This is a genomic window from Staphylococcus roterodami, assembly GCA_022493055.1.
Classification (GTDB): Bacteria; Bacillota; Bacilli; order Staphylococcales; family Staphylococcaceae; genus Staphylococcus; species Staphylococcus singaporensis.
This window is the reverse complement of sequence record CP092781.1, coordinates 807402-865072: the sequence shown is the minus strand read 5'-3', so window position 1 is coordinate 865072 and position 57671 is coordinate 807402. Positions and strand designations below refer to the sequence as shown.

57 protein-coding genes, 1 other RNA gene and 3 pseudogenes are annotated in these 57671 nt (G+C 31.4%); 8 read left to right on the top strand and 53 right to left on the bottom strand.

Translation table 11 applies throughout. The annotated features are described in order from the left end of the window. Positions 1-147: 147 nt before the first annotated feature. The 6 genes and pseudogenes from ML436_04185 to ML436_04160 all read right to left on the bottom strand — a co-directional run bounded on the left by ML436_04185 (position 148) and on the right by ML436_04160 (position 8261). On the bottom strand, positions 148-1065 hold the full coding sequence (locus ML436_04185; GenBank protein UMT78938.1) for a hypothetical protein: 918 nt from the start codon (positions 1063-1065) through the stop codon (positions 148-150). Between the two features lie 355 nt (positions 1066-1420). Further along, entirely contained in the window at positions 1421-2941 is a 1521-nt protein-coding gene (gene vwb, locus ML436_04180; GenBank protein ID UMT78937.1) for a von Willebrand factor binding protein Vwb, read from the bottom strand. A 220-nt stretch (positions 2942-3161) separates the two neighbouring features. After that, positions 3162-5960, bottom strand: a pseudogene (clfA, locus tag ML436_04175) (MSCRAMM family adhesin clumping factor ClfA). A 277-nt stretch (positions 5961-6237) separates the two neighbouring features. After that, the gene (locus tag ML436_04170) at positions 6238-6762 is read right to left on the bottom strand and encodes an N-acetyltransferase (GenBank protein ID UMT78936.1); all 525 of its coding nucleotides are present in this window, start codon (positions 6760-6762) and stop codon (positions 6238-6240) included. 239 nt (positions 6763-7001) lie between these two features. Beyond that, positions 7002-7826 carry an N-acyl homoserine lactonase family protein gene (locus tag ML436_04165; protein ID UMT78935.1) on the bottom strand — a complete coding sequence of 275 codons (825 nt, stop codon included), beginning with the start codon at positions 7824-7826 and terminating at the stop codon, positions 7002-7004. Then, entirely contained in the window at positions 7827-8261 is a 435-nt protein-coding gene (locus tag ML436_04160) for a winged helix DNA-binding protein (protein ID UMT78934.1), read from the bottom strand. Between the two features lie 526 nt (positions 8262-8787). Here ML436_04160 and ML436_04155 point away from each other — a divergent pair. Further along, positions 8788-9522, top strand: coding sequence for a DUF5067 domain-containing protein (locus ML436_04155; protein UMT78933.1), 735 nt, complete (start codon positions 8788-8790; stop codon positions 9520-9522). Between the two features lie 959 nt (positions 9523-10481). On the opposite strand, the gene ML436_04150 is transcribed toward ML436_04155, so the two are convergent. The 3 genes from ML436_04150 to ML436_04140 all read right to left on the bottom strand — a co-directional run bounded on the left by ML436_04150 (position 10482) and on the right by ML436_04140 (position 13229). Beyond that, positions 10482-11162 (bottom strand): ABC transporter ATP-binding protein, encoded by a 681-nt coding sequence (locus ML436_04150; protein UMT78932.1) that lies wholly within the window; start codon positions 11160-11162, stop codon positions 10482-10484. Positions 11163-12116: 954 nt separating this feature from the next. Beyond that, positions 12117-12464: a DUF4260 domain-containing protein gene (locus tag ML436_04145; GenBank protein UMT78931.1), complete on the bottom strand. Its 348-nt coding sequence runs from the start codon at positions 12462-12464 to the stop codon at positions 12117-12119. 465 nt (positions 12465-12929) lie between these two features. After that, entirely contained in the window at positions 12930-13229 is a 300-nt protein-coding gene (locus ML436_04140; protein UMT78930.1) for a hypothetical protein, read from the bottom strand. A 198-nt stretch (positions 13230-13427) separates the two neighbouring features. On the opposite strand from ML436_04140, the gene ML436_04135 reads away from it, so the two are divergent. The 3 genes from ML436_04135 to ML436_04125 all read left to right on the top strand — a co-directional run bounded on the left by ML436_04135 (position 13428) and on the right by ML436_04125 (position 15121). Continuing rightward, positions 13428-13958, top strand: a complete 531-nt coding sequence (locus ML436_04135) for a hypothetical protein (protein UMT78929.1) — start codon at positions 13428-13430, stop codon at positions 13956-13958. 15 nt (positions 13959-13973) lie between these two features. Next, the gene (locus tag ML436_04130) at positions 13974-14297 is read left to right on the top strand and encodes a hypothetical protein (protein ID UMT78928.1); all 324 of its coding nucleotides are present in this window, start codon (positions 13974-13976) and stop codon (positions 14295-14297) included. A gap of 215 nt (positions 14298-14512) precedes the next feature. Then, positions 14513-15121 carry a stage II sporulation protein M gene (locus ML436_04125; GenBank protein UMT78927.1) on the top strand — a complete coding sequence of 203 codons (609 nt, stop codon included), beginning with the start codon at positions 14513-14515 and terminating at the stop codon, positions 15119-15121. A gap of 1108 nt (positions 15122-16229) precedes the next feature. Here ML436_04125 and add read toward each other — a convergent pair. Next, positions 16230-17222: an adenosine deaminase gene (gene add / locus ML436_04120; GenBank protein UMT78926.1), complete on the bottom strand. Its 993-nt coding sequence runs from the start codon at positions 17220-17222 to the stop codon at positions 16230-16232. 445 nt (positions 17223-17667) lie between these two features. Here add and ML436_04115 point away from each other — a divergent pair. Next, positions 17668-17847 (top strand): annotated as a pseudogene (locus ML436_04115) (exotoxin). 250 nt (positions 17848-18097) lie between these two features. On the opposite strand, the pseudogene ML436_04110 reads toward ML436_04115, so the two are convergent. The 20 genes and pseudogenes from ML436_04110 to ML436_04015 form a co-directional block, all read right to left on the bottom strand. Further along, a pseudogene (locus tag ML436_04110) lies at positions 18098-18217 on the bottom strand (hypothetical protein). Next, the gene (locus ML436_04105) at positions 18195-18431 is read right to left on the bottom strand and encodes a hypothetical protein (protein ID UMT78925.1); all 237 of its coding nucleotides are present in this window, start codon (positions 18429-18431) and stop codon (positions 18195-18197) included. The pseudogene ML436_04110 and the gene ML436_04105 overlap by 23 nt, the downstream one beginning before the upstream one ends. Positions 18432-18707: 276 nt before the next feature. Continuing rightward, on the bottom strand, positions 18708-19583 hold the full coding sequence (locus ML436_04100) for a hypothetical protein (GenBank protein UMT78924.1): 876 nt from the start codon (positions 19581-19583) through the stop codon (positions 18708-18710). Between the two features lie 66 nt (positions 19584-19649). Further along, positions 19650-20162, bottom strand: coding sequence for a DUF4065 domain-containing protein (locus ML436_04095; protein UMT78923.1), 513 nt, complete (start codon positions 20160-20162; stop codon positions 19650-19652). Positions 20163-20602: 440 nt separating this feature from the next. Beyond that, entirely contained in the window at positions 20603-21172 is a 570-nt protein-coding gene (locus ML436_04090; GenBank protein ID UMT78922.1) for a terminase small subunit, read from the bottom strand. Beyond that, positions 21169-21510 (bottom strand): pathogenicity island protein, encoded by a 342-nt coding sequence (locus ML436_04085; GenBank protein UMT78921.1) that lies wholly within the window; start codon positions 21508-21510, stop codon positions 21169-21171. The genes ML436_04090 and ML436_04085 overlap by 4 nt, the downstream gene beginning before the upstream one ends. 2 nt (positions 21511-21512) lie before the next feature. Further along, positions 21513-22040, bottom strand: a complete 528-nt coding sequence (locus ML436_04080) for a spore coat protein (protein UMT78920.1) — start codon at positions 22038-22040, stop codon at positions 21513-21515. Between the two features lie 50 nt (positions 22041-22090). Beyond that, complete coding sequence (locus ML436_04075; GenBank protein UMT78919.1) at positions 22091-22309, bottom strand: capsid morphogenesis B protein; 219 nt, start codon at positions 22307-22309, stop codon at positions 22091-22093. A 17-nt stretch (positions 22310-22326) separates the two neighbouring features. Then, on the bottom strand, positions 22327-22905 hold the full coding sequence (locus ML436_04070) for a pathogenicity island protein (GenBank protein UMT78918.1): 579 nt from the start codon (positions 22903-22905) through the stop codon (positions 22327-22329). A gap of 11 nt (positions 22906-22916) precedes the next feature. Then, entirely contained in the window at positions 22917-23258 is a 342-nt protein-coding gene (locus tag ML436_04065; GenBank protein ID UMT78917.1) for a pathogenicity island protein, read from the bottom strand. Positions 23259-23775: 517 nt separating this feature from the next. Next, a complete protein-coding gene (locus tag ML436_04060; protein ID UMT78916.1) occupies positions 23776-24417 on the bottom strand; it encodes a pathogenicity island protein in 642 nt (213 codons plus the stop codon). Then, the gene (locus ML436_04055; protein UMT78915.1) at positions 24414-24698 is read right to left on the bottom strand and encodes a pathogenicity island protein; all 285 of its coding nucleotides are present in this window, start codon (positions 24696-24698) and stop codon (positions 24414-24416) included. The genes ML436_04060 and ML436_04055 overlap by 4 nt, the downstream gene beginning before the upstream one ends. 1 nt (position 24699) lies before the next feature. Then, positions 24700-25062, bottom strand: coding sequence for a pathogenicity island protein (locus tag ML436_04050; GenBank protein UMT78914.1), 363 nt, complete (start codon positions 25060-25062; stop codon positions 24700-24702). 291 nt (positions 25063-25353) lie between these two features. After that, on the bottom strand, positions 25354-26820 hold the full coding sequence (locus ML436_04045; GenBank protein ID UMT78913.1) for a virulence-associated E family protein: 1467 nt from the start codon (positions 26818-26820) through the stop codon (positions 25354-25356). 16 nt (positions 26821-26836) lie between these two features. Beyond that, positions 26837-27706, bottom strand: coding sequence for a primase alpha helix C-terminal domain-containing protein (locus ML436_04040; protein ID UMT78912.1), 870 nt, complete (start codon positions 27704-27706; stop codon positions 26837-26839). 65 nt (positions 27707-27771) lie between these two features. After that, positions 27772-28092, bottom strand: coding sequence for a DUF1474 family protein (locus ML436_04035; protein UMT78911.1), 321 nt, complete (start codon positions 28090-28092; stop codon positions 27772-27774). Further along, positions 28093-28476 carry a pathogenicity island protein gene (locus tag ML436_04030; protein UMT78910.1) on the bottom strand — a complete coding sequence of 128 codons (384 nt, stop codon included), beginning with the start codon at positions 28474-28476 and terminating at the stop codon, positions 28093-28095. 1 nt (position 28477) lies between these two features. Beyond that, complete coding sequence (locus ML436_04025) at positions 28478-28681, bottom strand: pathogenicity island protein (GenBank protein ID UMT78909.1); 204 nt, start codon at positions 28679-28681, stop codon at positions 28478-28480. Next, on the bottom strand, positions 28666-28821 hold the full coding sequence (locus tag ML436_04020) for a pathogenicity island protein (protein UMT78908.1): 156 nt from the start codon (positions 28819-28821) through the stop codon (positions 28666-28668). Before ML436_04020 ends, ML436_04025 begins: the two co-directional genes overlap by 16 nt. 11 nt (positions 28822-28832) lie before the next feature. Then, positions 28833-29051 carry a helix-turn-helix domain-containing protein gene (locus tag ML436_04015; protein ID UMT78907.1) on the bottom strand — a complete coding sequence of 73 codons (219 nt, stop codon included), beginning with the start codon at positions 29049-29051 and terminating at the stop codon, positions 28833-28835. 165 nt (positions 29052-29216) lie between these two features. Here ML436_04015 and ML436_04010 point away from each other — a divergent pair, with 165 nt between their 5' ends. Further along, positions 29217-29885 (top strand): helix-turn-helix transcriptional regulator, encoded by a 669-nt coding sequence (locus ML436_04010; GenBank protein ID UMT78906.1) that lies wholly within the window; start codon positions 29217-29219, stop codon positions 29883-29885. Continuing rightward, positions 29875-30981 carry a site-specific integrase gene (locus ML436_04005; protein ID UMT78905.1) on the top strand — a complete coding sequence of 369 codons (1107 nt, stop codon included), beginning with the start codon at positions 29875-29877 and terminating at the stop codon, positions 30979-30981. The genes ML436_04010 and ML436_04005 overlap by 11 nt, the downstream gene beginning before the upstream one ends. A gap of 111 nt (positions 30982-31092) precedes the next feature. Here the strand turns inward: ML436_04005 and ssrA are convergent. The 13 genes from ssrA to ML436_03940 form a co-directional block, all read right to left on the bottom strand. Continuing rightward, positions 31093-31454: a transfer-messenger RNA gene (ssrA, locus tag ML436_04000) on the bottom strand. A gap of 90 nt (positions 31455-31544) precedes the next feature. Beyond that, the gene (smpB, locus tag ML436_03995) at positions 31545-32009 is read right to left on the bottom strand and encodes an SsrA-binding protein SmpB (GenBank protein UMT78904.1); all 465 of its coding nucleotides are present in this window, start codon (positions 32007-32009) and stop codon (positions 31545-31547) included. 21 nt (positions 32010-32030) lie between these two features. Further along, on the bottom strand, positions 32031-34403 hold the full coding sequence (rnr, locus tag ML436_03990; protein UMT78903.1) for a ribonuclease R: 2373 nt from the start codon (positions 34401-34403) through the stop codon (positions 32031-32033). Positions 34404-34434: 31 nt separating this feature from the next. Further along, positions 34435-35175 carry a carboxylesterase gene (locus ML436_03985; protein UMT78902.1) on the bottom strand — a complete coding sequence of 247 codons (741 nt, stop codon included), beginning with the start codon at positions 35173-35175 and terminating at the stop codon, positions 34435-34437. A 116-nt stretch (positions 35176-35291) separates the two neighbouring features. Then, complete coding sequence (secG, locus tag ML436_03980; GenBank protein ID UMT78901.1) at positions 35292-35525, bottom strand: preprotein translocase subunit SecG; 234 nt, start codon at positions 35523-35525, stop codon at positions 35292-35294. Between the two features lie 66 nt (positions 35526-35591). Then, a complete protein-coding gene (locus ML436_03975; GenBank protein ID UMT78900.1) occupies positions 35592-36050 on the bottom strand; it encodes a hypothetical protein in 459 nt (152 codons plus the stop codon). Positions 36051-36401: 351 nt separating this feature from the next. Beyond that, complete coding sequence (eno, locus tag ML436_03970) at positions 36402-37706, bottom strand: phosphopyruvate hydratase (protein ID UMT78899.1); 1305 nt, start codon at positions 37704-37706, stop codon at positions 36402-36404. A 129-nt stretch (positions 37707-37835) separates the two neighbouring features. Then, on the bottom strand, positions 37836-39353 hold the full coding sequence (gene gpmI, locus ML436_03965) for a 2,3-bisphosphoglycerate-independent phosphoglycerate mutase (protein UMT78898.1): 1518 nt from the start codon (positions 39351-39353) through the stop codon (positions 37836-37838). Positions 39354-39355: 2 nt separating this feature from the next. After that, positions 39356-40117 carry a triose-phosphate isomerase gene (gene tpiA, locus ML436_03960; GenBank protein UMT78897.1) on the bottom strand — a complete coding sequence of 254 codons (762 nt, stop codon included), beginning with the start codon at positions 40115-40117 and terminating at the stop codon, positions 39356-39358. Positions 40118-40240: 123 nt separating this feature from the next. Then, a complete protein-coding gene (locus ML436_03955) occupies positions 40241-41431 on the bottom strand; it encodes a phosphoglycerate kinase (GenBank protein UMT78896.1) in 1191 nt (396 codons plus the stop codon). Between the two features lie 138 nt (positions 41432-41569). After that, positions 41570-42580: a type I glyceraldehyde-3-phosphate dehydrogenase gene (gene gap, locus ML436_03950; protein UMT78895.1), complete on the bottom strand. Its 1011-nt coding sequence runs from the start codon at positions 42578-42580 to the stop codon at positions 41570-41572. Positions 42581-42632: 52 nt separating this feature from the next. Beyond that, positions 42633-43646: a sugar-binding transcriptional regulator gene (locus tag ML436_03945; protein UMT78894.1), complete on the bottom strand. Its 1014-nt coding sequence runs from the start codon at positions 43644-43646 to the stop codon at positions 42633-42635. A 453-nt stretch (positions 43647-44099) separates the two neighbouring features. Beyond that, the gene (locus tag ML436_03940) at positions 44100-44723 is read right to left on the bottom strand and encodes a DUF4887 domain-containing protein (protein ID UMT78893.1); all 624 of its coding nucleotides are present in this window, start codon (positions 44721-44723) and stop codon (positions 44100-44102) included. Positions 44724-45445: 722 nt separating this feature from the next. Here ML436_03940 and ML436_03935 point away from each other — a divergent pair. Beyond that, positions 45446-46348 carry a TIGR01777 family oxidoreductase gene (locus tag ML436_03935; protein UMT78892.1) on the top strand — a complete coding sequence of 301 codons (903 nt, stop codon included), beginning with the start codon at positions 45446-45448 and terminating at the stop codon, positions 46346-46348. 196 nt (positions 46349-46544) lie between these two features. On the opposite strand, the gene ML436_03930 is transcribed toward ML436_03935, so the two are convergent. The 10 genes from ML436_03930 to hprK form a co-directional block, all read right to left on the bottom strand. Beyond that, a complete protein-coding gene (locus ML436_03930; protein ID UMT78891.1) occupies positions 46545-48179 on the bottom strand; it encodes an NAD-dependent malic enzyme in 1635 nt (544 codons plus the stop codon). A 178-nt stretch (positions 48180-48357) separates the two neighbouring features. Next, the gene (gene clpP / locus ML436_03925; GenBank protein ID UMT78890.1) at positions 48358-48945 is read right to left on the bottom strand and encodes an ATP-dependent Clp endopeptidase proteolytic subunit ClpP; all 588 of its coding nucleotides are present in this window, start codon (positions 48943-48945) and stop codon (positions 48358-48360) included. Between the two features lie 485 nt (positions 48946-49430). Next, a complete protein-coding gene (gene whiA, locus ML436_03920; protein ID UMT78889.1) occupies positions 49431-50375 on the bottom strand; it encodes a DNA-binding protein WhiA in 945 nt (314 codons plus the stop codon). Between the two features lie 111 nt (positions 50376-50486). Beyond that, a complete protein-coding gene (locus tag ML436_03915; GenBank protein UMT78888.1) occupies positions 50487-51482 on the bottom strand; it encodes a YvcK family protein in 996 nt (331 codons plus the stop codon). Further along, positions 51479-52390: an RNase adapter RapZ gene (gene rapZ, locus ML436_03910; protein UMT78887.1), complete on the bottom strand. Its 912-nt coding sequence runs from the start codon at positions 52388-52390 to the stop codon at positions 51479-51481. The genes ML436_03915 and rapZ overlap by 4 nt, the downstream gene beginning before the upstream one ends. 292 nt (positions 52391-52682) lie before the next feature. Further along, a complete protein-coding gene (gene trxB / locus ML436_03905; GenBank protein UMT78886.1) occupies positions 52683-53618 on the bottom strand; it encodes a thioredoxin-disulfide reductase in 936 nt (311 codons plus the stop codon). 66 nt (positions 53619-53684) lie between these two features. Beyond that, on the bottom strand, positions 53685-55124 hold the full coding sequence (locus tag ML436_03900) for a tetratricopeptide repeat protein (GenBank protein ID UMT78885.1): 1440 nt from the start codon (positions 55122-55124) through the stop codon (positions 53685-53687). Positions 55125-55138: 14 nt separating this feature from the next. Beyond that, the gene (locus tag ML436_03895) at positions 55139-55618 is read right to left on the bottom strand and encodes an acyltransferase (GenBank protein UMT78884.1); all 480 of its coding nucleotides are present in this window, start codon (positions 55616-55618) and stop codon (positions 55139-55141) included. 7 nt (positions 55619-55625) lie between these two features. Beyond that, complete coding sequence (lgt, locus tag ML436_03890) at positions 55626-56465, bottom strand: prolipoprotein diacylglyceryl transferase (protein UMT78883.1); 840 nt, start codon at positions 56463-56465, stop codon at positions 55626-55628. A gap of 5 nt (positions 56466-56470) precedes the next feature. Further along, positions 56471-57403, bottom strand: coding sequence for an HPr(Ser) kinase/phosphatase (gene hprK, locus ML436_03885; GenBank protein UMT78882.1), 933 nt, complete (start codon positions 57401-57403; stop codon positions 56471-56473). Between the last annotated feature and the right edge of the window lie 268 nt (positions 57404-57671).

Below are 57671 nucleotides of genomic sequence, written 5' to 3'. Positions count from 1 at the left end.
ATTTGCAATTTTTAAAGTGTAATATTGATTTTATTCGTTGATAGTTGTCTACAAATCGGTAAAAAATACAGCCTACAACCTCATTGATTGCAGACTATATTTTAAATAATAGGTATTGATCATATCTCGTAAACTAAGTGTCAATTATTATACTCGTGGTGCTGGTAATATCCCATTAAATTCGGGAACGCTGTGTGTAGGACTAGTGCTTGGAACAGCATATTGATAATTTACGTTTTTGATGTTTAACGCTGGCTGAACATTTTTATGCTCATGAGATTTTGAAAATGAAAAATCTTTCTTTACACCTTTAAATACTTTATAAGCATAAAAGTATTTATAGTTATATGTTTTATTTAATTTAGAATTTTGATGAACTGAAGTTGTACTATTTTGGAAACTTGGTATATGCATGCGGTGTGAACTTTGACCATATGATGGAATAACTTTAAAACTATTTATTTGTGGTAAAACACAAAAATGATGAATTTTAATACTAGCATGTCCAGGTGTTACAAATTTATGAGCATGGTAACCAGGTACTGCAAAATGATGATTTATAATTAAAGATTGTGATGGGTGTTTGTATCTAGGCACTTGTGGTGGTTTAACAGTAAAATGCTTATTGATAGAAGTTGTTGTATGATGTATTTGTTTATGTACATGCGTTGTTGTATAAGAAGTAATAACTTTTTTGTAGTGTGATTGCGTAGTGATAAAGTGTTGGTTTACTTTGTTTTGTGTAATAAATCTATTTACCTCTGGGCCTTTAGTATCATTTGGCTTTGTAACTTTCAGTGATGCATTTCTATTTCCTGTTACATTGACACGATTATCTTTTTCTTTATATGAAGGTACAATGTTTCCTAATTTTGATTCTGGTACTGCAAAGTTTTTATCTACAATTTTACTAGCTACAGATGGATCTGCATTTTTTTTCAATTCACCTTCTGTAGCTACAAAGTTTTTGTTTACACTTTCTGTTGAAGCTTTAGCGTGATTTGAATTTATAATTTGTGTGGCAAATAGCGTGCCCATAGTTAAAACTAATAATTTCTTTTTCATCTGTCATTTCTCCTTTATATAGACTCAATATTTTTAACCAATTTAATTTCCCTGTTTAATTCACTAACAGAATTATATATCAGAATTTTATGTATAATAATTAACTTGACGTAAACGTTGTCTTAACATTTTTATTAATTTACCACTTAAAATTAATTATTGATTTTTATAGTTAAGCATAATAATTTTCTCGTAATATAAAGTGAAAAAAGTAATAGCCCACACCCTTCTTGGAATGTGGACTATATATAAGATATTCATTTAAATTTCACATGATGTATCTTTGATATATTATTGCTAGTTTAAAATATGTTACTTTTCAGCAAATTATTTACTACTTGCGACTAAGTATTTATTATTTGCCGTTATAAACTTTATTTATTTGTTTATTAAATCGTTTTTGATGCCCTTCACTTAATGTATTTACTTTTTGTTGGGCATTCAAACGGTCTTTATAACTATGTGTATCTTTATAGTTTTCTACTAATTTCTGAGCTTCCCTAACATGTTCACGCTTAATCACACGTTTTTCACGTTCAGTTAAATGAGATGAATCGATTTGACTCAAACCAACTAAAGAACCTGTTTTTCTACCAGGTAAAGCCGACGTTTCTTCAAATTCTACAACATTATTGTGAGTATGATTTGAAGTTGTTGGTGTTTGATGCGTTGTAGAGAAATTATGACTTTCACCATTTAATCCAGCCAATTGCTTCGGTGCTTTATAAACAATTTGTTCTTGAGTTTGACGCTCTACAGTAGGCATCGGAACCTGTGTTGTCGTTTCAGTATATGTAGGTGGTGGTGTTGGTTTCTTTGTTGGCGCCGAAACAACAAGTTGTTTGTTATTTGCGTTGTTAACACGTTGCTTGTGTTCAAAATCGTATTCTAATGATACAACCGGTTCTTTTTTACTTTTTTGTCTATCTAGAAATCTTGCTTTTCTTTCTTCAGCTCTTTTTTCATATTCAGCTTTTTGCTCTGCAGTTACTTCTTGTGAAACAGATTTATAATTTTGAGTATCTAAACTTCTTTTACTTCTACTACTTCTTTTTGATTCATCATTTTTAGCAGCTTCAGTGTCAGCTCTTAACTTATTTGCATTTTTTGTATTTGTTTCTTTTTCTTTTTCAGATGCTAATGTAGGAATATTTATCGGTCGTTGCTTTCCAATTTCCTCAAAAAACTCATCAATAATAGTTTCTAAATCTTCCATTTTTTCATTTAGCATTCTTGAATTAGTAGGCTGTTTATATTTTCTTTCGTAATCTTCATATCCTAAAATTAAATCTAATTTGCTATATAAATTCGTTCTTACTCCTCCAACATTTCCAAAAGTATATCCCAACATCAAAACTTTATTTTCCAACTCATTGATTTTTACATCTGCATCATGTTGTTGTTTTTCATCAAAATCTTTTAAATCCTGATAACGTTCTTGAATATTTTTTATCTCTTTCATAAACCATTCATTATTAGATTTTAATTTATCGTATATATGTTGATATCTTTCTTCAGTAAGTCCTAACATTTCATTAGTATTTGTATTTTCTTTAATATGCTTCTCTTCTCTAAAGAACTTTTTTAATGCTGCATCTTCTGCCATAAACTTCTGTTGATAAGTTTTAACGGCTTCTTTGTACTCTGGTTCATAGTATTTTTCATAATCTGCAAATGATAATGATGCAATTAGTTTCTCCAAATTTTCTTTATACATTTCTGGTGTAACGCTATTACTTCTTTTCCCAGTTAACTTCAATGACTCAGATTCATATGGATTCTTCTCCCCAGAAACCACTGCACTCGCGTGATTGCTTTCCCAAATTTGTGATACACATAATGCTCCCAATGTTAAAACTAGCAATTTTTTCTTCAACTGTATTTTCTCCTTAATTTTCCCTAATTAACAACCTACCTTTTACCCTATTTTTTCGCCAAGCCAAATTATATAACATCTACCTTTTTAAAATAATTAACTATAGATGAATTAATTATTAATTATATTCAAGCAACATTTTTGCAAAATCCAAGTAAAAAAGCCACCTGTTAAGGTAGCTTCTTTATTAATCTTTATATTTATTTAATATAATCATTATTTATTTCTTATCTTTATTTTCTTTTTTTCTTCTGAAAAGTAGTAATGATCCTAATGATGCAAGGAATCCCCAAATTAATGACGTATTCGGTGAATCATCTGAACCAGTTTCTGGTAATGGCTCTTTACTATTTTTATTTTCTTTTTTATCAGAAGAATTAACACTATCTTGAGATGTGTTCGGTGGTACTACATTACTGATTGAACCTGAGTCAGAGTCACTATCTGAATCGGAATCGCTATCTGAATCCGAGTCACTATCTGAGTCAGATCCACTTTCTGAGTCTGATCCACTATCTGAGTCGGAGTCACTTCCTGAATCAGAATCGCTATCTGAATCTGATCCACTTTCTGAGTCAGAGTTACTATCTGAGTCGGAATCGCTATCTGAATCTGAGTCACTGTCTGAGTCAGAGTCACTATCTGAATCTGAGTCACTGTCTGAATCTGAATCGCTATTTGAATCGGAATCGCTGTCTGAATCTGAGTCACTGTCTGAGTCCGAATCGCTATCTGAATCTGAATCACTGTCTGAGTCTGAGTCGCTATCTGAATCCGAGTCACTATCTGAGTCTGAATCACTGTCTGAATCGGAATCACTGTCTGAGTCTGAGTCGCTATCTGAATCTGAGTCGCTATCTGAGTCTGAGTCGCTATCTGAATCTGAGTCGCTGTCTGAGTCCGAATCACTATCTGAATCTGAATCGCTATCTGAATCGGAATCGCTGTCTGAGTCTGAATCACTGTCTGAGTCTGAGTCGCTATCTGAATCTGAATCACTGTCTGAGTCTGAATCGCTATCTGAATCGGAATCGCTGTCTGAATCTGAGTCGCTGTCTGAGTCTGAATCGCTGCCTGAATCTGAATCGCTTGCTGAATCTGAATCGCTCGCTGAATCTGAATCACTCGCCGAATCTGAATCGCTCGCTGAATCTGAATCGCTCGCTGAATCTGAATCGCTTGCTGAATCTGAACCGCTATCTGATGCTGAATCGCTCGTTGAATCCGATGTGCTATCCGAGCCTGAACCACTATCTGATCCTGAATCACTTGTTGTATCTGAATCTGAATCTTCCGGAATTGGTTCTACCTCACCAGGAACGTCTGGTTGCTCAGGAACAACTGGTTTATCAATTCCGTCTCCTGAACCTGAGCCATTGTTAAATGCAACTTCATTATCCCAAGACATTGATCGCCATACAAAATTTGAATTATAACCATATAAAGTCGAACGTAATGCCAAATCTCCAGTACTATTAGGATCAATATGTCCATTCACAACTACGATATAAGGCGTTGTAATTTGATCATCAGGCGTATTAAACTCTACTTTGTACTGATTTGGGTTAGGAAACGTAATATTTACACTACTTGTTACATCTTCAAAATCATTAGGGTTTACATAGTAACTTTCAGATAAATCTTTAGCATTATCTACTTTATATACCTTTATATCGGTATTATTTTTATCAATCAAAGCATTACTATTTGTATTTGGTTTTAAATTACCTGTTAACACTGGAGCAATTACATTATCTCCGCTTGGATTAACATAAATTGTTTGACGATACGTATTATTTGTTTTGTCAATTTGATCAATCGTACCTTTAATTGATAAATTATAAAATTGTCCATATTTTTCATAGTCAACTAATACTGTCTTACTAGCAGTATTATTACCTATACCTGTAGTCAATGTTACATTACCTGTATGCGTAACATTTTCTGGATCTATATATGCAGGCATTGTTAAGGATGCTTTAACATCATCTTTATTATTAACGTAATCTGTAAATGTATAAACAACATTACCATCACTATCAATAACACCATTTGCTAAAACTTGATCTCCCGCCATAATTGAAGGTACTTTTGCAGTAGATGTTACACCATTTAAGTTCAACTCTTTAGGTACTGTTATTTTAAATGTATCACCTTGAACAGCAGTATTTGGCACTGAAAATGCATAATTTAAATTAACATAACCTGCTTGATGAGGATAAACAGTACTTCCTGAATTGATAGCAACGGTTACATTTGTTAATTGATTAGAGATATCGCTACCACTTGCTGCATCTGCTGCCACTGCTGCTAAACTAAACGCTCTCATTCTTGGCGTACTAGCACTAGTATTAACTGCTTGTCTAACCACATCTTTGTCACTCGCATCTTTATTCTGGATAGTTGATTCATTGTTTGAAGGTGTTGTTTCAGTTGAAGTATCTTGCGTTGATGAAACATTTTCTGTGCTTGTAGAATTTTGAGGTGAATTTACAGATGATACATTTTTTGTATCATTAGAAGTCGTTGTATTACTAGTTTGATTCACTGATTCTTCTGTATTTGTTGACTGTTTTACAGTTGCATCGTTAGATTGTGTTGTTTCTTGTGTATTATTTTGATTTGCTGCAGTCGATTGTGCATCGTTTGAAGCTGTCGTTTCATTTACTGTTGTAGTTGTATGTTCAGCTGTTGTCGATGTCACTTCTTTAGCAGTTGTCGTATTTGCTTATTGGGTTGCTTCTTGTTGTGCTGTGCTTTGCGCTACCTCTGATTCGCCATTATTTGTATTTGTAGTCGTTGTATTTGCGTTGTTCGTTTGAGGTGCTGCATTTACATTGCTCGAATCTTTACTTTTGTCTTCGCTACTCGTACTGTCTGATTGCGTTACACTATTTTCACTTGCATCCGCTTCTTTACTACTAAGTAGTCCAAAGCCTATTAGTGTTCCTAAAAGAACTGAAGCCACGCCAAGTGAATTTTTCCGAATTGCGTGTTTTTCTTTTTTCTTCATATCCATTATATTCCCTCTTTTAACATTTCATTTTATATTAAGTGTATACCCATTTAAGATATATTTAATCTATATTGTTGCAATTATACACCTTTATTGTACGATAGCAATTATTTTGATTATTACTTTAATTGCAATTAATTTTTTTATTCCTTACGCTAAAAATGACTGATTGAATATTTATGAATACATTTTCTTCTTAAAAATAAAAACAACAACACATCATTGTATTGTACGTAATTTACAATGTTGCATTGTTCCTTTTTATCAATTGAACCTTACATTATTCAAACGCTGATGAATAATGTATGATACCATTCTTGTCTTCTAATTCATTTTTCTTCAGTTCTTTAATTAAAAATGCTTCATCTGGAACACCTTCAAATGGTGGATATATTTTATATTTACTTGCACGTTTATATCCGAGATTTGCGTAATATGATGGCCATCCTAGCACGCTTATAAATTTATAACCTTTCATTAAAGCTAATTCTTCTAAGGATGCAATTAATTGTGTTCCAATTCCATTATTTTGATGATTAATATCGACAGCAACTGGTGCTAGTACTAAACCTATTTCTCGATTGTCTTCTGTATCAAGATACACATCACTTAATAGAGCATGTCCAACTACTTTATCATCTATAGTTGCAACCAATTCTAAATTCGAATCATATTCATGGCTTTGTCGTATTTTGTCGACTAACTCTGATTCGTTGCCATATCCATGTTCAGTATTTTCAAATGCTATTCTAATTAATTGATCTACCTGAGCAAAGTCCTGTTTGTTAATTTTTCTTATCTTCATTTATATTTCTCCTACTTTTTCTACTTTATTTAAAGGATCCCATCATTTGCGTTAAAATACAGTACTAATTACTTTGTTTCAAAAATCATTTTGATTTTGAAAGTTAAAATATAATATATTATACTTTAAAATAATCGAATGCTTATTCTCTCCATCATAGTAATCATACTAACTATGTACACTGCTTTGTCAGCTCATTCAAAAATTACTACATATCATTTTCAGTAATGCTTTATTTGTTATAATTCAACAACATGTGGCTTTACATTTACATCATGATTTGCGATAGCTTCTATACAATTAGGATCATTTGCCATCATTTTAATCCAGTTGAGCGACTGTTGTGCTTCTTTTTTATCAACTAAAACCCCAGGTAAAATGTTTTCTTCCCATGATTTAGCTGCATATCCTACATCTGAAGTAAGTAAAAGATATTTGTCACTGTTTTCATTTTTAATAATTGTTGAAACAAGCCCTTTACTGTGACCTGGTACCCAAACCATTGTAATCGTACCATCACCAAATAAATCAAATGATTTCTTTTTAGGACCTAAGTCACTATCACTAAATTTAAATGTTTCAAGGTTTACACCTTTCCATTCATGAGGCAAGTAATGTAATTTATCATTTAAAATAGCCGCATGTTCTTCCTCACTAAGTATAATTTTCTTAGCCTGTTTTACTAATCTCAAACCATCAGCATGGTCGCAATGCATATGACTCATTACAACATAATCTATATCACTCGGTTTATAACCTAGTTTAATTAATTGTTCATGTATAGCTTGGCCTTCAGGTAGTTCAGCTTTATTAACTGGATATTGGAATAATAAATTTTTCAGCTGGTGTTTTCGATTATCTGTATGCCATCCTGTATCAATTAATATTAATCCTTTAGGATGTTCAATCAAATATGCAGAAACTGGTAATTTAACTTGATGCTTTTTCGATCTAAACATCTCCGTCCAAGCTAATGGAGGATTACTTTCATAACCAAATGGTAATGCTTCATCAACAATTACTTTACCTGTGTGTAATACGTGTACTTTTATTTTGTCATTCATTTACTTATCATCCTTTACTAAAAGTTTTTTAATCTCATTTATATGTGTAATTAAAACCTTAGTATCTGATTTAGATAATTTGAGTTTTTCCTCTAAACCTTTATAAAGCAGTAGTTGCCTGTTTTTATAAAATGAAATTCCAAATTCTGTTAACACCACTACTTTTTCCCTTTTATCTTTTGAACTTATTTTTTTTACAAATCCTTTTTCTTCCATCTTCTTAATTCGCTTAGAAATAGCCGTTTTAAAAACACCTTGTCTTTCAGCAATTTCTTTCATAGTCATCTGCTTATTTTCAAAGAGTAATTTAAATACACCCATCTGTTCCCTAGAAATTTCAATATTCTGTTCTTCTATCACTTCATTAATAACTTTACTTAATTCAATAAACCCTAAATGCAGTTCATTAAATTGCTCAAATCTTTCATTGTCCATAAATACCTCCCTTGAAAATAATTGTACTAACTTATTCAAATAGTACACCTAGGTGTACTAAAATGCAATGAAAGAGTTTTAAAGGTGAAAATTAATAGCAATAGTGCTTTTGTGATGAATCTTTTTTTGTACCAAATTAATTACCAACGTTTCTTACATTCTTAAAAATCAAAGATTGTTCATATTATTACTCATATTATTTATCAAATGTTAAATCCAGCACAATAAGTTGAATTAATTTATTTTAATAAGTACAAATTTCCAATAAATCAAACATCTACATTTAAACTTTTCGATAATTCACTATTTTTTATAAATAGTAATATATTTTTATCAACAAAAGATATATAATATTAGTAATTATAGTTGTATTAATTTATTGCAACAATACATAGAATCATTATTACATTAATTATTTAATATCATCTTAGAAACTCACACATACCAATTTTGTTTAATTACTCAAAATGACAATTCATTTAGAGTTTTTAAAATAAATCTTTGCGAAATAAAGGAGACATGTTAAATGAAAAAGGTAATGGGGATATTATTAGCAAGTACACTTATCTTAGGTGCTTGTGGACATCATCATGATAGTGCAAAAAAAGAGAGCACTAGTCACAAAAAGAAAGAAAATGACAATGAAGAATTAAATGAAGAACTTAAAGAATTTAAAAGCAAAAAAAATATGGATATAAAAATTAAAGGCGATACTATTGTTAGTGACAAATTTGAAGCTAAAATAAAAGAACCGTTTATCATCAATGAAAAAGATGAGAAAAAGAAATATATCGCTTTTAAAATGGAAATTACTGCTAAAAAAGACGATAAAGATTTAAATCCATCTTCTATTTCTCATGACTATATTAATATCACTCAAGATGATAAAAATACAGTAAATAAATTAAGAGATGGTTATCTTTTAAGTGATAAAAAATATAAAGATTGGACAGAACATAACCAAGATCAAATTAAAAAAGGCAAAACTGCACAAGCCATGTTTATCTATGAGTTAAGAGGTGATGGAAATATTAATTTAAATGTCCATAAATACTCAGAAGATAAAACAGTTGATTCTAAATCATTCAAATTTAGTAAACTTAAAACCGAAGATTTTTCTCATAGAGCGGAAACAAGAGAAGAAGTAGAAAAGAAAGAAAAAGAATATGAAGAAGAGTACAAAAAAGAACAAGTACGAGAGAAAGAGAAAGAAAAAGAAAAGCAAAAAGATGATGACCACAGTGATTTAAATGAAGTATAAATTTGATTGGTTGATTGTCTTACATTCAGCGATTTAATTTTTGGATAAACTGACGTATTTATAGCTTAGATAACATGATTCTATAATGAAAATATGTCGACTACAAATTAATTATGAAACTACAATTTAATAGCTAAACATATAAAAAAGAGTAGCTTGCCTACTCTTTTTTGTTGTTTAGGGAGATGTAAATTAAACTGTTTACATTTCATTATCTGGTACCTATTCTCCACTTAGATATCCCATTACGTGAATCATATTTTCATTTTCTACCACAATTTTACCAATTGTATTTTCTTCGCTTTAATATTAAATATATAATTAAACTTATACAAATAAAAATCATATTAATCGATAGCGTGGTGTTTATTAAAGAATTTTCATTTCCACTTATTATGGTAATTGGTAACAACGTTGTATATATTTGAAATACTTCAGCATTATTTACAGCACCAATCATAAATTGCTTAATTGAACCGTTGTTTAAATTTATCGAAATAAATAATATTGAATATGTAAAAATAACTAAAACTAAGGATGACAAATATGCTAATGAGCCTAATTTATAATTATTTATATTTCGGAAAATCAATAATAATACAATATTCAAAGTATAAAAACTCATCAACGAAATTAGCTTTGCTAATATATTTAGGTTATCGTAATTAACATATAATAAATAGAATATAAAATTATTTACTATATACAATAAAGAATGGATAATCAAAATAGTATTAATATTAAATTTTAGCGTGTAGTAGAAATAATATTTTCTAGAGTAAATCAAATTATACATATCATACAGTGAGTATACTATTAATAGTGAAGTAGAAATCATTATCCAAACGCCATGAATCATATCTAATTTGTTATTATCCCAAAAAACGAATAAAATTTTAAATATAATTTCTAACAAAAATACAAGCAAATAAGGTAAAATAATTCTGTTTTCTATATGTTTAATTAAAGTAACCATTTTTTACACTCTCCTTGTAAATATTATTTATAGACTTTTGATATCTACTTGTTAATGATTCTGTTTTTTCATGAATTAAAATTTCCCCATTATTCATAATAATAATCTCATTAAATAAGTCATCCATATCTTGTACAAGATGGGTACTAATAATTGCTATACTATTGTTTTTACGACCATTTTTAATTAATTCAATTAATATATCCCTTGTAATAGGATCAACTGTTGCTAATGGTTCATCAAAAACATATAAATCTACGTCTTGTGCTAAAGAAAAAATTAAATGAAGTTGTTCTTTCATCCCCTTAGAAAAATCAGAAATTTTTTGATTAAAATCTAAATTTAGTTCATTTAACATTTTTATAGCTCTATCCACGTTAAATTCAGCATAAAGATTTTTAAAATCTTTCAAACATGTATTTATTGTTAAATTCTCAGGTATATACTCTTTGTCTGGTAATAAAAAATATGTAAATTCGTCATTATTTATTTCACCTTCATATTTTTGATAATAATCTGTTAAAATATTAAAAAATGTAGTTTTGCCAGCTCCATTAGGCCCTAACAAACCAATGATTTGATTTTCTTGATTAATATTTAAATTAATATTCTCTAGAATATAATTCTTACCAAACCTGAAAGAAATGTTTTTAAGTTTTATCATTTACACTACTCCTCATATAAAAATCATTTGCGAATTACAACATACTAATGCAACTAAATTTTAATCACTTTTTATTTTCTCACTCTTATTTAGAATTTTTTAATTACAATCTATCGAAAATAATACTGTTAATTATATTGTTACACTTTATTTAAAAAAATTAAAGAAATACATACTTTTTTATTTTTCGAATTAAACAATATACTAATTTTTTAAAAAACTGTGATTGTAGTTAAAACAATAAATCTTAATGTAATATGAATATCTTATTTTCAAAGTCCACTTTTTTTAAAATCCATCATATATTTTTAAATTTTTTCGATATTTTTTCATTAATTCACACATGTTACACAAACATACTCTACACAGCAACACTAGGTATTTCTCGCTATTATAAATCTGGGATTAATATTTCAAAATACTTACTTTTTCCTTATAACGCTCTAATACAGGTTCATTTTTCACTTTCAACTGAATTCTATCTATTACGTTTGATAGATTTGAGTAGAAGTCTTTTACATCTTTTGTTGTGTGAGGAATTGCAAAATCTGCATATTTTCTTCCAGTAAAGTTTCTTAAATTTATAGTTTCATTTTAATTTATATCCTCGTCTATTTTTAAAACTAAATCATATCTACATGATTCTTCTTCGACAATTTGAGGATTATCTAATGCTACGCCTAATATTTTATTGGTCTTAACATATCTCCTATAACCATTTTCTCTAATCCTCTCTTTTAATCTTCACATCATTTCAAAATTATTATTACTATCATATTCACCTTTATTTCTAACAAAAACTACATTTCAATTGTCTGAAAATTCGATTTTATAGTTCGTTTTAGCACCTACAACAGGCTAAACCTAGTTGAAATTAATTATAATATGCATATAAAATTATTTTATCTATAAAAAAACGCTAAACCACATAGGAGTAGCGCTTATAATAGTTAATTATTCAACTTTTTGAATAGTAGTTTTATTAAAGTCTAGGGCATATTTAAGTCCATATCCTATTGTTCTATCCATACTAATATGAGCCAACCATATTAAAGATATTTGTAATATCGTTTCTTCATTTGTAAGTAAATATAACAAAGTAATTATGATTGGTAGAACGTAAGTATGACCCAAATTATATATCTTACTTCCAATATCTTTATTAACAGCATACCCAATCATAGAAATATCTGGAACTAATAAAAAAATTAAAAGTATCCATAGTGAAAAATCAAAGATAAAATAAACACTGATAACTGTAATGAAGACACATGCATTTTCTAATTTTATTAGATTACTCATGTAATCCCCCTTTATTTGCATTTTTCATTTAAACTATATCATTATTCGAGTATTTATACTATAATGTGTAAATTTTGGTGTATTTTCACTATTCCTTAAAACCATTTCTCTAACAATGATTATTGGTGTCACCACATACATTTATAATTTATCTGTTAATATACTGTTCCACCTACCGAGTAAATTGCATGTTTTAGTCGATTGCTTGTCTTTATGGGAACTTCCAATGGTGTTCTATAACCTAAAGATTTTTTAGGATGATGATTGATTTTTTGAGCAACCCTGATGATATGATTGTCTGTTACTAAATTGAAATTTAGTTCTTTATCTAATCCACTGCGTCTAAGTATTCCGTTAGAATGTTCATTTAAACCTCGCTGTGATGGCGTGCATGGATCAGCAAAAAATATAGATATATCGTGACAGTTGCATATTGTTTTCCAGTTTGAGAACTCCTTACTACAATCAAAAAGTAATTGATTTAAATATATGAGAAAGTAAAGCTGCATACATTAAGTGCAGAGCGTTTTCTTTATCAGTTTCTTTACGACCTAAGGAGCGTAAGGTGATTATCATCTTGGATACTCTCTCTACCAGAGTAATGATTGCACTACCATGATAACGACCAACAATAATATCACCTTCAAGATGCCCAAACTCCATATTGAACAAAGGAAATTCTTCTATCCTTTCAGAAATATATCCTTTAAAAGTCTGTCTTCCTCTTTTTTCAAAATGACCATTTGACTTAAACTTACGTTTCATAGATAAATCATGTACAGCAAAAAAATTCTCTTTAAACATTCTGTAAAGGGTTTTAACAGAACAATCAATCGTGTGTCCACCTTTGCCAATAATAATATCAGATTACAAAAACTTGAATTTATTGTTTAGTATGTTATGTTGACTATGGGAATGTAATTTTGTGATTGGGAGTAAATATAGAGCAAAGGAGTTTTAATATTGAAATTGAATAAAACATTTGGAATATTGATAATGAGTGCTCTACTCCTTTCAACTTCGACACCTTTAGCAAGCGCGCAAAATATTACCCAAAATAACGAAAATACAAATAATAAGCAAGTTACTGAAAAATCAAATGCAGATGATAAAGCATTAGATGAATTATTTAAAAATCCAGAAAGAACTAGCAAAAAAACTATAGATAACTTACCATCTAATTTAAAAGAAGGCACATCTGAAAGAGTTGGTGGATCATACGCTGTTAAAAAAGGCATAAAAGCTATGATTAAAAATAAAAAAGCTGTGTTTAATGGTGTAAAAGAAATCAGTCCTCGTGCCGGAAAATCATTGGAAAAAAGATGGGATAAATATGTAAATCCCGCATTGAATAATGTATTAAAACAAGAAGAGGCTACATGGGGAAATGTACAAGGACAAGTTTCACAAGCATTGATGGGAACTGGTATTAAAGATTCTACTGCAAGAAGCATAGGGTTTTGGGTTTCCCAAGTTGGTCAAGCATTAATATAAAAAGAGTGTGATAAAATGAATAATGAAGAATTAGAAATGAGATTGTTATTAATGAAACAATCAATAGAACAATTACAAGAAGAACTAGCGCCTAACTTAAAAACTAGAGATTTAGTGTTATTAAGATATATGTATTCATATAAAGAAATTAATATGCTAGATTCTTACTTGTTCCAATTGGCTACAAATAAAGAGCAAATAACAAAAAAACAATTTAAAACAAAATTGGAAAACATTAGAGAAGTACCAGAAATACCTATTAGACAAGTTAATGATATATTAGAAGGTTATAAAAATAGTGAGTTATATGTTGTGTTGATAAATAGCATCCTAAAATAAAAATAAACATACTAAGTTTAGCTATGAAGGAATCTATGACGATAGATTTTTTCATAGCTATTTTTTTGTAATTATTAAGAGGAGTAGCCTGTTCAGACTCTTGGATTTAATCCGTGGTATGTGAATAGCTAAGAAACATATACTAATATTTTATTATTTATATAAGTGTGATATCGTTTAAGTAGTTAAACAATATCTATTGAATGGAGGTAGTTATGTTTAAAATTCATGATGAGACATATATTAAAAGAACAATAAAATTTTTAGTTACAATATTAATAATTTTCTTAGTTACCTTTATTTTAGCCATTATATTTAGCCCTTCTACTGAAACCATAAAAAATCTATCAAAAGGGATACCCAGTAATGTAGACAATGCAGTAGGTTTAGAAAAAGTTTGGGAATATATACTAAATAATGGAATTAAAGTTCCTGTTCAAATGCTAATATTAGCATTTATTCCAATCCCTTTTTTATATTATTTAAATGTTATAGTTACAGCGATTCTTCCTGCTATAGCTTTAGGTTTTGTAATTAATTTTGATGTTTATAAAGGGAGTATGATGACTTTATCTTCAATACCTCACTTTTTCATAGAAATATTAGCTTTTTGCTTTGTTGCTAGCGGACTCTTTAAAGTTAACCAAGCAATAACTAGAAAAAGCATCAACTTATTTAGAAAAAATAAAAAAGATAATTTATCTTTAAAATTAGCTATACTCAACTTATTGAAAATATATGTATTTATTGCTTTACCTCTATTTGTAATAGCAACTTTTCTCGAGAATTATTTATCTAAATTTATATTTGATCTACTAACATAAAATAACAAGCCCACTACGATTTGAAATGCTCCCTTCAATGTCTACTTTAAAGGGAGCATTTCATGCTTTTCTTAACTACTACTTCTTTTATTTCCGTCTTGTTAACTATTGCTGATTGTGTAAATAGGTGTAAGTTTCTTTAGCAGTTAAAATAGCATCGTCCATTATCTCATGTTTCTTGCTTTGATATATTCGTTCGCTTTTTTTCAGATTACAATAGACTATCTGACACATGTGTGTATTATTCCAGCTATAACCGGGATTTATAGCGCTATGAGTAACATTAATTTAGATACTCATTAGTAAAACGCTCTTGTTTAGGCGTTAATTTCTCCTTCAAATTACTCTATATTTTCTATAATTTTATCTAATTAACATCTCAAATCTTGGCTTATCTCTTTATAACTACACCCACTTAGTGACGTATCAAAAATGAAAACTTCTTTTTCAGTAGCCATTTATCCAATTATGTGTAGACAATTCATTCAAGCGTAGCTAAAATCACAGATAAGTCGTATAGATTAAAAAATCTTTCACCTAAGAAGGAAATTACTTAACAATCAATTTTGTACATTCCTATACAATCATTTATGTACATTTTTATATTGACATATATAACATGGAGAATTTTTTGCGTATAAAGAAGTTTCTTCATGAACAATGTTGAATGTAAAACTCAGAATCCAACTTTTTTGACACTTATTTGACACACATCCCTTTCCCCTTATATCTCAAAAATTAATTCATAATCACTTATTACTTTTTCCTCCATAAAATAAACAGCTATACAAACACTGCTATATCAATACTCACAACAATTTCTGCAATGCTTTATCCCCTGAAAAACACATAATAAAAAAGCCCACAACCACAAAGGCTGCAGGCTATCTAAATGGAGACGGCGGGAGTTCATTAAAGCGTTTATCTATTAATGTTAAAATCTCTATAAGTATTGTCATATCAACGTTTACATTGTCTAATCAGTTGTGTGTATAATGTTAAAATTGAAAAAACAAAAGAAATTTGTGCACTCAAGGTCACTTCATAATTAACGTATTCAATTACGTTTTCACTGCCTGCAATGTGTGAGAACATTGCTATAATATTTTTATATCTGCATTTTTGTTTTTAACATTTCAATTTCTGTTTCACTTATAAACGAAAATGATATAGCCTCTTTGTTAACTCTTTTTATTTCTTCAATAGATATTAAATTGTTTTCTAATAACATTTCATATTCCTTAATAAGCGTGGTGCCTGTTACAGTTCTATTATCAGTATTAATTAAATATGGAATCTGGTATTTTCTCAGTAATGGTAAATCTAATTCATTTAAGCTTTTAATTGCTTTAGTTTGTAGATTACTTTTAGGGCATATTTCTAGTAAAACATTACTTTTAGCGAAATCCTTAATGTCATCTTTATTTTTAAATAAAGCAACCCCATGTCCAATTCTTTTTGCACCTAATTTTACAGAATCATACACATTTTTTGCACATCCACATTCTCCAGCATGCAAAGTGATATTAAGGTTATTATTTCGCGCAAACTCTATTGCTACTTTGTGTTTTTCTATTGAATTATCTTCTTCACTTCCAGCCAAATCTACTCCTACAATTAATTTTTTTAACTCCTTATTTTCCATAATATTTTTAAATATTTCTATATTCTGTATGTTACTGTGATGTTTCATCCCGCAAATAATTAATCTAGTAATTACATCATATTTACTTTCTGCTATCTTTACCCCTTTACATACTGAAAGTAATACTTCTAAAATAGACAACCCTTTTTGAGTATGCAATTTAGGCGCAAATCTAATTTCCATATATTTTATACCATCGTTATTTGCTTGTTGGACTACATCTATAACACTGTCGACCAAACTATTTTCTGTTTGCATAACTTTTAATATTTCATCAAATGATTCCAAATATTGATCCAAATTTTCACAATATCGACTAACCATTACTTTATTAAAATCTATATCAATGTTTTGATCATAACTTTGTTTTTTCAAAAATCCATAGCTAACAGACCCATCTAAATGACAATGTAACTCAATTTTAGGGATTGATGCTATTTTACTTTTATCAGTCACATTCACCACTCCAATTAACATTTAAATTTAATATATTATATAACATAGACAATACAAGTAAAAACCCTTTTTCACACTTCATTTTGAAAAAAATGTATTTTCTGCTCGATTTATAACCGCATAAAAACACTTATCTTCCTTACGTCAATTTAACGCATTAAATTATGGATATGATTGTCTTATAATATCATTCGAATTAACAAGACCCAAATTTGGGGGCTGCCAATCACTGTTGTTTAATAACTCCAGCAAGTTCTGCTAATTCTTTGTTCTCATGAATTGGTGTACTTTGTTGATTAGTTTTCCTCTTTTATACATGCTTGTTTTATGAATGCCCTAAAACGGCCAAAAGGTTATTATATCAAGGGTTATAGCCATTTTAACATTTGAGATTTTTTCATAACCTCGCCCTTTGCGTCATTAAGTGACCCTTTTTTTGCCCTTATTTTATAGCGGTTTTGATAAGGATAGTATAGTATTCCATATGAATAATGGTTCTAACTTCTCGTATGATTTATTTTACACAAGATACGGCCTTCCAGAAAGCTTCTTAAAAATTTACAAAGATAATAAAACTGTTGATTCAACACAATTTCATCTAGATGTCGAAATTTCAAATAGATGATTCCAATTATTATAGTTTTAGTTCACTGTAAATAATCGCACTTCTATATTAATAGAAAGTGCGGTTTAATCTTTATATATGCATACTAAAAAAGCAAGTACCGAAGTACCTGCCTACTACTCACGATTTCAACTTGAGAGAGAAATGTTAAATAAAATTCTGTTAAAAGCATATCACATCTTATATTTAAATGTAAATAAAAAAGCAGGTGTTGTAACTCACCTGCTTAAAAAGACATGACCATATTAGTTTAACTGATTTCTCCCCATAAGTCACCTAATATCTGATTAGGCGGGGCAGAACCATTCCATGTTCTAATAGGCAAGTAATAACGTTGCCCCTCCCGTTTATATAATACCCGTAAATAGCCTAACTATAACTAATTCATGCAATTTTACAAAGCTCAAAATTGAGTTCTGCGTTAAATTTATAGTCTTTTCATCTGGCGTTTTAGTTTCACCATTTGAAGTTATGTGTTCTTTTGTGCGTTCCGGTTCAGGGAGGGTTGCGATTTCGTATAAAATACTTGCGCCCGTATATCCCGCTGGTGGGGCATTTAATTCTGAATTTTCAGCTATTTTCATAAATCTATTAGCTGATGATTTGCTTAATCCAATTTTTCAAGCCATAGCCTAAATTCTCCATGCACCAAATTATTCTCTTTAACATGTTTCAATCTTCGACCAATCTCAAAAATCGATTGACCAGCGATGTTTAAAGCCATATTTCAAGGCGCCACATTTACAGTTAAAGTATATTTGTATTTGTACGTGGTTCCCATTCCCCACTGCAACACAGGGCGTTTCTCAGCGTCTTAAAATAAAAAAACGCCACTCGTAAGTGACGTATGAATAAAATACCTAACTAGTTTTGTTTGTTTGGTTTGCATTGATTTTTTTATATAGATATTTATATATAGCAATAACAATTATAAGTAAAATAGGTAATAATATAAGAATTAATGGTAATAAATCTTTATCCCATTTATTAAACATATCTATAATTGTAAAATCTGTATGTTTATATAATCTAAGTGCAAATCCTACACATAAAACATATAGATATACACAAGAAGAATAAAATACAGTTGGGTGTTTTTCTCTAAAACTGCATTTACATTCGTCTTCATCACAATTACAACTTTTCAATGATAAACTTGTAAGTTTACTAATAGCATTAAAACATAAAAAGATAATTAAAGTAATACCTAACATAACTAATGATGAAAATATTAGAAGTTTAGGTATGGGCGTAGTATTTAAGTTTTTTCCAATCAATTGTATTTCTTGAAAGCCACCAAACACCCCAAATATAATAGAAGCGAATATACCAAGAATTGCTACAAATTCGGTATATATACTGTTTTTTATATCACTAATCTCTTTAACTCTTTCATTCGCAATTGAAATATTATTCTCTAATTGAATTAAATTCTCTTGTATATAGTCTTTTTGGATTTTTGCTAAATCAATATGTTTAACTAATTTATTGCAATATTTTTTAGCGCTTTCTTGACTTAAAAATCCACCCTTATTTATTGCTTTTTCGAGTTTTTCCAAATTTGCATCAATTAATTCAGAGTCAATTTGTTTTTCTCCTATACTATAAACACTTTTGGTAATAATATCATATTTTTTTTGCTCTTTGTTTATCTCATTTTTCCATATTAAAGTTAAAAAAATAGCTTCTTCACTGGAAAATGAAACTTGATCTATCAATCTACTTACTATAAACAATTCTATTTCTTCTTTTTTTCAGCATTTCCTTCATCGTATTCTATAACTAATTTTCTAACTTCTTCATCATTCATCAATACTTACCAACAATTTCTCAGGATTCTTTTTAAAATATTCATACAATGATTTATAATCATATTCTAGATTTTTACTACCATTTAAAATTTCTTTTTCATATTTAGCCCATTCTGGGTGTTTATGAGTTAGATTAACTAATTCAAATTTATCATATTCAATTAAATCAACCATAGTAGAATTAATAAATTTTTTTATACCTTCTGGCAATTCATCATTTTTTTCTTCAATGGTTAAACTTCCATTATCTATTTTAATATCATACTGTTGGTATGGCTCTATAATATTACTTGTGCCATTTTCTTTAAAAGCATGATAAACATCTGGAATCACTGGCCCTAATTTCCATTTTTGTATTTTCTCTTCAAAAAGAAGGCTTCCATCATTTTTATACATATAATTATTTTGCAAATAATATAGTAATTTTTGTAAATATAGATTATTCACTTCATGCTTTTCAATAAGATAATTAGCAATTGAAATAGCAGTAATATCATTTTTCATATCTTATCACTCCATAATCAACACATCGTAATAAACATAAAAATAACAGCGACTATTCACTGTCACTGTGTATGTACTTTCCTTATTTCATACACAAAAAACAGCATGTGAATTTCTGTGTACTCGCTAAGATGTGTTGCGTTTAATAACTCTTATTATTATAATAAGTCATTTTTATGCTTTTTACTATACATTTATTCAAATTTGTCAACTTAATCTGAAATTGTTGACTCATGATGATTATTAAATACTACCTTGCTATCTTTATTAATATGGTAATTCCTCTTTTCGTATTGGTTCAGCTGAACTAAACATTTTACTTTGCTTCAAATTTGATAATTGTTTTTCTCTAGCTTTTTCTTGAATATCTCCAATTAAATCTTTGGCGGAAAAATTTAGATAAAATAAACCACCACATATTTGAAGGTAATGGTTTCACATTAATCCTCTAAAGGAATATCATCCACAATCACAGTATGATTAGGATTAGCGTTAGATACATCTTGTACAGCTTTGTCTAATTCCTCATCATCGCCATCCCATTCACCAATATTAATGAATATAGGCACATTGCCGTTAATATCATGCTTATCTGTAAATAACTTATGGTATTTCCCCAACATATCAAGAGCTTTTAAACGATCACTTGGCTTAATTGGTACCTCTATCAGTTCAACATGTTCATTATAGACTAACTGTACTTTGCCACTTTGTGGGTTTTCTTTATATTCTCCACGCTTTACTACTACTTCTTTCGTTTCTGTTTCATCACCGACTGCCGCATTCGTAAGCACATGTAGTAACTCTTTTGCAGTTAATACATTCTCATCTATAATCTTATCTTTTTGTTCTTGTATATATTGCTTGATGTGTGGCTTCTTCAATAACCTACACCCTGTCACATGTGCACTATTTGCGCTATAACCTGCTTTTATAGCACTTTGTGTTACATTTAATGTTCTAATATACTCATTCACAAAACGCGCTTGTTTTGCCGTTAACTCACTCATTCTATCACCTCCACAATTTTGTCTAATAAGGTGTCATACCAAAATCTTACAGATTGTTCTGAACACTCTAAGACATTACTAATATCTTTATAACTACGTCCTTGTATTAAAGAATCGAAAATATAAAACTCCTTATCATTAGCCACTCGGTCAATAATCATTTCTAAGTGATTCTTTACAATATGATCATCAATGTTATCGTCTGTCATCCATTCATTAGAATTTTCATCACCTATTGAAAAGAATTCATCAGTATTTATATCATCATCTATTAATACATCACTTCTAGTTCGCTCATGATAATCACAAACGAAGCCTTTTATTTGCTGTTTATCCATTGTTACACCACTTTTACATGTGAAGATTGGTGATAAGCATTTACTCGTGCAATCTTGCTATTTTCAATTGCTATATTTCTTTGTTTTTGACGTTCTGAACGTTGTTTAATACTTGCTTGATACAAATCACCCTGTAAGCGTTCAATGACGTTGTAGGGCTTATATCGTCCATTTGAACGCATATATTTTACAACTTGCTTCTGCTCTCTTTCTGTATAATGATTTAGTACCGTTTTCAACAACACCATATTACTTATAGATCGATTTTTATAGTTTTGTAATCTTGCCTTTGTTTCAATAATTTTGATAACTAGTTTTTCAATTGGATATGAGACAGACACGACCCCCATTATTTCATCACATGTTGTTGTCGATGCACTCATATGGTACATACTTTCAATTTGGAATTCACACATCTTAATTTTCTTATTAATAAATGCTGGGTTAAATTGCGTTAATAGTTGATAATCAGATAATTTATTGTCACCATTACGATAATATAAACAATTCTTCGTTTTAAGCAGTTTCATTTATTCACCCCTATAAACAGAGCCTACCCGAATTGGATAGGCAATCATTGCTATTTAATAATTCGGTTTTGCTTAGCTAAATTTTGTAGCTCTTCATTATATTGTTTTTGCTTAGACCGCTCTGTTTGTTGTAACTCACTTGAAATATTCTGCATATTATTTTTAATATCCAAATCAACTGCATTTATTAATAGATTTGTATCTTCTTCATTTAAGCCAAATGCATTTGCGACCTTTTTAGTATTATTCAACTTATATTTTGTTTTCATTTTATTACCCTTTCCTTTTAACGTTTTAAAAACAACTTGTTATTGTGTTCGTATGGCAAATCATTACCATTAATAAATGATGTAAATATATTTTCTCTAAAGTAGCCATTTAACGCTTTTCTAGCCTCTTTGTCATCATATAATTGTTCTTGATTATACACACTCGCATATTGTTGATGTTCATCTTCATATCTATCATTAATATCTTCTATTTCATCAATGATCTCATTATATGCATCGACTACTTTTTTTAATTTACCTAAAGCTGATTGCTTTTCTGATTCATATAATGATGACAACTCGCTTTGATGTTTTAATAATTCAATTGTCTTTTGATATTTAACTTCTTTCGACACACTTTTCTTTGTCTCTAAGCGTTTATTAAGTGCTTTTAGTTTCTTTTCATCAGCATCTGTTGCTTGATATAGGTTATCTGCTTTATCATCTTGTCCATCCATGATTAACTGTTTGTATGTGGACTTATCTAACTTTATTTTACTTTCCAATGCATTGCACTCTTGTTCCAATTCTTGTATAGCCTTTTGTTGATCTATTACAAATTGGTTGTATTCTTTAAAGTACGATTCAGTTTTCATTTTTATCCCCTTTACACTTTAATTCGCTTCAAAGCTTCATAGCGTTTCATACTGCCATCAGCTAGTTTCTTAATACTTCTCATCGCTTGTTGCTTTTCTTGTTCTGTCGTAATGATGTAATAACCACGTTCACTAGGTTTATAACTGCATCCGATAGGATAGCCATAATCATATACTAATGAATTGATTACTCTTCGTAACCATCGTTCATTGCTTGAATTATATTCATATCCCAATTGATTTAAGATTTTAGTTTTAGTAATATACTTATTGGACGTATTTTTTATCACATTGAAAACTTGCAGGTGTTCGGTGGGTAAATGATACGTCTCTTTTTCTGCGATACTTTGCATTTCTACACCCCTTTATTTTAATTATTCCATATCTAAATTATACCATTTTTACAGGTCTAAAACAAACTTACGTTCGCTTTATAGCGCGTTTTATCAATTGTTTAGCTTATCGTATATAACACTTATAAAATCATGTTATAAACTTAACATTAGGCTTTTCACATTAACTTAATACAGAACTTAAGTTCGATAAAAATAGCACGAACAAATAGCGAACAAAATTAAGTTTTAGGCCTATACCAAAAACACACACTTTAGCTTGTATTAGCGTTAACAAAGTTCGCACACCTTGCACAAATCTTGCCATTTTTTCAATTCTCAAAGACTGTATACCTTCCGATTTTAAAAGCTAATACCTTTATATAACCTTATTATTTTCAAAGCCATAAAATAGCTTAATATCAACGTTTCATACTTTTTTAAAGTTCTGTACCTCAACCATTTTAAACTGCTATACCTCGTATAAAATCGTAGTATTTTATTAGGAGCCACACACTACATGTGACCCCTCATAACATTATTTACTCAAGCTATAGTAAGACGCTTTTAAATCATTCAATTTACGTTCTAAAGCCTTGTAATCCTCTTGTATCGCATTCTCATCTTGTACAAACTCAGTTACTAATTTCAATCCCTCAACTAACTCTGGTGCTGGTTCATTGATTCCCGTAGCTAACTGATACAACATTTCAATATTCGCTATCATATCAGTATTACTTGATTGAATGCCCTCAAGTGTATCTGTATCAAATCCATTTTCTAGGTACTCAAACACATCACTATTATTTGATTCTGCATATGTTTGTAATCCATACATAAAATACTCATCTTCAAACAAATGACTAGCCATCATATCACTAATAGAAAGCTTTTTACCGTCATGTAATTCATAACCCACATAATGTCCCTCTATGCTTCTTATAAGCCCCTCAGTGTGCTTAGGTGACGCTAATTCAAATGATTGCCTTACTTTACAATCTTTAATATATACATGACCGAATAACTTGCTGTTCATCATCACATAAACCATATCAAATGGATCATTGTATAACTTAAAGCAACATGGTTGTACTTTACTATGTTCTAATAATCCTGTGTAGTACCTTAGTAACGTGCCTGCTCGTGTTTCAAATTCATTTACGATAGTTTCTATATTCATTGTGCAATCTCCTTTTGAGCCATTTTGCTGAATTGTTCAAACTCACCTGTCTCAGGATTAAATTTTTTAATGCTACATGTGGCTGCTTTATCGATGCACCCCCCATCATCACTATCATAAAAATTAATATTATGCGCTTTACTTAAAGCCATACATACAACTGGTGAATACCATACTTCACCATCTTCTATATATTCGACAAATAAATTTTCGGGTGCTGGTATAATTTGAATTGGTGCATCATGATGAAGTTGATTATAAATTTTCTCTTTTTCATTCATATTAGACACACTCCGTTTCTTTCTTACTAATTGTAAACGTGACAGGCAACCAATGATCTGTTTTAATATTTTTTGACCTTACAATAGGAAAATCCAACCCTTTACCATCAACTAGATAAATAATTGGCGGACAAATATCCATCTCAATTAATCCATCTCGTTTAAGTTCAGCAATGATATTAAATGCTTCTTGGTTCCATCCAATCCAAAACACCACATTTGGATGTTGGCCACTTGTATATGCCCCATCACCTTTATAATCAAAGTTATTTTCTTCGAATACATTTTCTATTTCTACAAAAGTAGTTCCATCGTGTGATTCTATATATTCTAAAATTTCTGATTTTAATTCATTCTTGTTCATTTTATTCCTCCTAAAATTGTATAGGTGTCCCACTGTCTTATTTGCATTGTTTTTTTAGGACACGCAAAGACACCCTTCAATTCTTACTCCCTCAAGGGTTTTGATTAATCTGTCTTACTGTCTCCCTATTTACTATCTACATATCTATATTTCGTACTTTTGTGTATATATTCTGTAAAACTTTTAACTTAAAACTATCAAGACACCAAGACACTTATAGCATGACATTACTGTCACAAGGGATTAAAGGTGTCTTAAACATGTCTTATAAGTGTCTTACTGTCCTAAAATTTATGACGATTCGACTTTAAGTTCCTTGTAGTAAGAAGATAAATCTATGCTAAAACCATACTGCTTCCCTATACCTTCACCATAGCGTGTTTGCTTTTTCACTGTGCTACAATATCGTGTATTTCTTAATGCTTTATCAATCTTTCTTAAATGATGTTGTTGTGGTTGGTCATCTCGTTTCATCATCACTTTCCAAATTTCCATACTACATACTTTGTCACGCCATACATAAGCACCTGGTTTTGTATTTGGTAATTCAATTAATTTACCGTCACCATATAATTTAATGTAATCATGGTCTATAACATCGTGAGCAGATATTCTTTTTTCTTCTAATGTTCTATACCAATAGTCAGATGGAATAGGACGCTCAAGAAATTCTTCAATTTCACCGACTAAAGCATCTTTTTCAGAATGCTCTTCTTGAACTTTCAATGCAGTTTCGCTATCTTCTTTATCTAATAACAATGCTTTATCCGTTGGATTCTCATCAAAATATACTTTAGCTTCGGCAAACATTTGTTGCACAACATCTGGTGTTAGATCGTCAAACGGGCTTTTAGTTGCTTTATTTTTATCTGTCGTAATAGGAAAAAAACGACGATTGCCTGTTTGGTCTTTTAAAAACTCATAGTTATTGGTTGTACCTACAAACACACACTGTCTAGGATGACGCTCTGTGCGTTTACCATACGAAGCTCTATAAATATCTACAATGGCACTTATAAACCCCTTAATATCTTCAATAGTAGACTTTTGAAATGCCGACAGTTCTTCAATTTCACATATCCAAGAACCCTGCAATTTCTTATAGACCTCATCACCTTTAAACGTTTTAATACTTTGGTTATACCAATGACCTCCCAATTTACTCACTGCCGTAGATTTCCCAACACCTTGACCACCATATAAAATAATCATGGAATCATATTTAATACCTGGCTGATAGATTCTAGCAACTGCACCCATCATCCATTTTTTTGTAACTTCTCGATTGTAGTGATTATCTTCAGCACCTAAATAATCAATGAAGAGCGTTTCAATTCTTTTGATTCCATCCCATGATTTAGATTCAATCATCGATTTAATAGGGTGGAATCTATTTTGATATGCTTCCTTTTCAATTACAGTATCAATAAGATCGCGGCTAAACTGCACATTATACAATTTATCAATATGTGAAATCACATGTGTGGTATCTATATCAGCCCAATAATAATTCGCATCCCCTTTTGACCTCCAATACGGTAGACGTTTCAGCTTGGTTACTTTTTCAAAAGCGTCATATTGTACTAGCCCTTTTAAACTCTCATCATTACACAATATGATTTCAGCATTTGTAGTCGTTTTTTTCAATGCTTGTGTAGTAGCAGAACGCCTTAATTGACTTTTCCAATCATTAGCATTTAAAACACCGGTTCTACTATCAATCATTTCAAACACTTCATCATTTGTTACATTTTCCAAACAAAAACCTCCATTTCTAACTGCTTTTACTATCTTTTTTCAAAATACTTTTAAAAGTATTGTTTACTTCACTTTGATTAATAGGTGGTTTGCATACACTCGCCCACGCACTCACTAACCCATAAACTAAGTTTGGATCTACATACCTACGCAAAAGATAACCTGTAATTGAAGCCAATGTTGAATTGCGCTCTCCCTCACTTACACCAAAAGCTATATCTCGCCAATACGCACTATCACGTCGTGTGTACCCTTTGATATTAGGACTACCATTTGATTGTTTATACTCCTTTGACCACTGTTCGAGCATATCAACATCCATAATTGGACAGTCATTCACTCGCTTAATAAATATGTGTCCTTTTTGAATAACTGGTAACGCAAAACATCTACTTGGCTGATACGAACCTTCATCCACTTTATGGCCAATTTTATTTGCTAATACTTTTGTATATTTACGATAATCATCTGCACTTATTCGCTCATTTAGAGGGATATACAAGCGTATTCTAGCTTGTTCAGTTGTATGGCTAAAAGATGTGTGCCAATACCATGCAACACTGCTTAAAACTGAGCTGATTGCGTCATGTAGTTGTTTTAAATCATTTATTTCATCGTAATCAAGTACAATCACATTTCTATATATGACATTTTTATCGTTTCGATGCTTTTTGATAATTTCACCATGATCATTTGTATTGTCTTTAATATCACCATATACAGCAACACCACGTGCATACTTATAATTTGCTTCTATAGGCACAGACAGTTTATTAATTAACTTACTCCATTTAGGTTTTGAAAAGCTCTTAAATGAACGTGAGTCTAAACTTTCATAATGTACCACTGATACTTGTGTATCATATTCTAATTTAATTTCATTCATTTTTTACACCTTCTAATGAAACAACAGAGCAAAGATGTTATAATAAAAATAGTTCTTTTTATTAATCACTCTGTGATTTTTAATTTCTGCACATCATCTGATTCTGTCGTCAAACTTATATCAGATGATGCTTTTTCTATTTCCTGAAATTTTTGTATAAGTTCATCGAACTCTTTTAAATAAACCTGTAATAACTCAACTGTATGTTCATTTTGTATACGATGTTCTAAATAGCTAGCTGAAAAAGTAATATGTTCTCGTTTTGTTTCTAATTTATTTTTGACAAATTTATCTTCAACGAACCAACCGTGTTTGATAGCTACATCATTGATTTTTTCTTTTATCACTTCAATATCACACATCAAATCTTTAATTTCCCAATTCATTTATAGTTCCTCCACTTCAATATTTCCTACAATGTAATCTAATGCCCACTCTAACATTCCAATCACATGTCCTTTGCGATCTGTTATATGTTTATGCTCGCCTTTATCATCCATGACACTATAACGGTAAACATCTTGTGTTTCTTTCATGACATTACTTAAGGTCATTGTTACTTCATCAAGAATTAAAAACGCTTCATCTTTAAAATCTAATTCAGCAAGAACATTGAACAATCCAGTATGAACTAACTTTAAAGCATGTTCATAAAATACTGCATCCTCATTGCGATAACTAACATTATCATAAAGCTTACTTTTCTCGTATAATACTAATTCTAATATTTGAACCACTTTTGATAATTGATATTTTTGTTTGATTTCCATCTTAACTACCTACCTTTTTCTTATTTTTAATTTCTGTAATTTTTGGTAAATCCATTTCTAAACACGCAACTTGAACATCTTTACTAACATCAGGAAAGTACTGTTCAAATACTTTTGGCGGTATATTTAACATTAAATTATGTTGAGTATCTTTAATGTTGTACCAGCCAAATACTGTTTTTGTAATAATCACTTGTTTTCGCACGTTGTAATCTCTCCTGTTAAATTAAATCCATAAGTTACCATCATGCCGTACACGCTAAAAGCGACATACATGTTAGATATTGCTAGTAATAAAATTGTCAACAATGAAACTAAGCAAATATAAGTTAAGTACATTTTCATTGCCTTGCCTCCTATTTTCCTACTTTAATTTTTGATGAAAACAACTCATCAATTGGCATATTATACATTTCCGAAAGAATCTGACACTCATTTAAATTAAATATTGCTTTACCACTTTCCTTTAACTGGTAACGTTGTGGACTAATACCAAGTTTGCTAGCAACTTTCTTTTGTGTGTCACCTTTTTCTTTTCTAGCAATGTATAACATTGGATAAACTAAATTTGTCATTTACAGAACCTCCATATATTTTTGTAAAATATTCATTCGTTTTAGTTGTTTTTTGAAGTTATATTTTACATTTATAATTAAATCATATGTTTTCCTTTATTGCAAATGTTTTTTACGTTATTATCTAGTTATGCAAAAAATATTTTCATACAAGGAGATTTAAATATGATATTTAATACGCTTAAAATACTCATGAACGATTATGGAATTACACAAACTAAAATATCTGAAGAAACAAATATCACACGTCCCACATTGTTATCTCTAATCAGAAATGAAAATAAAAGTATTCGTTATGATGTAATCGAAAGCATATGCAAACTTTTTAATATAAAGATGAGCGATTTTTTAATATTTTCAAAATTAGATGTTAGATTGGGTAAAATCGAGATGTATAGTGTTGATTATCACGACACAGAAGATTTAGTAATAGAGAATGATGTATTTATCAACGATAAACGTTACATATTTTCCCATGATATAAGAAATATTAAAGGACCTATGCAAGATCATTATGAAGTAACCTTAAATGCTTACTTAAAAAGCGAAGAGTATTTCTATTTTGTTGAAAATAATCTTGAAAATACTTTAACAACCTTAATTAAGTTAAAAAGTGATTATGAGAAAACTAAAGACGATATTTCTCTTTATTTGAACAATGAAATATTTAATTCTAAATTTGATATTTCTTTTAAATATTCAATTAGTAAAGATCCTCATGAATTCAATGATGCACGTCATGTAATAGAAAAGATTAAAGAATTAGATTCTTTTAACAAAAGTATGATTTTCAACTATTTGCAAAAAGAATTAGGTGATACTCATGACACATAATTTAAACTTATCCCACAACATATATAAAGACGCTAAACGTGACACTTATTATTTCCGTATCACTTACTATGACAAGAGCAATACTCGTAAGTACATAACACGTAAGGGTTTTAAACAACGTAAAGACGCAGTTAAGAAATGCAACGATATGATGGACGAATTAGAGGGAGTCGGACAGCTTAATAGATTGCCCTTTGACAAACTCGTTGAAGAGTATATAGACTGGTATTCAGCGCGCCGAAAGACATCAAGTGTAAAAGCATTAAAAACACATACAAATAACCACTTGCTACCTTATTTTAAATCTATGGATGTATTTAAAATGACTACACAGGATGTGATGAAATTTCAGAATAAGAAGTTAAAAGAGGGGCATTCTGGAGACTACTTAAAGAAGATGCATGTATATTTAGTATCATTACTGAATCATGCAATGAAGTTTCATGAGTTAAAACAAAATGTAGCATCACTCGTAGGTAATTTTGAAATAGAATCACAGAAACGTCTTAACTATTGGACGTTAGAACAATTCAACCAATTCTATGACTCATTAGCCACACAGCAACAAAAGTTATTCTTTAAGCTATTGTTTTACTCTGGAGCACGTAAAGGCGAAATCAGAGCGCTCACATGGCGCGATATTAACTTTGATGATGACTTTATCCATATAAACAAAACGGACTATCACGGTGAAGTGACAGCCCCTAAAACGAAGTCAGCCATACGTGATATATATTTGCCTACTCACATGATGGATGACATCAAAGATTATTTAAATTGGTATAAAGAAAATAACATATTTAAAGATGATTATGTATTATTTGGCACATTCAATAAAGCTTATAGCGAGTCTACTATTGATCGTTGGTTTACTAACGCATTAAAAGTGTTGGATGAGCAATTACCAAACGGACAAAATTTCCCTAGAATCGTTATACACGAGTTAAGACATAGTCATGCATCTATGTTAGTTAATCTAGGGGCTAGTGTAATGATTATAGCTCAGCGTTTAGGTCACAGCGATACGACAGAAGTGTATAACCGATATGGTCATTTATATCCTAGTACACAGAAAGAAATAGTTAAATACTTATAAGGCACTACCAACTAAAATTGGTGGTGTCTTTTTTGTATCCTGTGCATTTTCTGTGCACTATCTGTGCACTCAAAAATAAAAAGCCTACAACCACTAAGGTCGCAGACTATATAATGGAGACGGCGGGATTTGAACCCGCGTCCAAAGGTCCTGATACACATCTTTCTACGTGTGTAGTTTATCGATAGGTTTCGCATCATGAAAAGTGATAAACAACCAACATGATGCTAGTTTGATTAAGTTTCTTCTAAACAGACTTCAAACGGCAGTGTTTAGCATATCCTATTAAGGTTGAATCGCGTTAACAGCACATAGGAAATGCTGTTAGGCGATGCAGAGTGCGATTAGGCAGCTACTGCGAAATTATTGTTTGATTTGCCAGTTATTATAAACTGTGTGTGTTGATGACGAAGACAACCCTCCGACACGCTTAATGAGCTCGGGGGACCCCTGTCGAATCCATAAACGTCCCCTCAATAATAAATCAAACAAATCATACTTTTATAATTTACAAAAGCACATATAACTATATCAAATATAGCCCGATTAAGCAACCAAATCGCTTAATAACGGGCTTTCATATCGCGTGCAACATCTCGTTTGACTGCTTTTTCCTTCAAAGCTTGGCGCTTATCATACTTTTTCTTACCTCGTGCGACACCAAGTAATACTTTACAATGTCCATGCTTCAAATAAAGCTTTAAAGGCACGATCGAATAACCAATTTCACGTGTTTGATCACCCAATTTAATGATTTCACGTTTGTGCAATAATAATTTTCGAGAACGAAGAGGATCGTGATTAAAACGATTCCCTTCTTCGTATGGTGCTATATGCATATTATTCAAATACATTTCACCGTTTTTAACTTGCGCGTAACTATCTTTAAGGTTAGCACTACCTCGGCGAATCGATTTTATTTCTGTACCTTGTAATACGATTCCCGCTTCAATCGTGTCTTCAATATTATAATCATGTCTTGCTTTACGATTTTCCGCTAATGTACCTGGTGATTTCTTCTTAGCCATTCATACTCACCTCATTGCTGCTTATTTTTTCTTACGACGTGCTTTCTTTTTCACACTTTTATCTTTATAAAATGGCTTATGCTTACTATTTCCTGATTTGTCATTATTACGTTGGTTTTTACCTTTACGCTGCTTGCCTTTTTTCTTACGTCCTTTATCATCAGATTTCGATTTATCTAATGATTTACCACGCGTTTTGGCTTGAATTGTCTTACCACGTGCTGGTCGCTGTGATCGATCATTTTTCGGTAAAGGCATACCTACAATTTGAAAATCAATTAATCGCTCATCTACATCAACATGTGTCACTTTAACCTTAACTGTGTCACCAATTCTAAATACTTTAGCTTGACGCTCACCAATTAATGCCATTTGACGTTCTTCGAAACGGTAATAATCATCGGTCATATTTGCAATATGAACCATACCTTCAATCGTATTTGGTAATTCAATGAACATACCAAAGTTCGCAACTGAGCTGACAATACCTTCAAACTCATCGCCAATATGTTGAATCATATATTCTGCTTTTTTCAATTCATCAGTGTCACGTTCTGCCTCAATAGCACGACGTTCACGTTTAGAAGTATGCTCAGCTAACTCAGGCAATTTGTCTTCCCAACGCTTCACTTCTTTATTATCCATTGATTTCTCAATTAAATACTTACGGATCAATCGATGAACCGTTAAGTCAGGATAACGTCTAATTGGTGATGTAAAATGTGTATAATATTCAGCTGATAAGCCGAAATGACCTAAGTTCACATCATCATAGTGCGCTTGTTGCATTGAACGCAACATCATTGTTGAAATGACCATTTGTTCTGGACGACCTTCTACTTCTTCTTGAACCTTTTGAAGAGTTGTAGGATGAATATCTTCGCCTGTTCCTTTAATCATAATGCCAAAGTTAGTAATAAAATCAAAGAATTGTCTTAACCGCTCTGATTTAGGCTGTTCATGGACACGGTAAATAAATGGTACGTCTAGCTTACTAAAATGTTCAGCAACTGTTTCATTTGCAATTAACATAAATGATTCAATTAGACGTTCACCTTCGCCACGTTGTCTTAATTGAACATCTGTTGGTATACCATCTTCGTTAACTAATACTTTTGCTTCACTAATATCAAAATCGATTTCACCACGTCGTTTTCTCATTTGAATCAAACGATTAGATAAATCTTGTGCTAAATCTAACATAGGCGTAATTTCTTTATATTGCTCGCGAATGTTAGGATCCTTTTCGGTAATAATCTGGTTAACTGCATCATACGTCATTCGATAATCAGAATGAATCACACTATCAAAGATATCATGTTTTACAACGCGACCACTATCATCGATTTCCATACGACAGCTTAACGTTAAACGATCAACGTGAGGATTCAATGAACAAATACCATTGCTTAATCGATGTGGAATCATCGGAATCACACGGTCAACAAGATATACACTTGTCGCTCTATCATAAGCTTCTTTATCTAAAGCTGAATCTTCAGTTACATAATAACTGACATCAGCAATACTTACAGTTAATTGCGTATGACCGTTCGCTAATTTTTTAACACTGATTGCATCATCTAAGTCTTTAGCATCCGCACCATCAATTGTGATTGTCAATTCATCACGTAAATCATGACGGCCTTTAATTTCATTATTTTCAATATGATCAGGTACTGCTTCAGCTTCTTGTAATACTTCATCAGGAAACTCAATTTCAATACCATGTTGATAAATGATAGATAAAATATCTACACCTGGATCATTTTTATGTCCTAATATTGCTGAAATATGCCCTTCAGGATTATCTGAACCATCAGCATACTTAGTAATTTGTACAAGTACCTTATGACCATCGACTGCGCCTAAACTTTGACCTTTAGGAATGAAAATATCTTGCATAATACGTTTATCATCTGGAATAACAAATCCGAAATGTCTAGCTTCACTATACGTACCAACAACTTGAGTTACAGAATGCTTCTCAATCGACTTAACTTCCCCTTCGATTTTACCTTTATGTTCACCTTTAGATTGATGTATTTCTACAATTACAGTATCTCCGTCTAAGGCACGATTAATTTTTGTTGGGGGAATAAATATATCTTCCATATCCTCATCTTCAGGTCTTAGGAAAGCAAAACCTTTCTTGTTTTGACTTAAAGTTCCTTTTATCAATTTTGATTGACCTTTTGAACTATGATTTTTTTGATATCTGTCTGTTTTTGTACGTTCAATTAATCCTGATTGTTCTAATTCTACGAGCACCTTAATTAAATCTCTAAATGAGTCGGCACTGCTTAAACCTAATGCATCTTGAAAATCTGATACCGACATAGGTTCATATTCAGGTTTATTAATAATTTCTTCTATAGATTGCTTTAAATTCATTATGCCCCTCCTTTCTAATTTTAAAATCTTTTTATTCTGACCAGTCTAATGACTCTAAAAATTGATAAATATCTTCAAATACTTGTTCTTTCTCTTTATCAATCGTAATAACATGTCCTGATTGACTATACCACTTGATGTCTTTGTCATCAGAATCTACATGGTCATATATATAATTTGCGGATTGTGGATCAATCATTTTGTCGTTTTCTGCTTGAATCACTAAAATAGGATCTAACACTTCATCAACTTGCTCTTTAATTGTATCTAATGCTTCACTTAGTTCTTTTAAAGTTTCTGTTGGTTTAAAATGATTCATTTCATTATCAATAGTCTCTTGATCTTTACCTTCATACTTTTTAAAATTACGTGCATACTCTAAAAATCCTTCGTAAATGGTACCTTCAGTTTTGCCACCCATTGGTGCACACATCGTTACAATACCCTTTACATCTCTATTTAAGCTTAATTTTAAAGCAAAATCCCCACCTAATGATAGACCAGCAACAACAATTTCATCATAACCTTGTTTAACAAGATAATCATAACCATCTAATGCATCTTTAAACCAAACGAAAGGACTAGATTTCAGTATTTCCTCTGGTGGTGCTGCGTGACCTTCATATTGTGGTGCATACGAAGTATATCCTTTTTTTTGTAAAAATCGACCTAATTGACGTACATCAGACGAATTGCCTGTAAATCCATGTAATAATAACACGGCACGTTTGCCTTCTTCAAAAAAGAAAGGTTTTGGTAATTTTATCTGCATAAATCTAACGCTCCCTTTGCATACTTAACTAGGCTATATATTTTTACATAGCTTATTGTTAAACTATTACATTCTTAATTATAAATAAAAAAGCCCGACATTTACATCGTCGGACCTTACATACCAAGATAACTTATGCAAATCATAAGCACAAAAAATAATATTGATAAAATAATTGTTAATCTATTTAAGAATAAATCGACGCCACGTTGTTTTTGTTTACCGAATAACTGCTCAGCACCACCACTGATGGCACCTGAAAGTCCACTGCTTTTACCTTCTTGGAGTAGTACAACAGTTATTAATGCAATACAATCAATGATTAATAATACGATTAAAAATGTATGCATAAATTGTCCTCCGTTCCTTATATACGACAAGTAGTATATCATATTTTTATTGTTAAAATCAATTTTCTAGCGATTAAATGTACTTTTACGCTTAATTGAAACAACAAGCATATAAATTGCAAGTGCCGTTGATCCAATAATAACGATTAAGATTGGTAATGTTAAATATGCACCATGTGCTGCTTTTATAGCCTGTATAGTGATTGATAAATTTATAATAGTAAATAAACTATTTGAAACATATACCGCAAACATAAACCACCAAACGTATGTGTGACGATTCCAAATTGTGATGAAGCCTGCTAAGTATGCTAAAATATACATAATTCCTGTGAATCTAAAACTATTTAATATATATTCAACAGCTTTGTCAGATGTGTTTTGATTTGTAAGATTGAGCAATGCTTTAGCTGTCGCATTATCAAGTGAAACAAAATAATGAATGATTAGTAGTATTGAAAATACGATTGAAGCGACTGCAATGAAGCGCCCTGTTTTAATTTCTTTATTTGTTATATCAGCCATCCGTTTACTCCTCATCTATATAAATATCGTCTTTTAAAAGACAGTCGATTATTTAATATCTTTAACAAAATGATTAAAATCCTCTTTTAAACCTATTCATCTAAATTTAATTATACCAGTTTCATAATACAAGTTAAATATGTGTTATAGGCTATCTCACGATTTATCTAAACCCTTATAAATAATGATTTGAAGCCATCCAAATAAAAAACCTACCACAGTCTCAACTCTGCGGCAGGCTATAAATTTAAGCGTGAACTTATTTAAGCGTGAACTCAAAATCTTTATTTAATTTATACCGTCATAATAATCCTCAACTAAAATTATGTCAGCATTTGATTATAAAGAAAATTATTTATCTAAGTTGTAGAATGATTTGATACCATCATATTTAGCAGTTTCAAATAATTCATCTTCGATACGTAATAATTGATTGTATTTAGCAATACGATCAGTACGTGATAATGAACCAGTTTTAATTTGACCAGCGTTTGTAGCAACAGCGATATCAGCAATTGTTGTATCTTCTGTTTCACCTGAACGGTGAGAAACTACTGCTGTGTAACCAGCTTTTTGAGCCATTTCGATTGCATCGAATGTTTCAGTTAATGTACCGATTTGGTTAACTTTGATTAAGATTGAGTTACCAATTCCGTTTTCAATACCTTTAGCTAAAATTTCAGTGTTTGTTACGAATAAATCGTCACCTACTAATTGTACACGGTCACCGATACGTTCTGTAAGTTGTTTCCAACCATCCCAGTCGTTTTCGTCCATACCGTCTTCAATTGTAATGATAGGATATTTGTCTACTAATTGTTCTAAGTAGTCAACTTGTTCTGCAGCAGTACGTTTTGCACCGTGTTCGCCTTCGAACTTGCTGTAGTCATATACACCATTTTCGTAGAATTCTGATGAAGCACAGTCAAATCCTAAGAATACTTCTTCACCTGGTTTGTAACCAGCTGCTTCGATAGCTTGGATAATTGTTTCAACAGCATCTTCAGTACCTTCAAATTTAGGAGCGAAACCACCTTCGTCACCTACTGCAGTTTCTAAACCACGTTTGCTTAAAATTGATTTTAAGTTGTGGAAAATTTCAGTACCCCAACGTAATGATTCTTTAAACGTTTTAGCACCAACAGGTAAAATCATGAATTCTTGGAAAGCGATTGGTGCATCAGAGTGTGAACCACCATTTACAATATTCATCATTGGTACTGGTAATTGTTTACCGTTAAATCCACCTAAATATTTGTAAAGTGGTTGACCTAATAAGTCAGCTGCTGCACGTGCTACTGCAATAGAAACACCTAAAATAGCGTTAGCACCTAATTTACCTTTGTTTGGTGTACCGTCTAATGCGATCATCATTTTATCGATAGATACTTGATCTAATACTGAAAATTCACCTTCAATAATTTCTGGTGCGATGATTTCATTAACATTTTCAACGGCTTTAGTAACACCTTTACCTAAGTAACGTGATTTGTCACCGTCACGTAATTCAACGGCTTCATGTTCACCAGTTGAAGCACCTGATGGTACTAATGCACGACCAAATGCGCCACTTTCAGTTAATACTTCTACTTCAACAGTTGGGTTACCACGAGAGTCTAAGACTTCGCGAGCGTAAACATCTGTAATAATTGGCATGTTTATAATCTCCTTTAAATAGATATTCTATAATTATTATAGCTTTATTCTTTCATTTAACAAAATGATATTACTATTAATTTCAAAAAATAAGTGTCATTAAGCGTTTAATTAACATCTTTTACAACATTAGTGTTTAATTAATGATTCACCAGTCATATCTTCTGGTTGTTCAACATTTAATAAATCTAATAATGTTGGTGCTAAGTCACCTAGACGTCCAGTTTCACGTAATGTAACGCCTTCTTTTGTTACTATTACTGGTACTGGATTTGTCGTATGCGTAGTCATTGGTTGGTCATCATCAGTTAATACTTGATCTGAGTTACCATGGTCAGCAGTTATGATTGCATAGCCGTCCATTTCTAAGATCTTATCAACTACTTCACCTAAACATTCATCAACCGCTTCAATCGCTTTGATTGTAGGTTCAAGCATACCACTATGACCGACCATATCTGGGTTAGCAAAGTTTAAAATAATTAAGTCCAAGTCACCTTTGTTTAACTCTTCTAATAATGCATCTTTAACTTCGTAAGCACTCATTTCTGGTTTCAAGTCATATGTTGCAACTTTAGGTGAATCGATTAAACGACGACGTTCACCTTCAAATTCCTCATTACGTCCACCACTCATAAAGTATGTTACGTGAGGATATTTTTCAGTTTCAGCAATACGTAATTGTGTCAAATTATTATTTTGAGCAATTTCACCAATTGTATTATTTAAATCGACTTTTTCGAAAACAATTGCTGCATCGATATTGTCGTTATACTTAGTGAACGTTGCGTAGAATAAGTCTTTAACTTGTTCAACTTTAAAACCTTCAAATGCTCTGTTAGCAAAAATTTCCGATAATTGAGCTGCTCTATCAGGACGGAAATTATAGAAGATTACTGCATCTCCATCATTAACACCGTTATTTTGATCTTCAACGATGAATGGTACTACGAATTCGTCTGTTAAACCTTCATTATAACTTGCTTCTACACCTTCTTTTGCAGTTGCAAATGTTGGCGCGTCAAAGTTACGAATTGCATTGTAAGCTTTTTCTTCACGTTCCCAACGTTTGTCACGGTCCATCGCGTAATAACGACCAGACACAGATGCAAATTGACCAATTCCTAATTCTTTGAATTTAGCTTCAGTCTCTTCGATATATTTTAAGGCAGATTTTTGATCTACGTCACGACCATCTAAAAATGCGTGTACGTAAACTTTTTCAACACCTTGTTTTTTAGCAAGTTCTAACAAAGCGAATAAATGTTTGTAATGACTGTGTACTCCACCGTCAGACAATAAACCAAAAATATGAAGTGCAGAGTCATGTGATTTCACATGTGCAATCGCATTATTTAAAACATCATTTTCAAAGAAGTCACCGTCTTCAATTGATTTATTGATTCGAGTTAAACTTTGATAAACGATACGTCCTGCACCGATATTCATATGACCTACTTCAGAGTTACCCATTTGTCCTTCAGGAAGCCCAACATCTAAGCCACTCGCTTCGATTTGAGTTGTTGGATATTTATTGTAATAACGATCAAAATTAGGTTTATTCGCTAATTTAACCGCATTACCATGTTCGCTTTCGCGGTTCGCAAAACCATCTAAAATAATTAACGCAGTTGGTTTCTTAGCCATGATTATTTTGCACCTTCTAACAATTGTACGAAATCTTCAACTTTAAGTGACGCGCCACCTACTAATGCACCATCGATATCAGTTTGTGCCATATATTCTTTAATGTTGTTAGGTTTTACACTACCACCATATTGAATACGTGTAGCTTCTGATACTTCTTTGCTTGATAGGTCAGCAATTGTTTGACGTACAAATGCACACATTTCATTTGCATCTTCAGATGTTGATGATTTACCAGTTCCAATTGCCCAGATTGGCTCATAAGCAATAACAGTTGCTTTAAGTTGATCTTCAGATAAACCTGCAACAGCTTTCTTAACTTGTTCACCTACAACATCGTTAGCTTTGCCACTTTCACGTTCTTCGTCTGTTTCACCAACACAAATAATTGGAGTCATACCATGTTTGAAAATCGCATGCGCTTTTTTGTTAATTTCTTCATCTGTTTCATGGAATAATTCACGACGTTCAGAATGTCCGATAACAACGTACTTCACGCCTAAATCAGCTAATGCAACAGGTGATGTTTCTCCTGTAAATGCACCATTATCTTCGAAATACGTATTTTGAGCACCGATTTCTAAACCTTGTGCTTTTCCTTCTTTAACTGCAGTAGTTAATGCATCTAATTGAATTGCTGGTGCACAAATTACTGATTCAACTTCTTTTGAATCTGGTAATGTTGGCAATGCATTAACGAAGTCTTTAGCTTCTTTTACAGTTTTGTTCATTTTCCAGTTACCAGCTATAATTGGTGTTCTCATTAAAGACACTCCTTATTTTGTAAATATTTTTAGAAAAGTGATGAAACATGTTGCCGTCTTATGACAGTTTTCCCGTAACAAAGTTAAACAAACATGTCACATCACCTTGTAACTATCATTTTATTATTTATCGTTAATTGCTTTAATACCTGGTAATTCTTTACCTTCTAGGTATTCTAATGACGCACCGCCACCAGTTGAAATATGTGTAAAGTCATTTTCAAATCCTAAAGAAATCGCTGCTGCTGCTGAATCACCGCCACCGATGATTGTAATAGCATCTTTAAGGTTAGCAATTGCTTTACATACGCCAATTGTACCTTGAGCGAAATTACTAAATTCAAATACACCCATTGGTCCATTCCATACAACTGTATGTGCGCCTTCTAATTCATCAGCAAATAATTTAACTGTATTTGGTCCAATATCCATTCCTTCTTGATCCGCAGGAATTGAATCAGATGGTACTACAGTGATTTTTGCATCATTAGAAAATTCTTTAGCAACTTTAGTGTCTACTGGTAATACAATTTTATCACCATGTTTTTCTAATAAATCTTTAGCGAAGTCGATCTTATCTTCTTCTAATAATGAAATACCAATTTCTTTACCTTGTGCTTTTAGGAAAGTATAAGCCATGCCACCACCAATAATAATTTTATCAGCGATGTTAACTAAGTTTTTGATGACATTAATTTTGTCTGATACTTTTGCTCCACCTAAAATTGCAATAACAGGTTTTTGTGGATCGTTAACTACACCACCGATAAATTTAATTTCTTTATCCATTAAGAAACCAGCTGCAGTTTCTAGGTGTGTAGATATACCTACATTAGATGCATGTTCACGATGCGCAGTACCAAATGCATCATTTACAAAAACGTCACCTAAAGAAGCCCAGTACTTACCTAGTTCTGGATCATTTTTAGATTCTTTTTTGCCATCTAAATCTTCATAACGTGTATTTTCAACTAATAATACATCGCCTTCTTTAAGATCTTTAATAGCTGATTCAAGTTTTTCACCACGAGTTTCAGGTACAAAAACAACTTCTTTATCTAATTTTTTTGATAAATCTTCAGCTACTGGACGTAAAGTTAATTTAGCTTTATCACTTTCTTCTTTCACTTTACCTAAATGTGAAAATAGAACTACTTTACCACCTTGTTCAATAATATATTGAATTGTAGGTAAAGCTTGAACAATACGGTTATCATTAGTAATTTCACCGTCTTTTAAAGGTACGTTAAAGTCAGCACGTACTAAGACTGTTTTGCCTTTAAGATCTAAATCAGAAACAATTTTTTTAGCCATGGTGTTTCCTCCTTGTAATTAGGAAATTTTATATAAAAATAAGCGGAGAAGCGTTTGTGCTCCCCGCTTACTCATAAGCTTTATTTAATGCCAAATAATTCTGAGCACTAGCGTATTTGAATAAAAACTATACTAAAATTATTTAGAAAGTTCAGCTAAGTATGCTAATGTACGAACTAATTGTGCAGTATATGACATTTCGTTATCATACCAAGCTGCAACTTTAACTAATTGACGGTCGCCTACTGACATTACACGAGTTTGTGTAGCATCGAATAATGAACCGTAAGTCATACCAACTACGTCTGAAGAAACGATTTCGTCTTCAGTGTAACCGAATGATTCGTTAGAAGCGTTTTTCATTGCTTCGTTAACTTGGTCAACTGTTACGTCTTGTTTTTCTAATACTACTGTTAATTCAGTTAATGAACCTGTAGCTACAGGAACACGTTGTGCACCACCATCTAATTTACCATCGATTTCTGGAATTACTTTACCGATAGCTTTTGCAGCACCTGTTGAGTTAGGGATGATGTTTTCTGCTGCTGCACGAGCACGACGTTTGTCACCTTTTCTGTGAGGTGCGTCTTGTGTATTTTGATCACCTGTGTAAGCGTGGATTGTAGTCATTAAACCTTCAACTAAACCAAAGTCATCGTTTAAAACTTTAGCAACTGGTGCTAATGAGTTTGTAGTACATGAAGCACCTGAAACAACTGTTTCAGAACCATCTAACTCTTGGTGGTTAGTGTTGAATACGATTGTTTTTAAGTCACCAGTAGCTGGTGCTGAGATTAATACTTTTTTAGCTCCTGCTTCGATATGAGCTTGTGCTTTATCTTTATCAGTGTAGAAACCAGTACATTCTAATACTACATCGATGTTTAAGTCTTTCCAAGGTAATTTGCTTGCATCTGGTTCACTGAATGATTTAACTTCTTTACCATTTACGCGGAAACCACCATCAACTACCTCAACTTCACCTGTGAAACGACCTTGCATAGTGTCATATTTTAATAAATGCGCTAACATATCGTCATCTGTTAAGTCGTTTACTGCTACAACTTCAAGACCTTCTACTTCTTGAATTCTTCTGAATGCTAAACGACCAATTCTACCAAAACCATTAATTGCTACTTTTACTGCCATTATAATGGCCTCCTTTAAAATGATATTTAAAAAGTATTAAACTTTTTATCTCTTATTCAAGTATTATTTTCGCTGCTGCTTCATCAGTGATTAACACTGTATTCTTTGGGGCAATTGTTAAGTAAGCTTTAATTGCTTCGCCTTTCGATTTGCCACCTGCAACTGCAAAAATAAAGTCTTTTGATTCAAGGTCTTCTAATTGAAGTCCGATAGTTTTAACTTTATGAACTATTTGACCTTGTGTATCAAAATAATAACCAAATGCCTCTCCGACAGCTTGATGATGTTGAAGTTGATCAATGACCTTTTCAGGTGATTGTCGTCGATGCGCCATCTTCAGCGCATCACCAATGCCGTGTATAATAACGTTTGCTTGTTTAATTTTGTCTAGAGTGTTTATGACTGATGGCTCTAATAGCAACGTGTTATATGTTGTTTCACTGACGTTGTCAGGTACATACATCGTCGTATAATAACCTCCAGCTTGTTGTGCCATACTTGCTGCAATGGTGTTTGCTTGAAAAACAACATTTTCACCTAATCCACCTCTAGCTGGAACAAAGAACACATTATATGGTAATAAATGTATTGCTTCACTTACACAAGCCATTGTAGATCCACCTGTTACTGCAACAATTGCATCTTCTTGTAATATGCCTTCAAGTAATTGTCCAGCTTGCCTACCTAATTCTGTTTTAACAGCTTGGTTGTTATCAGCATCTCCAGGAACAACATGTACTTCTTTAATTTGAAATTTCTCTTTAATACCTTCAGATAAACGATTATCATCTGCATAAATATCAAAGTAACCTTTCAATTGTGAAATAAGCTGTTCACCTTCTGCTGTAATTTCCATGCCAGTAGGCTTTACTTTTATCAAATCTTGTTTCTTAAGCATATCAGTTTCAGATCGCAGCACACGCTCAGTCATATCCAAATGTTCGCTTAAACTTCGACGTCCGACAGGCTGATTTTTCGAGATAGTAGTAAGAATAGAAAAACGTTTATACATTTTATCTATAAGATCTGGTATAAGCTTTTGCTGTACTTGCAATAAGTCTTTCACTACTACCTCCTCCTTATAGTTTTAATGTAAATAAGGATCAATTACAACCAGTGGTTGCCTTTTTAAGTCCCACCTGGGACAAAAATTAACCTCTTTACACTTGCAATAGTACTATTCTATTTCGAAAATTGCAAGCATAAAACTTAAATTTTCTAAATAATTTGATAAAGCGTTTGCAATATAAAATTCTATAGTGAGTAAAAATACATCTTAGTTTATCCACTGTAATGAATTGTATACCCTTAAATAGTTCTATTAATCATTTAATATCATGCTACTTATATAAGCATTCCGGTATATTATACTTTATCGCCTAATTATTGCTAATGACAATCACGCTATTAATGTTTGGTTCTCTTCCTCAGTTAAAAAATAAAAAAACCAATATTCAAGGCAACTAAATTTAATTAGCTGTCCATCATATTGGTTAATTACAAAGCTATATTGTAAAATTTACTGTTTGTCATTAGCATTATTTTGTTTATTTGCTGATGATTGATTATTTTGTTGTGTTGATGATTGTGGCTTGGATTGTTGGTTCGATTGATTGTTTTTATTTGGATTTGTTGTTGGTTGCTGTGGTTTTGGTTGTGTTTGTTGTTTATTATCATCCGTCTTATTTTTGTTATCGTCTGCTTTATCTTGAGTTGATTTATCTTTATCATCATTAGAATCATCTTTTGATTCTTTATCGTCGTCTTTTTCTTCTTTAGCTGGGTTTTGTTTCGTTGGCGCTTGCTGCTGAGGCTGCACATTTTGATATTGATTTTGTTGGGGTACTTGCTGATATTGATTTGGTTGTGAATCTAATTCATTTTGTTCTCTTTCCTCTTGCTCTTTTTTCTTCTTCTCTTTTTCTGCATTTTCTTTTTGACGCTTTTCTTTTTGTTCTTGCTTTTGTTCATTTAACATACGTTCTTTTGCTTTATTTGAATGATCTACAAATGCAAATATAGCAAATACTAAACCTCCAAGTAATAATAATACCGTTACGATACTTACTACTTTTGCTGTAGTGCTCATTTTCTTCTTATTGCCATCTTCACTATTATTGTAGTCGTAATTTCGATTCGACATACTCTCCCTCACTTCAAACTATTTTAAATATAAAAAATATTACTCACTTACTGCTACGTTTGCAATTAATTTGCCTATTTATTTTGATAAAGTTCCAAATAATATAAACTATTACCTTTCAGCGTTTCGTTGTGCCATAGTCAAAAAATACTTTTTTACTATTTTCATAACTGCAAATTGAATTCAATTATACAAAGAAATAGTAGTCTTATATATCTTAACATTTAATAACTGAATGAAACATATTTAGCCTATTTCTAAAAAAATAAACATTTAATCATTCAATAGCGGTCATCAAAAATTATTCAACGCCACGTTAGTACTTTCAATACTTAAAACAAGGTTTTTAAATATTAAAATGTATCCACTTATTTGATATTGTTAAATTTTAAAATTTTTAATCCAATGAATTGCTTTAACTTAATGTATAATGGGAATATGTATTATATAAAAAAATGACCCGCACGTTACTCGCACGGGTCCACTACTAAAGGGAGTCAAATTTTTACCTTCGTTTGTATCATGCAGCGTTTTACACATACTTTTAAGAGATGTTTATTCGTTATCGAAGGTACACCTTTATTATAACTTATATGATTTTTATTAAAATACAATTCAAAAAAAGTTATTGACATATTATTGTCTAAATAATGTATAACCTTTGAACAACAATAATTATTATCAAATACTGACTTATTTTAAATTACATGGGGTGAAGGATAATGAAGCAATACTTAATTACTGGCGGAACTGGTATGGTGGGTTCTCACTTAGTTGATGCAATAAAGAAAACAGATTCTCATATTACACTTCTTACGCGACACGACCAAATCTCTAACGACTCCAAAATATCATATGTAAACTGGGCCAAGTCTAGTTGGGAAAATAAAGTGCCTCAAAATATTGATGTCGTTATAAATCTTGCAGGGGCAACTTTGAATAAACGATGGACGCCTGAATATAAACAAACTTTAATGTTAAGTCGAATTCAATCTACACAAGCACTATTCGAATTATTTAAATCACGAAACAAAGGACCTAAGGTATTATTTAATGCGAGTGCCACAGGTTACTATCCACCTGATTTATTTATGAGTTACACTGAAGTTTATAAAACGTTACCCTTTGATTTCTTATCCGATATTGTGTATCAATGGGAACGTTTTGCAAAACAATTTGAGCAACTAGGCACACGCGTTGTTATAGGACGCTTTGGCATCATATTGTCAAATGACGGTGGCGCTCTTCAAACTATGAAATTACCTTATGAATATTACGTAGGTGGTAAATTAGGCAATGGTAGACAATGGTATTCTTGGATTCATATTGATGATCTAATTGAAGCTATTTTATTTTTAATCAATAATGACGCAGCATTTGGACCTTTTAACTTAACTGCACCTATTCCTGAAAGACAGAATTTATTTGGCTATACATTGGCTAGAGCTATGCATAAACCTCATGAAACATGGGCACCTACTCTTGCAATGCGTTTAATTCTCGGCCAGATGTCAACGGTTGTTTTAGACACTCAAAAAGTCCTACCAAATAAAATACAAGCGTTAGGATTCAAATTTAAATATAATAATTTAAAAATAGCACTTGAAAATTTAATTAATGAATAGCTAGAAATGTCAGCTGACCGTCAATCTTATTCATACTAAAAAATTAAGTCTAGGAGATTATTTAATAACTTCCTAGACTTTTTAGTTTGAATGTATTAGAAATTGAAGTAATTTCGAGTGTACATCTATATGTTATTTTCATTAATGTGATAAAGGTCAATTGAACCGTAAAAAACGTTCAACTGACCTTTTAATTTTAAATATATGACTGATATTTTGGTTCCCAAATTACTTTTTCAATGGCCTCTTCAATATCATTGATTGGTTCTGCATTTAATCCTTGATCAACGACACTTTGAGCAACAGCTTTTGCGATAGCATGAGAACATTGATGTATTTTTTCAACTGGAGGCAATACAGCAGCTCCAGGTTCTTCTGGATTAACCATTCCTCCAAGAGCATGACTCGCTTCTGAAAGAATGCGTTGATTTACTTTTGTCGCTTTAGAAGCAATAAGACCTAACCCCAAACCAGGATACATTAATGCATTATTAGCTTGACCGATGCTATAACTTACCCCATTATAATCAATGTCTTTATAAGGAATTCCTGTTCCAATTAATGCTTTACCGTTTGTCCATTTCAACAAATCTTGTGCCGTTGCTTCTGCTAGTTTTGTTGGGTTAGATAAAGGGAAAATCATTGGACGTTCCTCATATTTCAACATTGCTTTAACTACGTCTTCTGTAAACGCACCTGCTTGTGTTGATGTACCGATTAATACTGTTGGTTCAACCTGTTCGACTACTTCATGTAAATCTTTCCAATTTACTGAGTTTGAAAATTTATCTCTATTTTTAGCGAAATCTTTTTGTGCATCAGTTAAGTCATTCATATCATCAAATAATAAGCCTTGCTTATCCATAATATAGAAACGTTGATGTGCTTCCGCTTCTGTGGCACCTTGTTTAATCATTTCATTTTTTAAAATATTAGTAATACCCATACCAGCTGTGCCGCCACCATAAACTAAAAACTTCTGTTTCGTAAAGTCTTTCTTAGTAATGTTTAATGCACCTAATACACCAGCTAATACAACAATTCCTGTTCCTTGAATGTCATCATTAAATGTTGGTAGCACATTCTCATATTTATCTAATATATTTTTAGCATGACCTCTTCCAAAATCTTCCCAATGTAATAATGCATTTGGATATTCCTTACGTACTGCACTTACAAATTTATCTACAAAATCATAATACGTTTCATCGTCTACACGTTTATGACGATTACCTAAATAAAGTTCATCATTTAGTAATTTTTCGTTATTTGTACCGACATCTAAAGAAACTGGCAAAACTTGAGATGGATTAATCCCTGCTGCCGCGGTATAGACCATTAATTTTCCAATTGCGATGTCTACACCATCAACACCCCAATCTCCGATACCTAAAATACCTTCAGCATCTGTCACAACGATTAAACGAATATCTCTACCATTTGCCACGTTTTTTAATTCTTGTTCAATATTGTTTGGTCGATCTACTGATAAAAATGCTGCATCTTGAGGTCTACTGAAATTTTCATTATATTGTTCAATTGATTGTGCTATAACAGGATCATAAATAATTGGCATAAATTCAACTAAATGCTCAGATGTTAGTTTATAAAACAATGTACGATTACGATTGAAAATTGCCATTAAAAACAATCGTTTCTCAAAATCAGTTTGTTTTGCTTTAAATTGCTCATAGCATTGTTCAGTTTGTTCTTCTAATGTACGTACATTAGCCGGAAGCAAACCTTCTAAACCTAATTGTTTTCTTTCTTCATTAGTAAAAGCAGTTCCTTTGTTTAAAAATGGATTATTTAATAATTCAATGCCTTTCATGAAATCACCCTTTTGTCTTTATTTTAGATTGTGAAAATATGTGCTCAACTTTATTGAACATATATTTATATGTTTTACCCATGTTTTTTCAAAATCAGTCAATAGATTAAGCTCAATTTATCGAGATTTAATAATGAAAAATAAAAAGTAGGCCATTCAGCCTACTTCTAGTAATTAATTATTTTGTTTCTGGTATCATAACTTCATCAATTAAGCCATATTCTTTAGCTTCTTCTGCAGTTAAGAAGTTATCACGATCTGTGTCTTTTTGAATTTTTTCAATACTTTGACCAGTACGTTCTGATAAAATGCGGTTTAATTTTTCACGTGTTTTTAAAATATGATTTGCAGCAATTTCGATTTCAGTTGCTTGCCCTTGTGCTCCACCTAATGGTTGGTGAATCATTACTTCAGCATTTGGTAATGCAAAACGTTTACCTTTTGCACCTGCTGCTAATAAGAATGAACCCATAGATGCAGCCATACCAATACAAATTGTTTGTACATCTGGTTTAATGTGTTGGATTGTATCATAAATTGCAAAACCAGCTGTTACACTTCCACCCGGTGAATTAATGTATAAATAAATATCTTTCTCTGAATCTTGTGCTTGTAAAAATAATAACTGTGATACGATTGAATTTGCTACGTTGTCATCAATTTGTGAACCTAACATAATGATACGGTCTTTTAATAAACGTGAGTATATATCATATGCACGTTCACCGCGATTTGTTGTTTCAATAACTGTAGGAATTAAATTCATCTATATTTCCTCCTTGTAATAACTGTTACTCATTATTTTACATATTAAGTCAAATTTGGTCAAACACTTTGATTTTAAATTAACACTTTGTTTGACGCTTTTATCTTTCCTTTGTAAACTGATATTATCTATTTTAGATTGTACTTATTTTGCTTCTTATAGTACAGAAATATGATTATCATTTTTACTCCTTGTAGTGTAATGGATAACACGTAAGATTCCGGTTCTTAAGATAGGGGTTCAATTCCCTTCAAGGAGGCATTTTAATAAAATACAATACTTTTCAATACAAAGAATCCTGCATTGTCGGGATTCTTTTTCTTTAGATTTGGGTTTTGCGAGTCACACAGGGACTTTTCAGGAACTCAACATAAGTATACAAAATTTAGCAACGTTTGATTATTTAATTTTCTCCATATTCATTAAGTGTTTAAAAACATCAAAAGGTATTTTTGATAGTTTGCTACCAAAAATACCTATTTTACTTATAATTCTATTTGATCGCCATTTCTAATTTTATCAGCTAAATCGTTTAATTTTCTTAGTCTGTGATTCACGCCAGACTTTGAAATCGGCCCCGTAGACACCATTTCTCCAAGTTCTTTCAATGATATCTCTTGATGTTCAACTCTAAGCCTAGCAATCTCTCTAAGTCTGTCTGGCAAATTTTCAATGCCGATTTCTTTATCAATTAATTGAATACTTTCAACTTGCTTCATAGCCGCACTAACCGTTTTATTTAAATTTGCCGTTTCGCAATTAACAAGTCGGTTAACAGAATTACGCATATCTCTAACAATACGCACATCTTCAAATTTTAGTAAGGCTTGATAGCCTCCAATTAAACTAAGGAAGTCCGAAATTTTTTCAGCTTCTTTTAAATACGTTATACTACCCTTTTTTCGCTCTAAATGTTTTGCATTTAGTTCATAACTATTCATTAGTTTCGTTAAACCTTCAGCGTGACTTTCATTTTGGGAATAAATTTCCAAATGATATGATGAAGTTTCAGGGTTATTAACTGAGCCACCCGCTAAAAAAGCCCCGCGCAAATAGCTACGTCTCATTTCATCATCTTGTATCATTGATTGATCAATTTCATGCGTAAAAACGCCATTTTTTAAAATGCCTAACTCATCAAGAATCTCTTTCGCTTTCATTTTTGTACGACAAATATAAATGTTATTCTTTTTAAGTTTCATCTTTTTACGAACTAAAATTTCAACTTCAACATTGAAGACTCGTTTGATTAAAGAATAAATTCGTCTTGCTGTCGTAGCGTTTTCAGTTTGTACATTGATGACAAATTGTTGATTTGAAAGACTAAGCGCACCATTCATTCGAATTAATGCACTGAGCTCTGCTTTTGCATTCATTTCATCGACGTCTATTCTCGTTAATTCATTTTTCATTTCTGATGCAAAGCTCATCGTACAGTCATTCCTTTCTAATTTATAACATGATTCTTATACAAACCATCGTCATTGTTCATTTAATAAACACAGCCCTATTATCATATCATAATATGTACACGTTCAATATTATTTACGTTTATCACGTGGCACGAAAGGAATAGTACTTATTAATTCTAAAGCTATGTCATAAATCATTGTCGATAAAACTTTAGTATTATGCCTTACTAAATGATCATCTGAAATTTCAACTAAATTTGAAGAAGTTTTCACATTAATATTTTGATTTTCAAGTTCTAGTTTATCTACTACTACTGGTTCAGAATGTTTTTCATCATATTTTTTCAACACTTGATTATTAAATGTTTGCGTGCTACATATGACATAATCAATAAATGGTTGTCCAGCTTGTCTATGAATGGCATCAATATGGTCTTTGACACTATAACCATCAGTTTCTCCAGGTTGTGTCATGACATTTGAAACATATAGTTTAGGTGCATCAGAATGAATTAACGCATCTGATATACCATTGACACACAGGTTAGAAATCACACTTGTATATAAAGATCCTGGCCCTAAAACGATTAAATCTGCTTCTCTTAAAGCATCTATTGCTTCTTCCATAGGTTGCACGTCACTAGGTTCTAAAAATACACGTTCTATTTTTTTATGTTTTTTTGGAATATTCGTTTCACCATATACAATTTCGCCATCCTCCATGACAGCATTTAATTGTACACTTGTATTAGTTGAAGGTATAACTCTACCTTTTATATTCAAAATTTTACTTAGCGCTTTAATCGCATGACCAAAATCATTCGTAATATTTGTCATGCCAGCAATTAAAAGATTACCTAATGAATGCCCGCTAATTTGGTTTTCTTCAAAACGATACTGGAAAAGTTGGCTTAGTACGGACTCAGAATCACTTAAAGCTGCGATTACATTCCTGATGTCTCCTGGTGCTGGTATATCCATTTCGTCCCTAATTTTACCTGTACTTCCGCCATTATCAGCAACCGTTACAATTGCTGTAATATCAATTGGGAATTCCCTCAATCCCCTAGCCATGACCGATAAGCCAGTGCCACCACCTATAAGTACAACTTTGATTTGTCTCATTTTTTCTCGCCACTTTCAATATGTGCGTCTCTATGATGCACATAAACATTATATTCGAATACTTCATTTAAATAATTACCAAGTCGTTCAGCTAATGCTACTGATCGGTGCTGTCCACCCGTACAACCAATGGCAATTACTAACTGAGATTTTCCTTCTTTTTTATACCCAGGTATCATAAAATCTAACAAATCAGTTAATTTTTCAAAGAAAATCTCTGTTTCTTTCCATTTCATCACATAATTATATACGTCTTCATCTAATCCTGTTAATGGTCTTAAATCTACAACATAATATGGATTTGGTAAAAATCTAACATCAAACACTAAATCAGCATCCATTTGTATTCCATGTTTAAAGCCAAAACTCGTAACATTAATTGTGAATGTTTCAAACTCTTCGTCTTCATAATATCGACGAATACGCTCTTTTAATTCTTTAGGAGATAATTTTGTCGTATCTATAACAAAGTTAGCAATACTTCTAATTTGTGATAAATGCTCCCTTTCGTCATTTATAGCATCGATTAATGATCGTTTACCTTGTTCCATTAACGGATGCGCACGACGTGTTTCTTTATATCTTGAAATTAATTTTTCAGTATTTGCTTCTAAAAACATGACATCTACAATAACGTCACTTTCACTTTTGATTCTATCAACTACTGCAACAAGTGAATTGAACAATTCCTTACCTCTTAAATCAATTGCAATTGCAACTTTTCTTAATGAAGGATTGCCTTGTTCCATTAATTCTACAAATTTAGGTAATAATACTGGTGGTAAGTTATCTACACAAAAGTACCCCATATCCTCTAAACTTTGTATGACTAACGATTTCCCTGCTCCAGATAGACCTGTTACAACTAATAATTCACTTTTACTTTTTTCTTTTTCATTGTTATCCATAATTATTCACCGCCAAAACGTATTTCTTGATGTTAATTTTAATTGTCTATGAGAAATTTAAGCAAAGATATGTTTTTATTTTAACTATACATAGATTAATTTTTAAAAAATATACATCATTTACAAGTTGTGGATTGTTAAGCTTATCCACATGTTAAGTTATAACTTTAATATAACATAGAAAAAAACTAGAACTCATTGAAACGCATATTTAATACGTACAAAGTTCTAGTTTTCGATAAAATATTTGTGTAACTAAAACACAATATCACTTTCTAATTAAATTAAATCCTTATGCTTGATCATTTAAATGTTCAATATATTCAGCTGCACTTTGCGCTGCAATACTTCCGTCACCAGTTGCAGTAACAATTTGACGTAAACCTTTATCACGAACATCTCCTGCTGCAAATATACCTGGTACAGATGTTGTCATATCGTCTTTTGTAACAATATAGCCTACATCGTTTGTAATACCTAAGTCTTTGAATGGTGTTGTTAATGGTTTCATACCAATATAAATGAATATACCATCTGCGTCATGTGTTTCTTCTGAGCCATCTTTTGTAGATACTAAAGTAACTGATCCAACTTTACCATCTTTTTCATTAATTGATTTAAGTGTATGGCTCCAAATAAAATCTATTTTATCGTTTTTGAAGGCTCTATCTTGTAAAATACGTTGTGCACGTAACTCATCACGACGGTGTACAATTGTAACTTTATCAGCAAATTTAGTAAGGAATGTACCTTCCTCAACTGCTGAGTCACCACCACCAATAACGAATAAGCGTTTGTTTTTAAAGAATGCACCATCACATACTGCACAATAACTTACACCACGTCCTCCAAGTTCTTGCTCACCTGGTACACCGATTTTTTTATATTCTGCACCTGTAGCAATAATGACTGCTTTAGCGGTTAATTCTTTATTACCAAAATTAATGACTTTGTAGTCACCTTTGTCTTCTACAGATTTAATATCACCATATTGATAAACCGCACCAAACTTTTTAGCATGTTCAAACATTTTTGTAGATAAATCTGGACCTGTAATCATTTCAAAGCCAGGGAAGTTTTCCACTTCTTCTGTATTGGCCATTTGACCACCTGGAATACCTCTTTCAATCATAACTGTTTTTAAATTTGCACGTGATGCGTACACTGCTGCTGTCATACCAGCTGGACCTGCACCGATAATTGCTATGTCAAAATCTACTTCAGTCATTTTAACAACGCCTCCTCATTATTAATCATTATGCGCATTATATAATAAATCTAACTTTTCATAAATCTATATGCTCAAGAGAAATTCTATCATTTTATTCAGTTTATATTGTGTTATATCTAGCCATGTTGCGATTTGCTTTTTAGTTATATTTTGCGGTTCATTTTTAAAATATAAATATAGAAACGCACCAATATATGGCTCTACATCAGTTAAATCTACTTTTTCTGCAATAATCAGCTCGGCTTGATTAATCCATGCAACCATCAAATCATTATTATTTGAAAATAACTCATTATGATAAAGTAAGATTAAACCACGATGTATAAAATCCAATTTATTTAATGTTAAACCTTGAACTAAATACGTCAAATATAACTTTTCATAGTTATTAAGATTTTCCAGTACCTGCCAAATACTTTCGGTCATGACAATTTCTCGACCATTTAATTCGTTTAATAAGAAAATCCCGTACAAACGATAGTGGCTATCATCACTTACTAACATCGGTAATATTTTATGTTCAAATACCTCTTTACTATGTTCAATTACCCAAGGTGCATGTCCAACTTCTACTTTAGAAATTTGCGTCAATCGTTCCCAAAAATAATGACTTTCTTCTTTATCACCTAAATAATAATAATTGTATGCTAACGCGTTAAACATTTGTATGGATAAAAATTTGCCCTTTTTATATAACGGATACAGCAACTGTTGTGATGCACGATACTGCTTTAAATAACTTAATACAATTCCTAATTTAAAACTTTCATCATCATTCATCGGAGCAACTTTGTTTAGTATCTTTAAGTATTTTTGGTATTGTTCATTTTCTTTAGTATTATAAAGCAACAGTGTGTAATGACATAAAGCATAAATATCAGTACTATCTTCATTTAAAAGTGCTTCATATAGTGTTTTTGCTGTGTCATATTCGCCAAGATATAAATAACACATCGCCAATAAATTGCGAACGACACGATGATCTTGAACTTGTTGTGGTTGATGTAGAACATAATTTTTGGCATCCTTCAAACGCCCTTGCGAAAAAAGATATTGGAACAATATTTGTACTGCAAATAATTGGGCTTCAAGCTCAATTTGCTCCTCATTTTCATACTTCACATCAAACATTTGCTCTAATTCATCTCTGTATTCTTGATCATCGCTAACAAATACATAATTAATACCAAACAAGAATGCCTTGTTTGGTTCATTAAGTTCAATGTTAAGCTGACTCAATTCATAATAGCTATCTTCTAAATGCCTATTATAAATAATATTGTCGTAAAATAAATGTTCTGCTTTTTTAGCAATACCAAGTTGCACAAGACACTGTGCATAATCAATTTGAATTTCCAGATCATCAGGTGACAATTCTAACACTTTTTCAAAATATTCAGCAGCTCGTTTATATTCTCTTTGCTTAAATTTTTGACTAGCCATTTTTCGATAAAAAGCATCATCAAAAGTCATCGAAATTACTTTATTGTTCCGTTGCGTCATGCAATTGTCACCTCCTAATCATTTTTTATATACATAGGGTTGCCATATGCCATTACGTTATCTGGTACATCCTTTGATACTACTGTACCCGCTGCAATTTTAACGTGATTTCCAATCTTTACTCCAGGTAAAATTGTTGAATTTGCACCTATTAAAGTATTTGATCCAATAAATACAGGGCCATATCTAAACTCTTCAACTAAGGCTTCATGCGTTAATATCGTTACATTATATCCGATTACACTATTACTGCCAATTGTAATTAATTCTGGGTAAAATATATCCATCATTACTTTATATGCTATTGACGTTTGTTTACCGATCTTCATATTTAAAAAACGATGATACACATACCTTTTTAATGACATACTTGGAATAAATTTTGCAATTTCTATAATGATTGTATTTTTCAATACCTTCGGAAATTTAACAAGTCGATAAACATGCCACAAAGGATTTACATGATGATACGTTTTAGACAAAAATTTTCTCAAAATATCACTACTTCACTTTTTTTGTAGGCCATGTAAGTGGTCCTACACTACTATAAATAGGCGGATTATATTTTACTCTTCTGTACACAATCAAGCTAATACTTACCAAGATTAAAATGATTGATACAACTTGTGCAATTCTTATATTACTAGTTAACATCAAACTATCAGTACGTAAACCTTCAATAAAGAATCTTCCAATTGAATACCATGTTAGATATAAAAAGAATGTCTCACCTAGTTTTAAATGTTTTCGAATATTTACTAGGATGATAAATCCAGCCACATCCCAAATCGATTCATATAAAAATGTTGGATGGTAATATTGACCATTAATATACATATTTTCAATTATAAAATTGGGCAAATGTAATTGTTCTAAAAATGCACGTGATACAGGACCGCCATGTGCCTCATGATTCATAAAATTACCCCAACGTCCAATACCTTGCGCTAAAATTATGCTCGGTGCAACAATGTCACCTATTTGGAATGGATTTAAATTTTTAATTTTACATACAATGACACCAGCAATAAAGCCACCAATTAAGCCGCCATGAATTGCTATACCACCATGCCAAATTTTAATAATTTCACCAGGATTTTCCGCGTAATATGGCCATTGGAAAATGACAAAATATATTCGTGCGACAATAAATCCAAATAAAGCACTGTAAAAAATGATATCTACTAATGTATCTTTATGTAATCCTGCTTTAACAAGTGCTCTTTGTGCAACAAAGTAGCCAAGTAATATACCAATAGCAATAATAATGCCATACCATCGTACACTAAGTGGTCCTAAGTTGAACGCCACAGGATCTATATAGTTAAATACAACATTCATTCAACCTACTCCTCACTCTTATGACTGTTCTTGATAATTTCTTCATTCAAACGTTCGCTAAATTCTTCTGCAGTATTAATACCCATAATATTTAATCGATAATTCATTGCTGCAACTTCGATAATAACTGCTACGTTTCTACCAGGTCTAACTGGAATTGTTTTCTTCGTAATTTCAGTATCTAGAATACTTAATGTTTCCTCATTCAATCCTACGCGATCATATAACTTTTGTTTATTCCAGTTTTCCAAATTAATATTTAATCTAATTCGCTTCTCCGTTAAAATAGAGCCCGCACCAAATAAAGTCATAACATTAATAATACCTAACCCACGGATTTCTAATAAATGTTCGATTAACTTTGGTGGTTTCCCGATTAATTCATCTTTATTAATTTGACGGATTTCTACATTGTCATCGGCAACTAATCTGTGACCGCGTTTCACTAATTCTAATGCAGTCTCACTTTTACCAATTCCAGAATCACCAGTAATTAAAACTCCCACACCATATACATCTACTAAAACACCATGTAAAGATGTTGTTTTCGCTAATGCATGCTCTAAAAATGTTGTTAAACGACTCATTAAACTTGTTGTCGCATCTTTAGCAATTATTAAAGGTGTATTTAATTCTTTTGCAGCTTCTACAAGTTCTTCTGGCGGTTGCAAACCACGAGTGACAATAATTGCCGGTGTTTCCGGTCTACAAAGTTTACGCATACGTCCTGCTCGGTCTTTATCCGGCAATAAATTATAAAATGATAATTCGGTAGTTCCTAATAGTTGTATTCTATCTGAAGCATAATGTGAAAAATAGCCTGCCATTTCTAAGCCTGGTCTTGATATATCTGCATTTTTAATTGGCTTTGACAAACCTTCTTCACCAGCGATTAAATCTAACTTTAACGTTTCAACTAGTTTTTCTGTCGTTAACATGGGTTCACCTCAATTATATTTATCCCTTCTCTTACATCTCCTATTATCATATCAAAAATATGACAACAATCTACATTGAAAAGCTAAAATAAATATTAATTGTTCATTATTATTAATGTTTTGCAAGTCACTATTAATACCATTCATTTATTCTTAAATTCATTGCATCATAAAATGACTAAGAAATTAGAAGCATTGCCTTCTGTTATATTGAATATTAATAACAAATTCATTACTTATTTATAGTTAGCTAGTCTATTTTTGACCC

Coding starts and splice junctions, on each gene's coding strand:
- eno (UMT78899.1), bottom strand. CDS start 37,706: ATGCCAATTATTACAGATGTTTACGCTCGCGAAGTCTTAGACTCTCGT.
- ML436_04160 (UMT78934.1), bottom strand. CDS start 8,261: ATGGACAATGAAAGATTTGAGCAATTTAATGAACTGCATTTAGGGTTT.
- rnr (UMT78903.1), bottom strand. CDS start 34,403: ATGAATTTAAAGCAATCTATAGAAGAAATTATTAATAAACCTGAATAT.
- ML436_04165 (UMT78935.1), bottom strand. CDS start 7,826: ATGAATGACAAAATAAAAGTACACGTATTACACACAGGTAAAGTAATT.
- ML436_03930 (UMT78891.1), bottom strand. CDS start 48,179: ATGAAAGGCATTGAATTATTAAATAATCCATTTTTAAACAAAGGAACT.
- ML436_03955 (UMT78896.1), bottom strand. CDS start 41,431: ATGGCTAAAAAAATTGTTTCTGATTTAGATCTTAAAGGCAAAACAGTC.
- whiA (UMT78889.1), bottom strand. CDS start 50,375: ATGAGCTTTGCATCAGAAATGAAAAATGAATTAACGAGAATAGACGTC.
- ML436_04010 (UMT78906.1), top strand. CDS start 29,217: ATGATATTTAATACGCTTAAAATACTCATGAACGATTATGGAATTACA.
- ML436_03940 (UMT78893.1), bottom strand. CDS start 44,723: ATGTCGAATCGAAATTACGACTACAATAATAGTGAAGATGGCAATAAG.
- ML436_04105 (UMT78925.1), bottom strand. CDS start 18,431: ATGAAAATAGCTGAAAATTCAGAATTAAATGCCCCACCAGCGGGATAT.
- ML436_04015 (UMT78907.1), bottom strand. CDS start 29,051: ATGACAAATTTAGTTTATCCAATGTTATACATTGCTAGAAAAGAAAAA.
- ML436_04130 (UMT78928.1), top strand. CDS start 13,974: ATGAATAATGAAGAATTAGAAATGAGATTGTTATTAATGAAACAATCA.
- ML436_04020 (UMT78908.1), bottom strand. CDS start 28,821: ATGAAAATGTACTTAACTTATATTTGCTTAGTTTCATTGTTGACAATT.
- lgt (UMT78883.1), bottom strand. CDS start 56,465: ATGAATGTTGTATTTAACTATATAGATCCTGTGGCGTTCAACTTAGGA.
- ML436_04005 (UMT78905.1), top strand. CDS start 29,875: ATGACACATAATTTAAACTTATCCCACAACATATATAAAGACGCTAAA.
- gpmI (UMT78898.1), bottom strand. CDS start 39,353: ATGGCTAAGAAACCAACTGCGTTAATTATTTTAGATGGTTTTGCGAAC.
- ML436_04185 (UMT78938.1), bottom strand. CDS start 1,065: ATGAAAAAGAAATTATTAGTTTTAACTATGGGCACGCTATTTGCCACA.
- rapZ (UMT78887.1), bottom strand. CDS start 52,390: ATGGATAACAATGAAAAAGAAAAAAGTAAAAGTGAATTATTAGTTGTA.
- smpB (UMT78904.1), bottom strand. CDS start 32,009: ATGGCTAAGAAGAAATCACCAGGTACATTAGCGGAAAATCGTAAAGCA.
- ML436_04085 (UMT78921.1), bottom strand. CDS start 21,510: ATGGATAAACAGCAAATAAAAGGCTTCGTTTGTGATTATCATGAGCGA.
- clpP (UMT78890.1), bottom strand. CDS start 48,945: ATGAATTTAATTCCTACAGTTATTGAAACAACAAATCGCGGTGAACGT.
- trxB (UMT78886.1), bottom strand. CDS start 53,618: ATGACTGAAGTAGATTTTGACATAGCAATTATCGGTGCAGGTCCAGCT.
- ML436_04050 (UMT78914.1), bottom strand. CDS start 25,062: ATGAACAAGAATGAATTAAAATCAGAAATTTTAGAATATATAGAATCA.
- ML436_04035 (UMT78911.1), bottom strand. CDS start 28,092: ATGAATTGGGAAATTAAAGATTTGATGTGTGATATTGAAGTGATAAAA.
- ML436_04040 (UMT78912.1), bottom strand. CDS start 27,706: ATGAATGAAATTAAATTAGAATATGATACACAAGTATCAGTGGTACAT.
- ML436_04140 (UMT78930.1), bottom strand. CDS start 13,229: ATGAAACGTAAGTTTAAGTCAAATGGTCATTTTGAAAAAAGAGGAAGA.
- tpiA (UMT78897.1), bottom strand. CDS start 40,117: ATGAGAACACCAATTATAGCTGGTAACTGGAAAATGAACAAAACTGTA.
- ML436_04030 (UMT78910.1), bottom strand. CDS start 28,476: ATGGAAATCAAACAAAAATATCAATTATCAAAAGTGGTTCAAATATTA.
- hprK (UMT78882.1), bottom strand. CDS start 57,403: ATGTTAACGACAGAAAAACTAGTTGAAACGTTAAAGTTAGATTTAATC.
- ML436_04170 (UMT78936.1), bottom strand. CDS start 6,762: ATGAAGATAAGAAAAATTAACAAACAGGACTTTGCTCAGGTAGATCAA.
- ML436_04155 (UMT78933.1), top strand. CDS start 8,788: ATGAAAAAGGTAATGGGGATATTATTAGCAAGTACACTTATCTTAGGT.
- ML436_04055 (UMT78915.1), bottom strand. CDS start 24,698: ATGAATGAAAAAGAGAAAATTTATAATCAACTTCATCATGATGCACCA.
- ML436_04150 (UMT78932.1), bottom strand. CDS start 11,162: ATGATAAAACTTAAAAACATTTCTTTCAGGTTTGGTAAGAATTATATT.
- ML436_04080 (UMT78920.1), bottom strand. CDS start 22,040: ATGAAACTGCTTAAAACGAAGAATTGTTTATATTATCGTAATGGTGAC.
- ML436_03915 (UMT78888.1), bottom strand. CDS start 51,482: ATGAGACAAATCAAAGTTGTACTTATAGGTGGTGGCACTGGCTTATCG.
- ML436_04060 (UMT78916.1), bottom strand. CDS start 24,417: ATGAATATAGAAACTATCGTAAATGAATTTGAAACACGAGCAGGCACG.
- ML436_03985 (UMT78902.1), bottom strand. CDS start 35,175: ATGCAGATAAAATTACCAAAACCTTTCTTTTTTGAAGAAGGCAAACGT.
- ML436_03900 (UMT78885.1), bottom strand. CDS start 55,124: ATGACGCAACGGAACAATAAAGTAATTTCGATGACTTTTGATGATGCT.
- ML436_03975 (UMT78900.1), bottom strand. CDS start 36,050: ATGGCTGATATAACAAATAAAGAAATTAAAACAGGGCGCTTCATTGCA.
- secG (UMT78901.1), bottom strand. CDS start 35,525: ATGCATACATTTTTAATCGTATTATTAATCATTGATTGTATTGCATTA.
- ML436_04070 (UMT78918.1), bottom strand. CDS start 22,905: ATGAAAACTGAATCGTACTTTAAAGAATACAACCAATTTGTAATAGAT.
- ML436_04090 (UMT78922.1), bottom strand. CDS start 21,172: ATGAGTGAGTTAACGGCAAAACAAGCGCGTTTTGTGAATGAGTATATT.
- ML436_04145 (UMT78931.1), bottom strand. CDS start 12,464: ATGAGTAATCTAATAAAATTAGAAAATGCATGTGTCTTCATTACAGTT.
- gap (UMT78895.1), bottom strand. CDS start 42,580: ATGGCAGTAAAAGTAGCAATTAATGGTTTTGGTAGAATTGGTCGTTTA.
- ML436_03935 (UMT78892.1), top strand. CDS start 45,446: ATGAAGCAATACTTAATTACTGGCGGAACTGGTATGGTGGGTTCTCAC.
- ML436_04065 (UMT78917.1), bottom strand. CDS start 23,258: ATGCAAAGTATCGCAGAAAAAGAGACGTATCATTTACCCACCGAACAC.
- ML436_04095 (UMT78923.1), bottom strand. CDS start 20,162: ATGAAAAATGATATTACTGCTATTTCAATTGCTAATTATCTTATTGAA.
- ML436_04075 (UMT78919.1), bottom strand. CDS start 22,309: ATGAAAACAAAATATAAGTTGAATAATACTAAAAAGGTCGCAAATGCA.
- ML436_04125 (UMT78927.1), top strand. CDS start 14,513: ATGTTTAAAATTCATGATGAGACATATATTAAAAGAACAATAAAATTT.